Consider the following 49,289-nt stretch of genomic DNA (forward strand, 5'->3'; position numbering starts at 1 on the left):
TGTTGTTCAAGCACCCCGAGGGAGGCCCACCGCTCTCCCTCATACAAGTTGACGATTTAAGAGGAAAAACCCATCAGGGAAGGTGGCCGTACTCACTTAGGCTGGGACATCGGCACCGAACTCACAATCAAGCAAGACACCCCCACCACCGCCTCATCATCGAGAGCCCTACTCCCCAAGACACCCGCTAATGTTTGGTTGGAGCCCTGATTACTCTTTAAACTATCTGAGGGCTGTTTAAGATTTTGTTTGCAATTGATTCCGAATCGTCATCAATTGACCGTTTATATGACCAGACATTTCGGATGTGAAATCGCTGGATTGCTCATGAGCGCTACCCGGATTTGTTATCATATTAGCTTTCCCTATAACGCGAACACGCCCGTCTCCTAAGTTTCCGATGTTATATGTCAAACGTAAGGCGGGCACTCTGTCATATTTTGAACCATACAACATCATTGCCCCCATGGATCTATCAAGGCCCTGGGCAATAACCATATAATCAGTAGCGTTCGTAACGGTTAAACCGTTTGACATGTTCAAAGACACCAGTTGATCAACAACCGCTTTCGTAGTCGTATTTTCAAACGTAAAATCGGTACTGGCAGCACTAGGAGGATTAACTGATTGATTGCTTGCGGATCCAAGCATTGCTAGGACACCAAAAACCATAACAAATGCGGTTAGAATGTAGTTTTTCATTTTTGTAATCTCCGCGTTTTATCAGAAGTAAGATTTTTCATATCGTATATCTCCGCAAGTGATAATAAGCCAACACGCCACCCATCAATGCCGCAGTAACATCAGACAAATCGAATGTGCCGAGATCTCCCATCAACTGAACTCCCTCAAATATCGTATTTGTGAATACCCAAAAAAGGCAAGCAGTCACGAGTGCTGCATGGCGACAGAAAGGTAGCGATATGACGGTCAACAAAACAAACGAATAAACATGGATAAACGAAGGAAGGATGTATGTCAAAATATTATTGCGAAAACCAACTTCACAGACAGGATCTAACAAATGTCGCAACAAGATAATGTCGCAGCTCGACCGATACCAAACGTACAATCCAAAACCAACCAGTAATGCGGATGTCGCTATGGTAAACAGATAAAATCGCGGGCAATGCAACGTTGTAGACATCGGGCCAGAAGAAGGATATCAAAGCGTCATAAGATCTATAATCTAAGATCAACCAAACTGGTTTTCACATTCGGTGTGCGGTATTTCAGTAGATCGGACTATTAAGAATGCGAGCCGTAGCTAGAAACAGCAATCCTACCGCAAGGCAGTAACCTTGAACGGGCCACCAAAAGCGTTTGTTCCGGGAAAGGTTTTTGGATTCTTCAGAGTAAACTCTCCGGAATTCCTTTTTCGAAACATCATCCAGACGGGCTCCGTTCATGATGTCCTCTAATCGCCGTTTTGTGAGATACTGGTTATAATCTCGTGACACGTTGCGAAGCAACGTAATACCCGCAATTCCCGACACAACCAAAAACACCCAGCCAAGGGCTTGAAGCCTTCCAATGCAAACATCGCTCGTCTCAGCAGGAAACTGGATGCTGATAGCCAGTATAGAAAAAGTGAGAGCCACGACATAGAGCTCCGATTTCATCGCATACTCTTCGAGTTGTGAACTCATGCTCCCCTCTAGGGCCGGTACCCTTTTCGACTGTATACAGAGGGGACGGAACGACGAGCAAGCGCAAACACGCCACGCCCCGTGACCTACATCAACGAACCGCGAAATACCCGTAAGACGTGTGTGAGAACCCTACGGTCAACCTATGGCATGCAGCAACTAAATAAAAACGGAACTTAAGAATCCACAAGAATCTCACACAGGCCCCCGCAACAAAAAACCCCGAGCATCCCTGTTCGGGGTTTCGCACCGCGATTAGAAATCGTTATCTCTTCTTCAGCATTAGCGCTCGCATATATGCTTCGATGTCCCCGCCAAAATCCTTGGCCAGTCTGCGTAAAGTCGTCTCTGAATACTCCTTCCGCATGTTCGCAACAGCACGGGCCACCCATGGATCCATCGGCGTCATTGGAAATGACACCTTGGGCACCGGCAGGATGCTTTTTATACCTGACTGTTCGATAACGAAGTCTGCGCCGTTTTCAACATCAATCGATTGGGCTCCAAGAAGCATATCAGTGCCCGACACTGGGTAATAACCGGCATACTCGTTCCCGTTGTTGTTTGCAACGGCACCGCGGATATGGAGCATAAGTTTTTGTCGGATCGCTGGCAAATCTATCGCTTCGCCTCGCACAGCACGATCAATGATCACATTAAGTTCTTTTCCACAACGTGCGATTGCCTTGGCGACAAGAAACGTATTGGCGCCAAAGTCAACGGCCCAGCCATGATGAGATTTGTAAACCCTGCTTGCGTGCCCAGGTGCTCGCACCGGTTGACCAGACGAATGCGTATGCCACCAAGCACTCTTTCTAATAAAGTTTTGCGCTAACTCCTGCGTGACAGCTTCAGAATGAACGAGCCATGGACGCGAGGCTCGAATACTCCTTGCATTGTCGGCTTTTCCACTGACGTGCGGGATCCCTCTTTCGGGACATGGCTCGGACAGTCCCACATGGACTTCCGCTCCTTCGTTCCGACGCCTCGCATTCTGTATGGCGCCCTCAAGAATCGCCTTTCTGGTATGCGCGATCCGCTCCGATGCCACCGTCTTCTTGCAACCATCTTCCTTCACTTTTTCCATCGCCGCGAACGCAGTACTGGTGACCATATTGCACCAGGCATTGAAACCATCCTTCCCACGTACCGGGACTGTGCAGCACTCGAATCTGATGTTTCCGGGATTCCTGCTCACGTCTTTCTCCAAATTTCAAAGTAATGGGGTCTTGCCTCGGCCAACGGGTATCTCTTCGCCATCTCACATCGCTTACGCGACGCCGTCGTCGGAGTAGTCGTCATGCGAGGGAAACGAGCCGATTCTCCCGTCACGGTCACGGAAAAACGCACCTCGGTTTCCGCCAAGGTAGTCAGCGTTCGAGATTCGGCTCAGTTCTCCGCGTGGGCCGACAACCCGAAGTTCTGAACGGAAGCCGACCCGAGCGCTGTGCGTCACCCAGCCCGTTCCATCACACTTGTAGCAACCACCCCGCACTCCCCCGTCACCGCCACAGCGAGGGCAAATCTCGTCCTTTCGCTCCACCCGCCTCGACACACTGTTGTTCTGTCCTAACCCAGCCATTGCGTCTTCCCCGCTCCATCAGTCCATCAGACTCTGTCATCGCCACCGACCGTTACCGACAGGGACGTTGCCCCTTGCCTCTAGGCCCGACGCACGCGCTTGTAGCGGTGGCCTACCGTGATCACCTTCTCGTCCTCGACAACGAGGTACGCATCGAAGTACTGCCCGAGTAGATCAACCACGCGCTTCCCTGCATCGCGCTCCAACGTGCGCTTGCTCTGCTTGTTGAAGTACACAATCTCAGCACCCCGCCCGTCCGCCTCGCGGGTACCGTACCTATCCAGCCAATCAACGATCAACGGGGGAACCGCCCGTTGGCTCTGTCGCGTTCTCGCGTGAGAAGTCATGTTCATTGGGTGCCTCGTATCGCTGTAGATCGGTCTGGTGCCCGCATCTTCCGTGCTGAACTTCGGGCGGACATGTTGTCGGTGTGATATCAGTATAGAAACAAAAATCGAGAAGTAGCAAGAAAATATTCTAAACGGATTCTGACCGCTACATTAAGCGAATGGGACGCATTATCATCTATAACTTACTGATAAATAAGATTAAAAAAGTTTCTTGTATTCGAAACGTTCTGATTCAATGAATAAAAAACGAGATCGAAAAACGTCGGCGACTCGATCGCGAATGTACCGAACGAGATTAAAAGAGAGAGATGAAAATTCTAAAGTCACTTTAGAAAAAATTAAATCGTCTCGCTCTTTATTCAAGAGAGCGACGGGCTGTCGCATGCTCGAACCGTAGTGCGGGATTGAACGATCGGATTCGCACGCGAGCGCGGACAGGAAGAAAACGACGGTGGAGCCGTGCGGGAAATCAGATCTGGAGGCGCACGCGAAGAGTACGTGGCGCGACGTTTTGCGTCAGACCAAGAGACCGCACCGTCCAGAAACTCAAACGAGTTTGAGTTTCTGGACGGCCGGTAGGCACGGGCCTGGGGTTTCTGCGTGCAGAAACCGAGGCCGGGGCTGAAAAGACCATGATGCGAGCATGGTGGTGTTGGAAATTTACGGATTCCGTAAAATCGAGACTTGAACATGTTCAAGTCTGGTCACGGATTTAGCTCACGGGTTTAGTCATGACTAAACCCAGATACAGAGGCATTTCCACGAGTTTAGGCATGCCCAAACTCAGACACGGGCTCCAGACCCTTGGAGGTTTGGCCTTAGCACGGTGACCAGAACACGTTAAAAACCACAGCCACTGTAAGCTTTTCCAGAACCTTGAGTTTTTGCCCTTGGACGGTGACCGCACGGGCGAGCGTTCCGGGAAATTTCCCGGAACAAGGTGTGCTACAGAAATGCAGAAACACGGAGATACTGAAGTCACACTTCAGTTTAAGCCTCGTGCCCCCTCAGAAGGACACTCTGGCCCGACGAGGTCACTCAACGAAAGCGTATTTCTGCAAACACAGAAATACGGAGTGTGGCGACCCCGCCAAACTAAAGTGCACTTTAGTTTTACCGCACCCACATGCGCCCGATACAAGGAGTGTTGCACCCGCGGCGACCGCAAGCCAACCTAAAGTCCGCCAAAAGCCGCCCGATTCCGGGCCGGCACAGGTCTCGATGCAGAAACCGAGGACGCCTATTGAGTCAATTCCGAGGCAAACCGAACATTCGTCCGCGCCTTGCGTATTGATTTCCCGGCCGGGGTCTCGATCACAACCTGTTTTTCCGAAAAAAACAGTTTTGCACATCCCACTTCGATCACGACCTTCTTTCTTTTTTTATTGCGTCCGCTCCCGACGGATACCCAGTCATCGTATTCCACGCCAGAGGCCTGCACCATCGGAAGCCGTCGATACGCAGGAGGCACTTCCACCTTCGGTGGTTGTGGCGGTTCCGGCCTCTGCGGAGCCGTTCTTGCTTGTGCTTGCCGTCGTCGCTGCTGCTGCTCTTCAATCGCCTTTTTATTGCTTTCCTCATGCGTCGCCCAGATGTCGAGCGCCGGCCGGAAACAACGTTCCCAGAATAGCGGAGCATCGAGCCATACGCCACTGCCGATAACCTTCGGCCACGCTTTCCCCTTCGTGATTCGTTCACGAAGCGTTCTTTTAATCATCCATCGCGGGAAATAAGTGGTGCCTTCATGCTCTACTAACATGCTACGGGGAACGGTAATGGTGTGTTCGGTAATCTCTTTATCGACCCAAAACGAGTAAAGTTCCGCCTTTACTCGTACGCGGATCGACTTTTCGCTAGTGCCCACGACGGCAACCGGAACCAACGCACCATCTCCCTGGGTGACCATCGAGCAAAAAGCGGCGTGGGACTTTCGCATGCCATCCTCTAAGACATACGTCTTGCGCCATCGCGATGACCATTCTTCCCAAGCCTTGCTCAGCACGGAAACCTTCATTTCACCCGGCAACAACAGGTGGGTTTCAATCCCCACCGTTCGCTCCTCCGCTATATCGTAGTACCAGATTTCATTGCCGTCACGAACGAATGAGATGCGCATGTTTAAACCGATGATTGTGAGATTTACGCGATTCGCGATTCCGGAAAACCGGGCGCTCTCCGGAGCTGGAGAGCGCCGAACCGATTAGTGATGAGCAGACGACCCCGGGGATGGTGGCCGGAGGCGCGTCGCGTAACTCTCATAGGCGCACTCGACCTCCTGGTGCAAGCGTCGGTAGGCTACGAGCGCGAGGATCGATATCATCACGTGCATGGCCGCCACGTACTCGCTGACCATGTGCGGATCGGGGCCACTCTCGCGAGGATCGCTGAAGTCCTCCGCCGCGGCGACGAGCGCGCGCGATATCGTACGCATCTCTTTAAAAATCAAGCGCGTATCACATGCCGTTAGGCCTCCTGACCAGACCGTATCCGGATCATCGAGGTCATCGGTCAGGTAGCAGCCTATATCCGGTGTATATCCGATCGCGGCGTGCCCGATGAGGAGCGCGCACTGCGACAGTTCATCCAGATCCCGGACGAATTCCATAAATTGCTCTCGGAACATATCCTTATTCAGATCTGCCATACTTCCGTCTATCGTCATCGTCATCGTCATCGTCATCGTGGGTATCGCTCTGCATGTGGGGAGCAATAACAATGACATGCCGATACTCGACCGCAACGGCGAAAACAGGGCTTTTTCGGGGCCTTTTCTTCATCGATCGCGCATTCCGTGCCATTCGGCTAGTTTGAGGGACATAAAGGAGGTTATGTCCTACCGACGGGGGCGGGGATCAGGTGTCGATCGACGAGGATCGTACGGATCGGGAGCGAAACGCACCGCTTATCCACGGCGGAGCAGCGAGGGCTGCAACGGAGGCTGTGCGCAGGGTGCGCAGAGGTGTATTTCGGGCGAGGCCGAGCGTATCTGCTTCGGTCGCGGGCGGATGTCGATCAACGGGGAGCATCGGAGCATCAAATGTTCTTGAACCAGTCCTCGTCGATGTCGACGCGCTCGACCATCTCCGTCTTGATACCGAGTCCAAGCTCTTTCAGCTTGTCGATGAGCTGCTCGCCGTCCATCAGATCGATCGGCGGGGCGCCGTCTCGGGTGGCCTCTTTGGTTGCTTCGCTCGTGAAGGTGCCGGTCGTGACGAACAGACCCCGGTCCGCTCTGCCGACGAGTGCCCCGCGGAAGTCTCGAATATCACTCGACGATACCGAGCCCTGGTATCGCTTGCACTGAAACAGTACGTGAAAGTTGAGTAGTCCTCCGATCTGCATGATCCCTTTGCCGTCGATGCCGCAATCACCGCTGCGGCCTGTGACCTCGACCTTCACGAAACCGGACTCCCGCAGCATCCTCTTGACGAGCCGTTCGAAGGCATCCGGAGTCATCCCCTTCGTCAAGACTTGATGGAGCGCGGCCCGCCAGTTTTCCGCGGCCTCGGGCAGATCCTCGTCGATCGATCCAATGGACTCTTTTGTCGAGCGCTCGCGGCGGTGGAACTCCTGGACCGTCTTCACGACGTTTTGAGGATCAACGGCTTCGATATGCTGTTGTTCCGGGACAATGACCCAAACCCCGCGGTTCGAGTTGTTCAGCACCCCGAACTTCTTCAGGTAGGTTCGCGCCCATGCCAAGCGGTACTCCAACTCGCTCTGGCTACTCTTCTCGGGGTTGTGGAGCGTGTTCAGAACGCTCTCCGGAAGCTCCAGCGTTTCGGTGACCTTGGTTCCGATTTCGGCGATCGAGCCGGATCCTCCAAGGTCGCGGAGCGCCTTCAGGAGGGGGTTCATCAGCTCGTGAAACTGCGGGATCTGCTTGTCTTTTGCCATGCCCAACTCCTGGACTGTCTGCTCATCAGCGAGAAAGAATCCACTGCACGAGCTTCTCCGATCCATGCTCGTCCAGGATGTGATCATGCAGATCGGATGCTTGCGCAACGCAGAACGGGCACCGCTCTGGACCAAGGGCAGGCATGGGTTGCCTGGCCGTCTGAACCTGCTGTGCGGCCTCGCTCTGCTTAGGTTGCTCCTTTGGGCTCGGCTTCTTGGCAGCCGCCTTGGGCCTTTTCTCGCTGCCATTGGTGGCCGCCAACGCCGGGTGTGCCTTCGTGATGTGCGCGCGCAGCTTCTTGACGAGCGCTCCGCACTCGGGGCATTTCGCCAACGGCGTGGTCGGTGTGGTCTGCCGTGGCGTCCCTTGGCTCTGTTTTCCCCCCTTTTGCGACTGGGGGCGCAGCGGTGCGGGTTTGACCAGGGGTTTCAGAGGTTCGCGCGGCTTAGGCGATTTCCCTTGGCTCTTGTCGAAATAGCGGGCGCGGTCGGCAAACGATCCGGTCGGAGGAAGATCCACGAAGGCTGATTCCGAGCCATGACGTCTGGCCCGAGCGCGCCGATTCGCCATATCCCAGTTCAATCGGTTACCGCCCATCCGAACCTCCTGAAAGGACAGACACGAACAGATCGCCTACTCGGCCAAGAAGCCTACCCACTCGGAACGCATCGCCTACTCCCAGTCCGCACTCTTAAGCCCGAGACTGTTGGCGTTCTCGGAGACCGCCCGTTTCACGGTATCGGATGCTCCCTCGGGAAAATCCGCCGAAATCTCCACCACCAGGCGAACCGTTGCGTTCGGGTCCGAGCAGAGCACCGAGACGATCTCTTCGGCGATCTGCACGAGGCGCATCTTCGCCGTTGCGGTCGGTACCTCCGCGCTCGCGTGAAAGGTTTTCGGCTTGGCCGTAACGGGGTCAGGACGGGGCGCAGGTCCTGGACCCGGCGGGACCGGCGGGACCGTATCGTCGGGTGTGTCGGCCACACCCAGCGTCTCCGGCTCCGGTCCGGTGGTCGGCGCAGCGGGACCATGGGCCTCTTCATAGGCCCTCGCGGCTTCTGGTTCGATCAGCAGCAGTGTGTCGTCGAAGACGACATCGCCGCCGCCGAACTGAAACCCTTCAAACGTCTCGCCGTTCTGACCATAGGCCGTGCCGAAGAAATCGCGGCTCGCAGTACCGCTGCGGATCGCCTGAAGCAGGACATCCCGGCTCTTGAATCGCGGCAGATAGAGATAGCGTAGGGTGTCCTCGAACAGGCCGGATGCCTTGGCCGCGATCTGGCCGTTCTTCCAGTACAGATCCTTGAGCAAGGTCCGCAGATGGATGGGCGACCAGGTCGAAATGACCAGCTCGTTGTCCAGACACACCCGCTCGATCTCGGACCCGAGAGATCCGCCGGTCGTGTTGAGCGGGAATGCTTCCACCGCGGGCTTGGGATCGGTCGGAGCATCTTGGCCCGGGCACAGCAACCACTTGTAGCATTCGCGGGCCGCGCGCGGCAGCACCTCCTCCGCACTCTTGCATTCCTTCTCGGCCTGCTTCTGCTGCAAGTTGTCGATGGTCAGGCGGCCCTCTTTCACATCATCGACGATGGAGCTCCAGGCGAGCGCAGTCGCTGCCGCGTCTTTCAGCCGCGACAAGGATCCATGCTCCGGCGCGAGAAACAGGAGCCGGTTGCCGCGATAGCGGGGCTTCGCACCGTTCTTCTGGACCGCATCGAGAACGGCCTCGACGGCAAGGCGGGACTCTTCGCGCGTATACCAATACTCAGGCGGAAGCACGACAAGACGCAGCGCCGTGTCGTCCGATACGTCGGCATGGGGCGTGAAGGTGTGGACCCCATCGAAAAATCCGACGTGGCCGACGACTTTCTTGAGCGACTCGGCGATCTTGACGCGCACTTCGGTCTTGTCGTCGAAGCGGCGCTTGCGGTCCTCCATCTCGCGGCGCAGGTTCGCGCGGGTATCGAACCAGAAGCGGGTCGTATCCTGGGCTTTGTCGCCGGAGCTGTTGAGATAGTGCAGGCGATCCGCGAGGCGGTTCAGCGCATCGGTATAGATGGACGATGCCTGTCCGGGTTGCAGACAGCCCAGAAGGATGCGCGCGGTATCGATCCCCCGTGTCGTCGCCTTGGTCGCGACCGAGGACGGGGCACTGCCGAGAAAGATGGTGCGCCCGACGCGGCGTGCCGCGCCGACCTGGCCGAAGCGCGGCTCTTTGTTCTCCAGCTCGACGGTTTCGGAACGATCGCCGTCGATGTCCTTCTCGATCACGGCATCCCAGCCCGCCGGAAGGTAGTAGGTCAGCTCGTTGCGGCTGCTCCCGTCGTGCAGCGGCAGGCTGCCCGGCAGGATGAGCAAATCCTTGTTGTCGTCCTTCCAGAGGCGATAGATGACCTTGGCCATGAGCTTGAGTACACCACGCGTGCGTTGGAAGCCGTCGATGGTGGTCCAGTCCTCGTACAACCGATCGAAAACCTCGGGATGGATGGGGTACGCCTGCACGAGCCGCTCGTAGTAGTGCCGCTCCTGTGTCTCGGAGGGGAGCTTCGCGCCCTCGGCGACATAGGCATCCGCGAACGCGCGGCAAACGGCCTCACGAGCCTGGGGATCGCGCACCGGCTCGAAGAGACGACGGCGCACGATCTCGAAGGCTTCTTCGGTGGCGACCGGCTTCCAGAGGGCCTGCACGCGCCCGAAGGTCTTCTCCAGGGCACGCAGGGCGGCCACGCCGCGCTGACTGCCCGCCTCGACTTCGGACTCCGGCAGGGACGCGAGCAGAATGGTGTTCGGAACCAGTTTGGCCGCCTCGGTGAGGGCCTGCACGAAGGAAAGATTGCTGTCGAAGCTGCCACCGCTGAGCGTTTTGCCTTCCGGGAACTGCCGGATGTAGGCCAATAGCTCGTCGATCAGGACGACACACGGGGCATGAAGCTCCAGCAGATCGCGCAGCACATCCTTGCCCGGCGAGATGCCGTGGGCGTCGGCTTCGCTGACGAGGCGGAAAGCCTCCTCGCCGCCGAGCTGCCAGGCCATCTCGCCGCACAGTGTGTTGATCGTCTGCTTGCCGCGCTTCCAGGGCTGTCCGGGGGAATGGGCCGTACCGTCCAGGACGGCAACGCGCGCCTTGGGGACATCCATCAGACCGGCCCGTTCGACAAGAACCGAGATCCCGGCAAGGTCCGACAAGGGACAGGCGCGCGTGGCGAGGTGATAGACCGCAAGCTCGGTGTGGGTCTTGCCGCCACCGAAGGGCGTTTGCAGCTGGATGACGGGTTCGCCTCCACGACCCGCCAGCCGCTGCGCTACCTGGGTCAACAGAAGGCCCATGCCTTCGGTGATGAAGGTGCGCTCGAAGAAGGCCACCGCATCCTGATACTCGCGCGGGGCGCGTCCGGTATGGACGGCGGTGATGTCGGCGGCGAACTCGGATTGCTGAAACGACCCTTCCAGAACGTCTTGATGGGGAACCGCGATTTCTCTCCAGGGCTTCATGCGTCGTCCTTCCCTTTAGTCAAACATATCCGCCTGAAGGGGCGTCGGGGCGGCTGCAGCTGCGGCCTCGATGGCACTCCAGCTCGTGATGATCTCGTTGTAGGCGCGGGCATCCTCGGCCCATCCCGCCCGCTCGCAGAGCGTATAGAGCCGATAGGCGAGTTGTCGCGTCGCCTCGGCCTTGCTGGGCACGGCGGCGACGATCAGGCCCGCCGCCCGCTCGCCGTCGGCCTTGAAGACCCGGATGAGCTGATGCAGGAGCTCCCAGACCGGTAGGCGTTCGTCTTTCTGCGGGTCCCAGTCGGCAGGGTACTCCGGCCATTTGAGCAGGCGCACAACGCCGCCCGTAGCATAGAGCACGCCCGATTGCCTGACTCCCTCCACGCTCGTCCCTTTGGAACGGGAAAGGGTATCGGCTTCTCCGAACTTGCCCTCCTTCCATCCATATTGGCCGAACCAGTGCAGACAGAACTGGGTGTCGGGGTCGAAGTCGTCCTCGGCGAAGAATCGATTGATGATCTGAAGGGCGGTACGCACACTCATCGGCGTGCCGTCGGCTTCAAGCACGGCGGCATATTTTGAGAAGACCGCCATGCCAGGGCCGATAATAGCCTGCGAGAGGTCCACCGGGGCAACCGGCGAGCGCTCGTCTCCTGCGCCTCGTGTCATCTCATCAAGAGCCTCGGGGAGCACTTGGTTCAACTCTCGCAGAAAGGCGCGGCGGGAAATCGACGGAGTATCGGCAGAACGCTGGCGACAAACGAGGACGATGCTGGAGGCCAAGGCGTTGGTATCATTGCCAATAACACGACCTTGCTTCTCAGTTCGAACAGGCCAAGTGCCTCCTATTGCGAGGCCCGAGCGACAGACCGCGTCTAAGAACGTTTCCCACCCTGTACTAGTAGTTCCTGTACCTGTTTCACTCTCTGACTGCTTAAAAGCGTAGTAAATAGTAACTGGAAATCCTGGGTGTGCCTCCATAGCCAACTTCTGCATGGCCTTGGTCATGCCATCGAGAAAGAACGCCTCTGCCTTATCCTTGCTGCCGTGCCGGTAGGGCGTCGCTATAAGTTCCTCTGCTTTTGGTACTGCAAGGGTTGCAAATAGAGAAGTAAAGAAAGGCTTGAGCGCGCGTCGCAACCAGACATAGAAGAAATCAGACAGGTCTGCGTAGCCGATGTTGTCGTAGTAAGGAGGATCGGTAGAGACTAGCTTACCCAAAGAAATCGATTGCTGATTCACATCAGCCTGCGATGCGAAGCCCGCCACTTTACTGCCAAGCGCTTTGAATCCTTTAACTTGCCGTTCGAAGAGGTTTGAGTAGCTTCCTGACGAATCACAGAGTGGGTTGCTCTCAGCATACTCCCAGACCATTGCGATAGCCTGGCGTGCGAACACACTACGCATCTGTGTGTTCGCATTGTTCCATCCACATACGGAGGAGGAATGATTTGCAACTTGGCTTACCAAAAATGCCAAATAAACCCCTACTGCCTCGGCATAAGCCCACGCGCCGAGACCACCGGCATCAAGCCCTGTTTGGTCATCAGCCATTCCTGCGGCTACGGCATCGCGGTAAATCCTTTCCCCGGACTCTGTGACCAGATCGCTGAACGTCGTCAACGCCACGAGCTGGCGAGATGTGAAGTAGTCGCCAAATGTCTTAAACCCGTAAATGCGTCCTTGAGCATTGCTAGCCCATGTCCCACGTGAAGGCGTATCAGGCTTAAACGTCGGCTCCGCTGTGAGGGCTACCTCCTCTTGGAGCAATGTAGGCGCAAGGTAGACACGTCCTCGCTGCCCTTCTGCCACGATGGCCATAAGGCGAGCGCTCATGCGACCGGCATTCGCTTCATCGTCAATGTAAGCGTACTGGAAAGGCGTATTAGACAATAGGCATCGAAATGAGCCGCGTGTGAGCTTCGTCCCCCCCTTCGCCTCATCAGGCGGCTTACCCATCTTCACTGTAAACCGGTAGCTATCCCGATCGATCACCGGCTCGACATAGGCTTCCTTACCCGCTTTGCTCGAAAGGATGAAGGTCGAAGCGAGCGGCACATCGACATGCCTAAACGCCGGGTTCGGACTCTTCACAGTCCGCGCCCACAGCCATGCGATCACCGTGAGTTTCTGCCCGACATAGGGCTTGAGGTCGGGGCGATCCTCAGCCATCTCTGCCGTAATCTCGATTGGCGGATAGAGATGCCCGATGCGCTTTTGCGCTTCCTCGCGCATCCACTGGCCGTAGTGGCGCACGTCCTCGGCGAGGCCACGCGCGCCCGTCCAGTCCTGCGCCACGACCTGCTTCTTGCTGCGTGCCTCCGGATTAATCGGAGGCCTGCCCGCGAACTTCGGCGGGATTTCAATCATCGCCTTATTGATGAGGACGGCGACCGGATTCAGGTCGCTCGCGTAGGCTTCCAACCCCAGGCGCTGCGCCTCGAGCGGCAGGGCTCCGCCCCCGGCAAAGGGATCGTGGAAGGCGGGCAGCTTGTCGGGATCGAACAGCTCCGTCGCTTGCGGATGATCTTTGTTCAACTCGCAGGTTTCCCGCCAGGATTTGCGGATTTCGGCTCTCGCCTTCTCCAGCACGGTCTCGTTGGTGGTGTTCTCCCACTTCACCAGATCCTCGATCAGGGCGAACAGTCGCTTGCGGCTCGCCGCCCAGCTGCCCTTGAGGTTCCCCGGCGGCACCTCGCCGGGATGCTCCATCTCCCACTTCCACGATGGATCGTTGACCATCTGCGCGAAGATCACCGCTCGCGCCGCCGCAAGCGGTCGACGCGCCCACCACAGATGAAGGGTGCTGGGGTGGCCATGCCGAATCGACTTCTCGCGCGCTGATGCAATGTTGATCGCATCCAAAGGCAACGCGACTTCGATCAGCTTTTTCGGATTCTTAATTGATATTGTCACTTTTTTAGAGTTTTCCTTGCTGTGTGAAGCATTCGCTTCCACTCTCCCGAGGTAGAGTAATCTCTCCTACCTACCAACCACGATTGGGATTCATTAAGCGAATATGGCTTTAACCGAATTGGTAAGGGACGGTGGTCGACTTTGATTAAAGACATGTAACCAGGGAAATACATCAGGATAAACGAAAGTCCCTCATACTCCACTCTTTCGGGGGGAAGCATAGCCTTAGCAATTATCTCGTCGGATCGCCAAAGAAGAACAGAGTACTCGGTCCAAGATCCAGGTCTGGATTTCTTAATTAGCAACTTTATCCGTGAAAGATCCCGTGCCTCCAGCGCTACGTTCTCGAAAAACGGCTCGTCCGCAACTGCTGCGCGCCAAAGTAGTGATATAAAGAACAACTTCAGTTTAGCGTACTCGAAATTTTCATATTTCCATGCTTGCACCAGAATCTGCGGCTTTGAGTTTCTGAGCACTTCGATAGCATGGCTATCCCATGCGTTAAATCTGGTTTCGCAAGTCTCACAAATGAAGCGACCCCAAAGTCCGTTTCGCGTCCGCCTCTGGAATTCACCTTGAACGGTTGACACAACAACAGGCGTCTTATGCCTATCGCCTCTTCGCTTTATGATCTTTCCTTTGTTCACGATATCATCCGTGACAATCGTTTGATCAAGTCCCCAATAGAGACCTTTCGGAATGATATGCGCTTTCACCAGAGGCGTAGCTTTGCCGCAGAATCGACATGCACTTGACGGATTCATCACGATGACATAAAGGAGGGTAGCGCCATTGATATCAACTCATTCAGTTTGTAGTTGACGCTTGCAACCCCGAAAGCCGGTTCCTGGAGGAAGAGGTTGCGGATATAGTAGGGTCCATCGTAGCCATCGCCGTCTACGAGCACGATAGCAAAAACGAATTTCTCGGCCTGGTTAAGCCCATAGAGCATCTCGTTGCGGGTCACGGTCACGGTGCTCGCACCCTTGACCCGTCCCTTTACCTCGATATGCCGGGGTTCGGGCTGCTTGCCGTCGAGGACGGGCGGATAGGCCGTGAGGTCCCAGCCGCATTTGTCGGCGGAGACATCGACGACGCGGCAACCGTGCGCCTCCTCGGTCCGACGCACCGCGTCCATGGCAATCCGCTCGATGCGCGCGCGTGCCTGCGCATCGACGGCGAAGGTCGCCGCGACGGAATCGACCGGCTCCTCCCCGCGCAGGGTGCTCATCAGTCCCGCCGGAACGATCAGCGCCGCGCCCAGCACCACCGGTGTGCCGCTGACCACATGGCGCATGGACTGGAGCTCCTTCTTGCGGCTCTCCAGGCGGCTGCCGAGATCGGCAATGGTGCGCTCGACGTTGTGAAGATTAAGCCGGACATCCTTGCCCGCTTCGCCGTCCTCCTTGAGCTTCATCCATCGATCCTGCCAGAAGTCGATCTCCTTGGTCAGCCGCTCGTTGACGGCGTCTAGGGTCTTTTCGATGTGCTCGATGCGACGATGTGCGACCTCGCGGTAGTGCTCGGGGACCAGCGTTTGGGCGGCCAGGGCAAGCGCCCGGCTCTCCTGCCCCGAGGCGATCCAGGGCGCGGCGAGCGTCGCGTCCAGCACCGGACGTTCGGCATCCTTCAACGGCTCCAGATCGAGATGCGGCGCCCAGCCGGCAAACACGGCCTGCCCGTCCGCACCGACCCGCACGAATTGCAGACGCTTGGAGAGCACCGTGCCGTCGCCGGATTTGATCTCGTGGGTCAGCAGGAACAGCAGAGCGGGCTCGATGCCTTCGTCCGCCGGGTCGATCAGGACGGCTCCCTGGCGCAGCAGGTTCGCGTGCTGCTCCAGGAGCATGTCGGTCATCGAGAGCATCAGCGGATGGCCCGGATGCATCAGCAGCGCCCGTTCCAGACCAGGTTTGTCCATGGGCTGGATCGCCGCGCGCTCGAAACAAATCCGGCTGTAGCGTTTCAGGACCGGCTCGTTCTCGCGCCGGTTACGCCCGGTGAGGCGGCGGTCGCGCTCGCGGATCGCTGCCGGAACATGGGTGATCTCGAAGCGCCCGGCCTCGCGCGGATGGGCCGTGCCGCCGAGTGCATCGAGCGCCTTCGAGAAGAAGGCCCGCACGAAGAAGGGCTGCAAGCGGCGCGCTTCGGCCTTGTCCATCTCCTCTTTGACGGCAAAAAGCCGCTCGGCGCTCATCGTCTCCTGGGCAAGTGCGTTGCGGTTGAGCAGGGATTTCAGGTGCTCGTGATCGAGCGCCATGTCGATCTTTTGGCTCAAACGGTCTCGAACGTCTTGACGGTCCCCGTAACGGATCGCCTGCATCAGGAGATCCTTGAGACTGGTCTCCTCGAAGACCTCGCCGAGAATGTCGAAGACACGGCCCTTGAGCGCCTGGCTCTCGACTTCGAGCTTCATCAGCAGGCGGTGGTAGACATCGCCTTCGCGGGTCTCCTTGGCCACGAGGTTCCAGAGATGGCAGACCTCCTGTTGGCCGATGCGGTGGATGCGCCCGAAGCGCTGCTCGAGGCGGTTCGGGTTCCAGGGCAGGTCGTAGTTGACCATCAGATTCGCGTTCTGAAGGTTCACGCCTTCGCCGGCGGCGTCGGTCGCCACCAGCACGCGCACTCCGGGGTCGGAGCGGAACAGCGCTTGAAGGCGGCGGCGCTCGTCGCGATGCGTCCCGCCGTGAATGGTGATGATGGCGTCCGGATTGCCGAGGACCCCGGCGATCTTGGCGTGCAGGTAGTTGAGGGTGTCGCGGTGCTCGGAGAAGATGATGAGCTTACGCTGCCGTCCGGCGGCATCGCGCATCTCGGGATTGTTCTGAAGGATCTGCGACAGCTCGTCCCACTTGCGGTCCTGGCCCGACGCGACAATCACCTTGGCCTGCTCCTCCAGTCCTCGGAGGATGACGATTTCGGCCTCCAACTCCACGACGCTTTTCGCGGCGGTGGCCTGGTCGATCAGGGTCTCTTCGAGCCCCTCCTGCTCCTCGGCGGTGAGATCGTCATCGTCCTCGGGGACCCCCGCCAGGGTCTCGGCGAGGGCCTGCTTGCCCTTGATCCCGAGCTTCTCGTCGCGCAGGCGGTTCTCCAGCCGTTCACGGCGGCGCTTGAGCGACTGGAAGATCGCCTCCGGGCTGGAGGCCAGACGGCGTTGCAGGGCGGTGAGTGCAAAGCCGATGGAGCCTTTGCGTGACCCCTTGAGCTGGTCGGCCTTGCCCATCTCGGTCTTGACGTACTCGGTGACGGCTTCATAAAGCGCCGACTCGATCGGCGAGAGCTCGTAGTTCACGGTGTAGGCCCGGCGCTCCGGAAAGAGCGGCGTACCGTCGAACTTGACCAGCTCCTCCTTGACCATGCGACGCATCAGGTCGGAAGGATCGACCTTGTGCACGCCGTCGCGGAACTTGCCGTAGAAGCGGTCGGAATCGAGCAGCGAAAGAAAGAGCTGGAAGTCCTCTTCCTTGCCGCTGTGGGGTGTGGCCGTCATCAGCAGGAGATGCCGGACATGTGCGCCGAGCTTCTCGGCAAAGCGGAACCGTCCGGTTTTGTCCAGCTTCGCGCCGGAGTAGTGGGCGGCGAGCTTGTGCGCTTCGTCGAAAACGGCCAGGTCCCAACCCGGTGCGCAGAGCTTCTCCTGGAGCTCCTCGTTGCGGGCCAGCTGGTCGAGCCGCACGATCAGCCGCGGATAGTCCTCGAACGGGTTCCCGCTCGGCGAGATCTGATCGAGGAGTGTCGCGTAGACGTGAAACTCCAGCCCGAACTTCTCGTACAGCTCGTCGCGCCACTGCTCGACCAGGCTCCCCGGAGCCACGATCAGGATGCGGTGGGCGTCCGCGCGCATGATGAGCTCGCGGATGTAGAGTCCGGCCATGATGGTCTTGCCCGCGCCGGGATCATCGGCCAGCACGTAGCGCAGCGGCTGGCGTGGCAGCAGGGCTTCGTAGACCGCCGTGATCTGATGCGGCAGCGGATCGACGTTCGAGCTGTGCACGGCCATCATGGGGTCGAAGAGAAACGCGAGGTCGATGCGCTTGGCCTCGCAGGCAAGCTGGAAGGCCTCGCCGTCGCCGTCGAAGGCGAACGGGCGCTCGGCAGTGGCGATCGCGACCGTGGCCTCGTCGTCCCGCGCGAGCAGGCGCTCCTTGATCGCGCCGTCGGGGGTCTTGTAGATGAGCTGAAGCGCCCCGTCCCCGTGCGAGACCGTCGCCATGACCGACACGATCTGGCTGGGCTCGATGCCGGTCAGGCTTTGCCCCGGTGCGATGTCTTCGAGTTTCATGGATCCTTTCCCCGATTCCCTTCCCGAGAGCCCCATCCAAAGCGCGGAACATCATTCTCCGGGAACCATATTGCACAGAACGTGATGACCGGCAAGGAGCGAAGCATTCGCTTCCCGACCGGCCATAACCGGCACTCTCCGAAACGACTCGACCGGAAACCCCGCCACGGATCGGCTTCCCCGGCCCACCGTCATCGCCGGCCTCGGGCTGAGGTCCGGTGCAGAGGGCGATCATACAGGGGAGCAAGACGAGCCATGCCGGGCGCCGGGTGGATTGGAGCATTGAAGAGCACGGCATCGAGGAGGGCCTGCAGGACGGCGTTCGGATCATTCGAGATCCGCGATCAGGGCAGGGCGATCCGTTACGGGGGACGGTCAAGACGGCCATTCTCTTGCAAGGCAAGGGTCTTGATCATCGTCTCGCCCAAAACCCTATTCCAAGGATAGGCCATCACCACGCATGGCTTTGTATTTCAGAGTGTTACTTCCGGATGCCGCCCAACTTTCCCGCAGGTGGCCAAATCGATGATCAAGGCTCTTGCAAACAACGCTCGCAGCGATTACTTTTACTTGGCGTTTGAGCAGACGAAGGCTTGCGATTGCCGCCGGGGTTCCGGCGGCTTGAAAAATCTTAGCATCTCCCGCCTCCCTCGCTGTTCGGAGGATAGGCTTGCGATTGCCGCCGGGGTTCCGGCGGCTCGACAACTGCTGTTCCGGTATATCCCAGCGCTTCCCCACGACGTGCACGCATTCCTATTCTTGATGACCTTTACGGCGCGCCCTCTCCTTCCGCCCGCCTAACCGATCCCGGATCCTGATGAGCGTACGTAGCGCCTCGACATGGGCAGTGCGCTCGGCGAGGGTCGCGATGATCTCCTCCTCCTGCGCCACGCTGCGCTCCGCCCGCTCGGCGATCACCGCCTGAGCCTCGTGGAGCGCAGCATGCGCCTCCTCGCGGGTGCGTCGCTCCGTCGCAAACTCAGCGCGCAGACCTTCCGCATCGCCGCGCGCCCTGATCCAGATCCAGCTTCACCTCAAGACGCGCAGCGCCTCGAGCTCCCCGTCGAGCTTGCCGATCTCGGCAAGGCACGCTCCTGCTCCAGGTCGCGGTGTGCGGGGCGAGGGCCTCGCGCTCGCCGGTGAGCTGCCCTGCACATCCTGCCAGGCGGTCCCCCGGACCTGCCGCAAGACCGGCTCGACCGCCCGGGTAAACTGATAGGTGGCAATCTGTATGTAATAGTATGTTGTATTTTTCTACATATTATTTACAAAGTATCTCAACGACATAGACCTGAACCTGGAGACTACGGATCTGCTGCCCGATGAGGTCATCGAGGTCGGGCATCGGCTGCTCGGCCTCGCTCCACTCTCCATGCCTCGCGGATCTGGGCAACCCGTCAGGGGGACTGGGGTTTACGGGGCGCACGCGCGCCTTTGGTCGTGCTTGGGGATTCCAGGGTCGGAATGAGTGCCCGTAGATCGTCGAAGTGGGCGGTACGCTCCGTGAGCTGAGCCACCTGCACGCGCAGCTCACCCAACTGATCGCGCAGCTGCGCTGCTTGGTGTTCGAACTCGATCCTCGCCTTCCGCTCTGCCGTGGTCTGCTCCTTGGCGGCAGCCGCCTCCGACACTTTCAGCTTCACCTCACCTTGCAATTCGGCCAGCGCCGTCCGGGCCTGTGTGAGATCTGCCTGCAAACGTGTCCGCAGCTCCTCGGCGCTCTGCAACTGTCCATCCATTCGCCCCTTTTGCTCGCCTGCCGCGGCGAGTTCGCCACGCGCCGCGGCGAGTTCCGACTCCAGGGTCGTGACCTGACGCCCTCGCTCCTCGACCCGGGCCTCCAGCTCCCGACCTTTGGCAAGGACGCGCTCGATCTCCTGCCGAGCCTCCATCAGGTTGCGCTGTGTGTCGGCATGGGCCGACTGTTCCCGCTCCAGCGCCGCGAGGGTCTGCTCCAACTCCGCCGAGATCTGATCGGCCGCGTCCACCGCCTCGTTACGCTCGTTTTCGTAACGGTCGTGGGCATCCTCGAGCGCTTGGCGCTCCTCGGCGAGTTTGGCTGCATGCTGAGCAGTGGCTTCCTTCCAGACCAGGCGCCCCGCCTCCTCGAAGGCCTGTTGCAGCGAAGGGGGGATGTCGATGATCTCGGCGCGGATGCGCTCCTCTTGACGGGTCTGCCGCCAAGCCTTCAACGCCTCGCTGATGGTCGTGAAGCTGCCGCCGCCGAGCGCTTTGCGGACCGACGCCATGGTCGGATTCTGACCGGCGGCGACCAGGGCATCGGCAACCTCGATGATTTGCTCGTGGGTGATGGCCATTGTCGTAAATTGTATGTAGTATGTTGTAAAATACAACATACTACTACATACAAATTATGTCAACGACATAGACCCGAACCTGAAGACCACGCGCCCGGACCTGCCCGACGAGGTCCTCAAGGTCTTGTCAAACCGCAAAGCGATCAATCAAAGGCGGATCAGGGCGGCTAGGCCGAGGTCGGCCCCCCGCCCGCCCTCAGGACATCGTTCCAGTCCTGCCCTTCGCCGGGCTGGTCGCGGCAGATGACGAAGTCCTCCCGGCCCGTCTCGCGGGCGAGAGCCTCGATCCGGTCGGCGAGGGCGTGGCCGCCGGGATCGTTGTCGGTGGCGATCACGATCCGAGACCCCGGTCCCATCCGGCCGATGGCACTGCGGAGCAACTCCGGCTGGGTGGGGTTGAGGCTGCCTCCGGTGCTGGCATAGCGGGCGGTGTCGTCCGGATGCAGAACGGCATGGGAGAGCGCATCGATACCGCTCTCGGCGATCACCAGAGCGGTGTCGGTGCTGTTTGCCGCGGAGAACCACAGGCCCTTCTCGCCGCCGGAGGCGAAGCCCGTGAACCCGCGGTTCTTCACCTCGTAGCCGCAGGGACCCTCCTGGTCGGCATGGGGAAAGATGGCGTTGGAGCGAGAATCGACCTTGAGCTTGCCGGCAAAGCGCGGGCTGTTGAGAAAGGACGCCGGCAGGCCCCGCTCTTCGAGGTAGCGGTGAAACAGCAGGGGTTTCATGCGGGCGAGTTCGAGCAGCACACGGGCGCGGTCGCGGGAGATTCGGGCGATCTCGCGGGCGAAGAGGTCGGGTTGGGGCCGGACGACGTGACGCGCCCCGCCCAGCCACGGGCGCAGCTCCTGCCGGACCCCGCCGAGCGAGCAGTTCCGGCGCTTCTGCACGAAGTCGATGATCGAGCCGTTGTCGAGGTCGTTCTGCACCGAAAAGTAAATCCAATGCCGATCCTCGGCTCTGGCGATCACGATCTTCTCGCCTGCCCGGGTGCGCATGACGACGGAGTTCTTCGAGCTGGCTCGGCGATCGAGGACATAGCCCTGCGCCGCGGCATACTCCGAGAGATTGATGTGTGTTTTGAAGTCGTCGAGCTCTTCGTCCACGTTCGTCTCCCCTCCTCCGCCTGAGCTTCTCCTGGGCCATAAACTCCGCTTATATCTTCTTTTTCCTACTGCCCAAAGTCGTGTGAGGACAGGGGGGGACGGGGAAGCGTGAAATGCGGTTCTTGCCGTCTTGGCCGACGTCAGGAGGCCTTAAGAGAAGTCCGTAGCCGAAGGCTAGGACTCTTTTTGAAGGGCACATGGATGTGCCCGCAAGGCCGCCGTAGGGGGGGTGAAGCCAGGGATGGCGAAGGGTAGGTCTTTAAGTCCGGCCGTGTGAGTGCCGTCGTTTTTTAAGTAAGCGCGAGCTTGCGAGCGTGAGGGTTGGGGTAGACCCAACAGTCGTGTCATCAGCCGCCACTGGGCGTCGTCCCAACGCTGCTGCGGCCTGTCGAGAATCATCTGTTTTCCGACACCCATGACAAGCCGTGAAAATCGGACCTCAAACCCACGCATGGACCGCACGGAAAACCCTGTCGATAAGATATTTCTGACGGAAACCTTGGCCCGGAGGTTTTCCGTTGCGAAATGGCGGCTGATGACACGACTGTTGGGTCTACCCCATGTGGTGAAGACCGGCAAGACCCCGGTGCTCGACGCCGCGGAGGCGCGGCACCTGCTCGAGAGCATCGCCGCGGACACCCCGGCCGGCCTGCGCGACCGCGCACTGATGGTGTATTCCTTCGCCCGTGTCGGCGCGGACCTGCGCAGCGACCCCAAGGGCTGGCTGTTCCGCACCCTCGGGCGCGGCACCGGGTGTTTGAGCGAGCGTCCGCTCGCCCAGGCCAATGCCCATGCGATGATCCGCCGGCGCACCGCGGCGGCCGGGATCGCCACGCAGGTCGGCAACCACAGCTTCAGGGCCACCGGCATCACCGCGTATCTGACCCACGGCGGGACGCTCGAGCAGGCCGCGGCGCTGGCCAACCACGCCAGCACCCGCACCACCCAGCTCTACGACCGGCGGCACGGCGACCTGACGCTGGACGAGATCGGAAAGATCAGGATTTGAGACAACCGCCCCGCCGGCGCCGCGCTGCGCAGAGCCCGTTCCCGAACGGTGCCGGCCATCCCGAGCGCACTCGTCAGGTGCCTTATCCGGCCATAACGCGCCGATCGACCCACTGATGCAGAGGATGCATTTGGAGATTGCACATGGAACACGACCACAAGAAGCACCTCTTGGTCCCGCGGCCCGGTACCGACGTCGCCACGCCGGGCGGCCGCACCCGTCGCGTCATGGCGGAGGTGACCGGGGACATCCTGGCGCGTGCCCGGGCGCAGAGTCTCGGCGCGGCACGCGTTCCCGTCGGGGATTATCTGCTGCGCGCGCCCGATTATCGGCAGACCCTGCATTGGGCCGAGGCCGCGGGCCTGGCGCCGGAGGAGGTCCTGAAACGGCTCGCCTGGCCCTTGAGTTCGGTGGAATGGGCCGTTGATAAGTACATCGGCTTTGCCGTGGCGGACGGCGCCATGGTCGGCGTCGCATGGGACTTCGACGTCTTCCCTTTCATCCCCGGCAACTGGGAGTCGGGGTTGCTGATTCGTTACTTGGGTCTCAAGGGGGACTGGCCGGACACGGCCACCGCCCTCCGCCCGGTTCTGCCGAGACTGCGAACCCTACTCTGCGGTTCGCTCGGACTGAAATTGCTCGACCTCTCGCCGGTGCCCTGCTTGACCGAACTCTATTGCGGTGACAACGAGCTTGCGGAACTCGACCTCTCCCCGGTGCCGGGCCTGACCCAACTCGATTGCGGGGGCAACGGCCTCACCGAGCTCGACCTCTCGCCGGTACCGAGCCTGAGCAAGCTTGATTGTGCGTGCAACGACCTCGCCGAGCTCGACCTCTCGCCGGTGCCGGGCCTGACCGAGCTTTATTGCGGGGGCAACGAACTCGCGGAACTTGACCTCTCCCCGGTGCCCGGCTTGACCGAACTCCATTGCGAGTACAACAACCTCACCGAGCTGGACCTCTCGTCGTTGCCGCGCTTGACCGAGCTCCATTGCGGTGAAAACGAACTCGCGGAACTCGACCTCTCGCCGGTGCCGCGCTTGACCGAGCTCCATTGCGGGGACAGCGAACTCGCGGAACTCGACCTCTCGCCGGTGCCGGGCCTGACCGAGCTCCATTGCGGGGACAACGAACTCGCGGAACTCGACCTCTCGCCGGTGCCGGGCCTGATCGAACTCCATTGCGGGGAGAACGTACTCGCGGAACTCGACCTCTCGCCGGTGCCGAGCCTGAGCAAGCTTGATTGTAAGTTCAACGACCTCGCCGAACTCGACCTCTCGCCGGTGCCGAGCCTGAGCAAGCTTGATTGTGAACTCAACAACCTCACCGAACTCGACCTCTCGCCGGTACCGGAGCTGACCACACTCGTTTGCCGGAGCAACGAACTCTCAGCACTCGACCTCTCGGCGGTGCCGGGCCTGACCGAACTCCATTGCGGTCGGAACAAACTCACCGAGCTCGACCTCTCGCCGGTACCCGGCTTGATTGAACTCCATTGCGAAGGCAACAAACTTTCAGCACTCGACCTATCTCCGGTGCCGGGCCTGACCGAACTCCATTGCGGTTGGAACAACCTCACCGAGCTCGACCTCTCGCCTGTACCCGGCTTGATTGAACTCGGGTGCGACGAATTCCTGCGACTTCGCAACGCCCCGGCCGGCCTCAAGGTTATTAGCGTTTGAAATCATGGACTTCACAAACTGGATTCTCATCGACACCGAAACCTCCGGCATCAAGGCGCCCGTCTACGTGGCGGAGCTGGCTGCCCAACGCATGCGCGGCTGGACACCGGAAGGGCCGTCCTTTCGGCGCCTGCTCAACAACAATGCCGCTATCCCGCCCGAGACATCGCGCGTCAACGGCCACACCCGGGAGATCCTGGAACGCGACGGCGAGCCGCCGCTTCGTGTCTATGAAGCCTTTGCCAAATACGTCGCCGAACAGCCTCTGGTCGCCTACAACCTGCGCTACGAACTCGACGATGTGCTGCACTCCGAATGGCAACGTCTCGGCATCGAGCCCATCGGCCGTCCCGGCTTCTGCGCCCTTAGCCTGGCCCAGCGCCTGCTGGACCCGGTTCCGGCCGGGAACCACAAGCTGCAGACCCTGCGCCGGTACTACCGGCTGCCCGAGCGCGGCGCGCACACCGCGTCTGGGCATGTGGAGACGGTCGCCGACCTGATGCAGCAGGTCCTGCGGCCCCTGGCCGCGGAACGCGGCTTGGAGACTTGGGACGCCATCAGCGCGTTCGCCGCCGCGCCCTGGTTTCCCTCGCGCATCGCCTTCGGCAAGTACAAGGGGCGTCCGTTCCGGGAGGCCCTGGACGATCCGAACCTGTACGACTGGCTTGAATGGCTCGCCGGCGCCAACAACCCGCGCAGCGTGGAGATGGGTCGCTGGTACCTGGCTCAGCTGAGCGCGTCGTCGCAAGCGCTCGCGTCGCAACCCGATTCGGAGCTGGAGACGCTGCGTCGGCTGATTGCGGGCGCCCGAACCCGACTGGCGGATCTGGAGGTGGAGTACACCCAAGAGCACCACGGTGTGGAGGTGGTCCAGTCCCGGCTATTCTCCTTGCTGCGACCCCACTACGAGCGCCGGGACAGGCTGCGGTTGAAGATCCAGTACCGGCGCAAATACCTCGACGCCCTCGTGATCGAGGGCGAAGAAGAGGCCGAGGCGGTCACCCCGGAATACGAGGACGCACGCGCCGAGACCGAGCGCGAATACGCGGATGCGGCCACCCTGGCAGCCGAGAGCCGCGCCCTGAGCGACGACGAACACAAAGAACTCAAGACCCTCTTCCGCAAGCTGGTCCGCCTCTACCATCCCGACCGCTTCGCCCACGAGCCGGAGAAGCAGGAGATCCACGAGCGCCTGACCCTGGAGATCAACCAGGCCCGCGACCGCGGCGACGTCGAGCGTCTGCGGGAGATTGCCAACGACCCCAATGGCTTCCTGCTGCGCCGGGGACTGAGCAGTCTGGCTTTCGACGACCACGCGGACTTGGCCACGCTGCGGCAGCTGTACGTGACCCTTCAGGAGCGCATCCTGAACCTGTTGGATGAATTGGAACGGCTGCGCGTAAGCGGCGACTACGAACTCTTCACGCTCAGCGGGGAGCGCCCCGACTTTTTGCTGGAGATCGCGGGCCAACAAGCAGGGCAGATCGCCACCGAGATCACCGAGTTGGAGGTGGAAGCCGCGCAGCTGGCCGAGGAGATCGCGGGTTTGACCGGGGCCGAAGATCCGTTTGGAGACTAGGGTCGACCGGGGGCCGGGCTCCAGACCGACTGCGTGGACCAGCTCGCCCGATCGGCTCGAAACGGGCGCGACCGAGCAGATCGGCGCGTTGCACGGCCGGGGCCGTCGCGACAGCTTACCGGTCTACTGCCTTCGTGGCTTTGGGACTTTTGCCCCATCGTCACGGCGGCAACACGCTCGCACCTACCCGGTACGACCCACCTGCGCTGCGCTCGCCATGGACGGGGTCGCATATGTATTCGCGAGATAATGCCGTGCGGGACTTTCTGGACTGGTCCGAGTCCGTCGGCGTCGGCGAGCTCCTCGACATCGAGCCGATGCACGTCGCCACCTGGGTCGAGCTCAAGATGCGCGGCTACGAGGCGCAAAGCGTCAGGCGGCAGCTCTCGGCCCTGGGGCATTTCTTCGACTCGCTGGTCATGGGCCAGGTCCTTACCATCAACCCGGCGTCCTTCGTCCGGGGACCGAAATTCTCCTGCGCCGTCGGCAAGACGCCGATCCTCTCCCCGAACGAGACAAGGCGGCTCATCCGCGCGTTCCAAACCGATACGCTCGTCGGCCGGCGCGACCGGGCGCTTTTCACAATGCGCAAGGTCCGAAGAACTCCGCGCCCAATGCTTCCACGGTGGCGGTCACGAGTGCCCGGTCGAGGAATTCATTGCGCTGTTCGCAGGATGTTTCGGCAATCAGTAGGCAGCCGTGGCAGGCAGCTCCGTTCAACGGCTGGTGATCGTGCATGGCCGGATGATGGTAGGCGCAAACAGGATCGTTGGAGCAAAGTGCCGCCAGCTCGATGGCGCGGCCGAGATGCCTAACGATCTCCCGGCCCGCCTGCACAAGACCACCGAGGGTGCCTTCCGAATCCGGCGAGCCGGTGTAAAGCAGGATGCCGTAACATCCAGGAAGCGCATATATGCGCTCGCGCAGGGAGGATGCCGGATAGCCGCACTCCAGCGAGACCGCCGTCAGCAGCAGATGCGACAGCGAGTGAAGCAGGATGTATGGGAGGCCTGGGAAGTCGCGACTGGATTCCTCATGATCGCGCTTCCAGAGGGCGAAGCCGGCCTGGAGTACGGTTCCCCGTTCAATCACCTCGGGGCGCTTCAACCAGTCTTCGATCGCGGTGGCCCGAAACTGCAGGAAGATTCCCTCGCCGTGGTTTTCCACGGCGGGTAGCCAAGAGGCATCCGCTGCCAAGGGAGCCGATTTCACGCCCAGATCCAACTCGCCGTCGATGTCCGGTCCTATCGCTTCGAAGCGGGTGAAACCGACCAAGGCGGCGACCTCGCGCAGCCGGTGGACCAGCACGATCCTCTGAATGGACTGCGTTATGGTGCCCTGCCACTCTGTAGAGGGCAAGGCCCGCGCATAGAAGACGCCATCGGGCTGATCGACCCCCATTTCATCTTGGGCATCCGCCAGTGCCTCGAATTCGACTTCTTTGACGCTGCGCGCCGGACCGCTAGCCCCGGCGCGGATCCGGTCAATGGCCGTCAGGACTGCGTCGTCCGCAAGCCCTTCCAGGCGGGCGGCCGGGGTCGGCTTCTTGCGGACCTTCTTGAGGTCGGCGAGGGTGTCCACGTCGCACAAAAAATCCTCCCAGAGTGAGCGGACCACGTCATCAACTGGACTTCGTGTGTCCGGGATAGAGATCACCGACATGACCTGCGAGAAATAGGCGTTCGATGCCGTTCGGTTGAGCAGTCGGTTCGGCTCGCCACACGCTTCCCGATTGCCGGCGCCGAGCCAGGGTCTATCGCCGTTGCAGTTACCGAGCGCTCTCAACTGCATGCGTGCAGCCTGACTCATGGAGCGTTCCGCCCCGCAGGCACAGACGATGAAAATGGCGTCCAGATCGCCGCTGGTGCCGCGTTCTTCTACCCACATTTCCCGCTTGCACACAGCAGCGCCGTGGACGAAGGCTGGCCAGTCGATGTCGCCGATATGACCCTTGGTACAGGCACGCACGAAGCGAATCGGTACCACGCTCTTCGCCTTGCCGTCATCGTCGCGAAAACGGTCGCGGTCGAGTGCGTTGGCATGGACGAGCCGGCGTCGCCGGTACCCCGATTTGGACGTGACGGCTTCCTGGACGACATACCACTTCGGAAAGCGCCAGGCGACGATCGCCGGATGCAGCCCCTGGGGGCGGTCGTTGGCGGGTGGCGGTGCGCGGAGGGTGAGTTTCGGCCGGCCTAATTGGTCGGATAGCTTGGCGACGAGACGCGGTTCGTCGATCGGCAGGAGCTGGCTTGGGTCGTAGTTCCAATGGTCGAGTCCGGCGATCAGGACCGACGCCTCGGGGAGGTCGACCATTGCCCCCGGTCCGAAGGTGGTGATGAGTTGACTGGCGCGTAGCGTGGGCTTCTTCATGACCGCTCTCTCCATTCATCCAACTGGCGGATATCGAGTTCCACGCTGGGCTCCACGTCGCGCATCGAGCGATTGGCCCGGAACCGCTGCTGAATCGACGGCAGCGCCAGCAGTCCGGGGTCGAGCATGTCATAGAGCAAACGTTGCGCGCCCGGCGGTTCCCACTGCTGATACTGGAGCCGGGTGTGGGTCGCCTGCATCTGGTTGGCGATCTCGCCCCAATCATCGAGCAGGCCCTCGCAGGTGCTCAGCACCTGGTCGTGCAGCCGTTGGGCCTCGGCCGGATCCTTGTGTCCGTCATGGGTAAGGGCGCGTTCGGCGAAACAGTCGGCAACAGCCTGAAGCGCATGGCGGTGTGCCTGTATCTGCTCGGCCCCATCTGGGGGCGTCATCGCCGCCAGGCCCTGGCGAGCGAGCGAGACCAGGGCGCCGACCAGGGCGCGATCAAGGGCGCGCGGCGAGAAGGGCGTAACGCTGGTGGCTTCGACGGCCCGATAAAAGGTGGCGTGATAGCCACCGAAGCGCTCGTAGTGCGAGCGGTCGCGCGATTTGTGGATGTTGAGGAGGGTGACCACCAGACCGGGCCGCGTGGGATCTCGTCCAACCCGACTGGTAGCCTGGATGTATTCGGCGCTGGTCTTGGGCTGTCCCAGCACAACCATCAGACCGAGCCGGATGATGTCGAGACCCACCGAGATCATATTGGTGGCGAGAGCGACATCGACCCGCTCTTTCTCCTGGAAACCTAGGGACAATTGGCGTTTGGTTGCCGCGACCTCGGCGGTGGAGACCCGCGAGGTCAGTTCCAGCACGTCGTAGGCGATGTTGCGATGGACGAACAGACCATCTTCGGGCTCCAGCCGGCGACGACGCCCATACTGCGAGAGTCGCGCCCGTACCTCATCTTCGACGATCCGACGTGAGCCTCCTAATTCGCGCAGACTGTTGAAGTAACCAAGCAGTGTCATGTAGGGATCCGCCGGGTTTGGCGACGCCTTCTTACCTCCGGAGGCGTCCCAGAGCCGTTGCCCGGCCGACAGGAGGGCCAGGGCCGAACGCAACAGCATGACCTTGAGGCTGCGTCCCTGGGCGGCAACGCCGACATAGAGGCGGGCCGGCACCTCGGTCGACGGCTTCGTTACGGCAAAGAATGAGTCGCGCCGGTCGGGACACGGCGGCGGAAAGACTTCGACCGCAGGGCGTCCAAACAGCGCGCGAATCTGGCGATCGGCGCGCCGCACGGTCGCAGTGCTGGCGATAATCTTGGGACGTACGGTCTGGTCGGCGATCGTCCAGCTCGACAGGGCGTCGATGGCTGTCTCATAGAGTCCGGCGATGGTGCCCAGTGGGCCGGAGATGAGATGCAACTCGTCCTGGATGATCAGATCTGGTGGCGGCAGGCGGCCCCCGAAGGATTGGCCAAGAGTTGAACAAGGCCCGTAGAAACCGTCCTTGTCGAAGCGTTCGATGCGTCCAAACAAGGCTCCCGTCTCACCGGTCCAGGGCAGACTGGCAAACTTGTCCACCGTAGCAATCAGCAGCCCCGGCAGGCGTCGATAAATCGGCTCATCGACCGCGATGATAGGCAAGGCGCGAGCCGACGAGAAATCGCACTCGTGGTTGAGGCAGCGAACCTCTAGGTTGACCGGCTTATTAGGATTGGGGGCTAGACGAAACGAGTCCGGCCCCAATTCGGCGCCACACCAGGGACAATTTTCCAGCGGGATCGGGCGCGGATAGCGGCGGTGATCGCGCTTGTAGCGCTGCGTCTTGATATAGGCCGTGTCGTCCTTGCCAGGACCATCGTAGCCTTTGTGTCCAATGCGATTCGGGGTGGCCGCTTTGCCGACCCAGAGTCCGATCTCGAACGGCCATGGTCCCAGACGGGCATCGGCCTCACGCTCCAGTTCCAGGGCGCAAATCAGGGTCGCCGCGCGACCCATCTGATCCAGGGTCAGCAGGCGCAGAGTGTAACGCATCAACACGCTGACGCCCGCGCCGCGCAGCCCCGGGTTGCGCAGTCGGCGTAGCAGCAGGATGAAGGCTGCGAGCCCCAGATAGGCTTCGGTCTTGCCGCCGCCGGTGGGGAAGAACAGCAGATCGACGACCTCGCGCTCGGCGTGCAGCGGATCGGCCATCCCACGCAGTGTCAACAGGATGTAGGCGAGCTGAAATGGGCGCCAGCGGGGTGCGGCAACGGTGGCGGGCTGCGTCCCCGCGGACTGCGCTTCACGGCGCCGGGCAGCCGCCGCCATCGTCCGATTGGCGAGTCGGAACGCGGTCAGGATCTCGGGATCGGCCAGCAGGGCAATGCCGGCCTCGATGCGATCGGACGCCTGCTCGGCGGCTTTCAACAGTTCCGTGGCAGTGATGGACCGCTTCTGATTCAGTCCCTGACATTTCTGGCGTTGGACCGTGATCCAGTCCCGATACTGGCTGACGAGCGGACCCAGTTTGGCGTGGGCATCGGTAACATTGGCCAGGTCCGCCAGTGCTTCCATGCCGAGTTCGACTTGGGGGGTCGGCGCCGGCTCGACGCGCTCGACCTCCGCACTGGGGAGCCAGTCCGTGCGTGCCTCGAAGCAGCGATCCGCCTCGGCGAGGATTGCCTGTGCCGCGACGCCGTGTCCCACCGCGTACTCATGGACATCGCGGTACTGTAGATCACCCACCCGCGCGTCCCACTCTTCGGTAAGTTCGCCATTGCCTAAGCCGCGCAGATCGGGCCGTGCTACGAAGGGCAGTTGAGATTTAAGGACGAGGCCGGCCTGGAAGGCGAAGGCGCGGTAGCCATGATCCGGATTAGGTTGGCGCTCGTTGACCAGAAAGACCGAAACCGAGCGCGTCCCCACCGGGAGTCCGGTGGCAGCGGGTACCGAGCGGCAAGTGACCACCAGGATCAGGCCACGGCTTTGTGGCACTGGTACTTCGACCGGCTCGGCGCCGACACGCGGGAGAAGGATGGCGAGGGTTCGCGAACAGGGCGCGCGCCGGTAGCCTCTCGGGGATTGAGGTGGTGTTGCCGCTCCCCCCCGCGCCTCTGTCGCATGCTCCTCGCCCTCGGCTGGGAATTCCTGCTCGGGCGGCGGCTCATCCTCCGCCCCCTCGTAGACATACTCGCCCCAGACGACCTCGGCCTCCAGTCGTTCCGCATCCGGATCCACGAGGACCGAGAGACCCAGCGAGGACGGCAGATAGCTCTTGACCGCCGCCACGCGGTCAGGTGGCGCGCCGTCATCCGCTTCGGCATCTTCGCCGGAGTCGATTTCATCGGCGGCCTGGGGATCGGTGCGCTGCTCCTCGGGGGCGTGGCGCGGTACCAGAAAGCCGGTCAGATACCAGCGGGTCGGTGATTCCGGAAGTAGTTCGTTCGCAAATGCGTGGTCGTTATCCGGACCAACGAGATCAAGGCGCAGGGCTTCCACCAACCCGGACCTAACATCCAATGATTGCATTGTCGACATAGCAGTCGCCGCTACTCCCCAAGTGAATCTGCAAGCGTCTAAAGGGACCGTTTCAACCGAAAGCCTTGCTTAACCTCGTCCTTGGTGCATCAACTCCTCACGCGCTCTCCCTGCAAGATCGGAGAAGGCGTCATCCAGATTCACGTTCTGCCCTTCAAGATAAGAAGCGATCGTCAGCTTTAGTCCCTTCGGATTACGTACAACCGACACACGGTCACGCACACCCTTGAACATCTTCAAGACGAGAGAACGATTCGCTGAATCCAGCACGTCTGGAACCTTTTCGTAATTGATAATATTGAGTTTTACGGCCTCTTTATCGTCCCGAAACTGACGTACCCTGTCGTGCCATCGATCGACAACATTCTCAGTTTCTTCAATATAGCCTTCCCGGAAGTAGCCCGACACCTCGTCACAAAGTATCCGCTTCGTGTCTGCCAATTGCTTGTCGTTGGCGATACGCTTGATCTCGTCAACGTACTTACATACGTCACTCACCAGCCTTTCATCAATAACAGCTGCGACACTTTGGGGCACCCATCGGCCCAACAGGGTATCGACGCTATAATATGCCCAGAACATGCGGGGGAAGACCCTTCCTACATTTTCGAACACTTGGTTAAGTTGGATTGGTTCTCTCGATACAGTTTCTCGTTTAGATTCATAATCTGAGAATGGATTGTCGGACCTTATACTGGCGTTCCTACCCGCTTCGGTCAGGGTCAACGTGAACCTCCCGACGCTGCTCAGAGTGCTCGTCCATTTGTGATAGAAGACACCGCTTCCGAATAGCTCCAGAGCCACCATTAGATCAGCGTGACGCTGATCGTATTCCTTCGGCGGCCGGCGCTCGTTCTCAAGCGACTTTGCGATGCAGCTCACCTCCTCTAACAAATCCGCGTCTTGGGACACATGAAGAAACTCGACATTATGGTTTCGAACTAGGCCAAGCCCGCGCTTGGTCAGATTGCCTGACGTTAGTACAACGAAACCCTTCCGCCGGTTAGAGTCGTCTCTAGGGCCGATGAGTGCATAGCATTTCGCATGGAACAGCTTGCCGCCGAACCAGGCGGGGGCAATCGTTACCCGCTTAATCAAACCGGTCCGATCCCGAACTAGACGCTTCAACTCATTTCGATCAATACGTTGTTTCGCCCATTCACCCGCATCGACGAACAGAAGAACGCGAGCGAGGTGTCCACCTTGCTTGATAATGCTGCTCTGGACCGCACTGATTAATTCGTCGATAGCGTCTCGGTCGATATAGCATGTGAAGGCGACGAATGTTCTTTCTTCATCATTTGCGGTCGTTTTCTCGATCGCATCCTTAATGTGTTGCAAAAGTGTTGCGGTTTCCTCATTGACCAAAGAGGCCATAGCCCATCACTCCTCTCGAAGCCCCAGTTCAAGATTTAGGCAACCGGAAGATCGCTTTGCCGAGCCCCGCTGGGATTTTGCCGCTGGACTGCTCAGTCCTGCGCTCGCTTCTTCTGCCGCGCGTTTGGCATTCAGGGCGAGCAGGCGGGCGAGGACTTCGTCGCGGACGTCGTCGGGCCAGCGCAGGCGCCAGGGTTTCTTCTTGCGGCGTCCACTGGAGGTTTCGTCGTCCTCCTCGTCGTCCCAGTCGAGCAGGAATTCGCAGTCGGTGGGGAGGTCGGTCCAGCCGTAGGAGTCGAGCACAGCGCGGTCCATGGCGGCGTGCAGCTCGCGCAGTCGCAGGATGGCGGGTGCGGTTTCGTTCGGGTCGTGGAAGCGGTTGTAGGTTTTGGTCAAGCCCTCGTTGTTTTGGACCATCAGGGCGGCGCGGAAGGTGTGATAGGCGAGGCCGGCGGATTCGAGGGCGGGGTTGGTGCGCCAGTTAGGTGGGAAGGGGAAGGTCTCGAAGCAGTCGGAGGGATTGTAACGAAGGTCATCCTTCATCGACGACCCAAAGAAGCGTGACCAAATTTCATGCGGGCGGGCTTGGAGGCAGCAGGTAGTCGCTTGATTAAAAAAAGGAAATACAATCAGGGACTCTGCGAACACCGATGAAGATGCCATGAAAGTAGTAACCCACTGAGGCTGGTGGCGGCAGATGACCAACACCCGCTCCAGCCCGCGAATTGCTTGCTGCAACTCCCCTCGCGTCCGTAGAAACAGCCACCATTTCTCCTTGCCAATCTTGTCGTTAATCTTTAGCCGCTCCGGCTTTACCCTCTGCTCGATAATCTCAAGCAACTCTGGCCAATCCGCTGCCACCGGCTCGGGATAATCGAGTGGCACGATGCCGGTGCGTAGCCAGCGGCTGCGTTGCGTGATGTCGGCACCTGCCCAGCTTGCACCCACGTCCTCCCGACGCAGCGGAAAATCGGCAAAGTTGATGACATAACGATGATGGTCATGGGTCGGCGAGTCGTTGACCTCCTCGCCGCCGATGTAGGGAAAGATGCGCTCGGCGTTACGCGGATTCCGTTCGATCAGCCGCCGCATGTCGGCCAATGACGAGGCGACGCCCTTGGTATCGGTGTCGTCGAAGGTGAAGCCCATACCTAGCACGATGCTGCCCTGAAAGCTCTTGTCGGCATTGGCCTCCAGCCGCGCCGGATCCTCATCGCCGCCGGCATGGAAGAGATAGGCGCTGATGCGCTCGACGGCGCGACCATCAAGGATCGCTGATGCTTTCTCCCTTACTCCAGTTGCTCTCCCACTGGGAGAGGGGCTTTTTTTGATGTGGACGACACTGACTACAACCGCCGCCTCACCCGGCCATTTGTAACGCTTGCGCGCCCAATAGATCGCCCCGCCGTGGGTGCAAATCCAGCGCAATCCGGTCGAGCGTGTATCGCCCTGGCCGATGGTGTTCGTGGCGATAAGGCCGAAACAGCCGTCCGGGCGCAGTAGATCGAAGGCACGGCGGAAGAAATGCGCCACCAGATCGGCGTTGCCATGCGCGCCGGGGTGCATTCGCTTGAGCCAGTCGAGATAGCCGGCGGTATTGGCGCCGATCAGGGTGTTCTTCCCGGCAAAGGGGGGATTGCCGACGATGGCATCGAATCCGCCTTGAGCACTCTGGAACACCTCGGGGAATTCGATTTCCCAGTGAAAAGGGACAAACGGGTGCTCACTGCTGCGTAGGATGTAACTGGGTTTGGGTAAATTGAGCAGGTCGTTGGCGCGCAATCGCTCGGTCAGTTCCGCGCGCAGCGAGTCCCGCTTGATCTGCCGCACCTTGTCTTTATCGGCGCTGAAAAAGGCCGCCACACTCAAATCGCCGATCAAGCGCACCAATTCCAGTGACTCATCGGCAACGGCCAGCTTTTGCGCCTTCAACGAAGTTGTGAGGTCGTCGCCGCTGTCGATAATCACGCGCCGTGCCTCGGTCGCGGCGACCAGCCGCCGTTCGATCAAATCATCATCGAGGGCACGGTCTTTTGATGGCTCCCAGTTGAAGGCTATGATCTGCCGTCGGTTCAACCCAAGCAGCGAATCACCGGCGCGGATACTGTGATCGAGGAAGGTGAAGGGATGATCGCGAGCAAGGGTCGCCAGCCACAGCGAGAGCTTGGCCAGGTCAGCGGCCATCGGGTTCTTGTCGACCCCATAGAGACAGCGTTGGGCGACCAGCCGGCGGGCGAGCAGGACCTCGTCCTCGTCGGGCGGGATCGGCGGCAACTGGCCGTGATGATGCCAGGCGCTGACGAGCGCCTCGCCGAGCGCGCGGCAGGCGGCGACCAGAAAGGCGCCGGAGCCGACGGCGAGATCACAGATCTTGAGGTTGAGGATCTGCTCGGGCGTCGGGTGCTCCCCGAGCTGGGCCAGCACTGGCGCCAGGGTGCGCGTCACGATCGGCTCGGTGAGGGTGCGCGGGGTGTAGTGCGAACCGCTGCGACGGCGCTCGTCCGAGGGTTGTAGGGTCATCGCACCCTGGGCGACGGGACTGGGAGTGGCGCCGCGATGGATGCGCCGCTCCAGGGCGGCGAGCAGGTCATCAAGGTTGGCGGCCTCTTTCAGTGCCTTGGTTGCCTTGACATCGAGCTTTTGATCAGCGGTGTCGTTTAGCCACTTGGCCCGGTTGGAAGGCTTCTGGGCCAGTAACGCCGCCAGATTCACGGCTGGCGGCGCGCCATGCTTCTTGGGCGGCTTAAGCGCGATCGTCGGGCCGTGTGCTACCTCCAGCCGGAAGCCCATTATGGCCTCGTAGACGCTGCCGATCTGCTCGACGTCCAGGGTGCGGTAAGAGAGCCGTTCGCCCTTGAGCATCAGCAAGCGGTCGAGGACGTGGTAGAGGGTGCCGTCGGAGACCAGTGGGATGGACGATGATGTTTGCGGGTCGGATTGCGCGACACGACCCTCGAGGAAGGAAAAACGCTCGGGATCGAACAAATAGCCATGACGTGCGGGCATTTGGAGCTGGGGGTGGCGGCAGCCGCCATGCACTGCGCGGAACAAAGCGAGCAGGCGCGGCCAGGCGCCATAACGGTGGTCGAGGGTATCGGGATAGTTTTGGGCGTCGGTGCGCAGCTTCTCGAATAGGCCATGGACCGAATAATGCTGGACATAGAGCGCCGAGCCGGGCATTAGGCCCCGGTCCTCGGCGTAGAGCAGGAAAACTAGGCGTAGCAGGACGTTCAGCAGGCCGCCATAGACACTATCGGGATCGTGGGCGAGGACATCCTTGAGAAGTGCGCCGCTAGTGCGCTCATCGGCGGCCTGGAAGCCACGCAGCAGGTCATACAGGGCCTCCAGCACCTGGCCGGCGAGTTGCGTCGAGACGGTACCCTGGTACTCGCGGCTCTTGGCGAGCACGGCGGGCAGGCGCTCACCAACCGGTCCGGCCAACAGGCGCGAGCGTTTGAGAAGCATATGACAGGCGCCGAGGATGGGACGCCCGGTGATCTCGGTCATGGCCTGGACCGGGAACGTCAGGCTCCCGGCATTCTCGCCACGTGGGGCATACATCAGGCGCAGCTGGGTGCCGTTGGCGAGTAGCCCTATGGGGATCTGGGTCTCGCGCAAGAGGCGCTCAAACCGGCGCGTTGGGGAGGCGGACCAACCTCGAGGGTCGCCGGTTACGGCGGCGTCGAGGTCGGTGCCCAGCGGAAGCGACTGGATCAGCAGCAGCCAGGAGTGTTCAGCATCTTTGGGTTTGGCGTCGGCCAGCGCGGCGCTGGGTACCAGGGTCTCGCCGAACTCGCGCAAAGGGACCGTGAGGCACTCCGACAGTGGGCGGACGGGGTTGAATCCGTGCAGCAGGGTCTCGGGCCACTCAAGGACATCGTGCAGAAATGCCGCCAGATCGGCGATTACGGGAACCGGGTCGCCGTCGCCTATCCGCTGCTCGGTGACACACTCCAGGAAGCGTTGCTGCTCGACGCGGACATCGCGCGGTAGGATCACTTGCAGATCGACCAGCGCGGCTGGGGAAACAACCAAGCCGTCGGGCTGCAGATAGCCGAGCCAGGCTTGGTGATCGCGGAAGACGGGTTCGTTGGACACGGCAGCTTACCCCGTCACCGGCCAGAGATAGGCGATCCCGACCGGCTCGAGACGATGAGACGTCGGGGTGTAGAATTCGAGGATGCGTGCGGGTTCGCGCTCCAGTTCCTGATCCACGCCTTCCAGCCAGCGCTCCCAGTAGCGGCGGTTGGATTCTGCCTGGCGGATCTCTTCCTGCGGGGCCTCGTCCAGATCCAGCGTCATCTGGATCGGTTTGCCGAGTGCATCGGCGACCCGGCGGCGCTGGTCTTCCAGAATGTTCGTCAGGCTACCGGATTCCACTCGACCCCGGTTGATCAAACCCTGTTCAGCCTCGTCGCGGGCGAGTTGGCCACGTGCCTCAAGGAAGGGCAGCAACTCCTCAATGTCCTGCGCGAGGGAAGCGAGCAGTCGTTCGCGCGTGACTGGCGAAATCTGTCCGGCGGCATCAGGATTGGGCCGCAGTGCTTTCTCTAGGAGTTCCAGGGTGCGGTTCTCTGTGTCGCGGGCATAGGGTGTCAGTCCCTTGGCACGGCGCTCGGGTTCGATCCAGCGGGCGGCGATCGGGATCAACTCCTCATGCAGGCGCACGGCGCCACGCCCATAGAGCGCGAGCCGGCCGAGCAGAACGATTCGGGGCACTGCGTCTTCGGTCTGCGCCAGACAGGCGCGCGAGAGATCGTGATGGACGAAGCCTTGGGCAGTGAAGCGTCCGAGCAGCCGTTGCACCACCCGATGTTCCAGATGAAGCTGCACCACGTCGTCATCGATCCCCTCGGGGGCGGCGAATACCACGGGACGGATCGGCGAGGAGCGGCGCCAGGTGAAGCCCCGCACGCCGTCATCCGGAAGGACGCGCAGGGTATCGAGCGTATTGGACCAAGTGGGATCAGCGCCGCGCCGTATTTCGAGGTTCGGGAAGACCCATCGATGCGGCTCGCCGGGCGGTGATTGGGATGGACTGAGTGGCTCGGCCCCGAGCATTTCGAGCGAACAGGATAAGGCGTCCCGGAAGGACTCCATGTCCAAGCCGATCCATTTGCGGGCGTCGTTGATGCGACCGCGCAAGGTGTCGATCTGCTTGCGCAGCGTGTCCTGACGCTCGCGGGCGGTCTCCAGTTCCTCGTCGATCGTGGCTTGCTTGCCGGGATCGAGGCCAGCGTTGTCGATCTCCTGGGCGATCCGCGCGGCGTCGCGGCGTCTGATACCAGGCTTGAGAACGGTCGCAAGGCGAGCCGAGATCACAGGAGAGAGGCTGCCCAACTCCTGGCTGATGGTCTCGGTCTTGCGCACCAACGCGGCGAGCACCCGATCCTCGGGTCGCTGGACATAGACGAAGTAGTGACAGTAGACCTCCGGATTGGGTTGAAGCTTGCGGTCGATTCGGCCGTTGCGCTGCTCCAGCCTGGCGGGGTTCCAGGGCACGTCGAAATGGAATAGGTTCCAACAATGGGCCTGGAGATTGAGTCCCTCGCGCGCGGCGTCGGTGGCGACCAGGATGCGCAAGGGATGCCCGGTCGGCGGCTGATTGAAGGCTCGCTTGATTGCCTCGCGCTTGTCTGGTGGGGTGGGTCCGTGGAACACCTCGATACGGTGCTCGGCCAGGGGTGTCCCTGCGATTGCGCCGCGCAACATGTCCAGCAGATAGCGCTTGGTGTCTTCGTACTCGGTGAAGATGAGCAGCCGCAGATCGGTCCAGGGGGCGTCCAGATCAAGTGAGGGCTGTCCCGGCAGCCGGGCACCGGGGCACAGATGGTCACGAATCCAGTCGATCAGAAAGCGTACGCGGGTATCGGGTTGGCCCCGCGCTGCTTCAGCGATTGCGGTCATCTCATCCAGCAAGGCGCGCTCGTTGGCGATCTGACCAGGCTGACCGTCGCCAGCAGTGGCGCGTGTAGCGGCCTCAATGGCTGCCTCGGTTTCGTGGGCCTGGTCGTCCTCCGTCTGTTGAGAGCGGTCGTCGTCGGCGTCGGGCGTCTCGGTGAGAAGGTCGAGTGCCCGGTGGGCCGCAGGAGCGGACTGCTGCGCGGGAGCTTCGCCCGCCCACAGCCGCTCCATCGTCTGGCGGTGTACCTTGAGGGTGCGGGCAAAGGCTTCGATCGAGGAGAGTAGGCGCTGTTGCAGCCCGGAGACCAAAAGCGCTGCTTCGGCTTGCTGGCGCCGGGTCGCCCCGGCATAGCGTGTTTCGCGGGCGGTCCGGTAGTCTTCCAACAACTGGGACAGGCGAAGCTCCGGCGCATCAGCGGGGAGCCCCTGCAGATCGATCTGGACCACATTGCGTTTCGGGAAACCGCCGCTAATGGCGCGGATGTCCTCCTTGAGCCGCCGAACCATGGCCTCGTCCAGACGCGATTTAAGTACCTTGACTCCCCGGGTGAAGCGGTGTGGATCGAGGATCTCAAGCAGGGCGCTGAAGCTGTTGGAGTGGCCATTGTGGGGTGTCGCCGACAAGAAGAGACGATGCTCGAAGCGCGGGGCGAGATCGCGGATGGCGCGGGTGAAGCGCGAGTCGATTGCATAGCGGGACCCACTGGCCGGGGCTGCGTGGTGCGCTTCGTCGAAGATGAAGAGCGAGCCCGAGCGGAGATGGTCCAGCCAGTCCCGCAGGGGGCCTGCGTACGTTTCGTCTATCAGCAGGCGGTGGGAAATCAGAAAGCGCGGAAAGGTGGTCCAGGGATTGACGCCATAGCCGCGTTCCTGGCGGATGCGCTCGACATAGGCCCGGTCGAGGATCTGGAACGTAAGCCCGAAGCGCGTCTCCAACTCGTCCTTCCACTGGTAAAGCATTGAGGGTGGACAGGCGACGACGATCTCTCGCGCGCGGCGGCGTAGCAGCAGTTCGCTGGCGATGAGCCCGGCCTCAATGGTCTTGCCGAGGCCCACGTCGTCGGCGATGAACAGATTGACACGTGGCAGTCGCAGCGCCTTCCGCAAAGGCTCCAGTTGGTAGGCATCGATACGGATACCAGCCCTAAAGGGTGCCTGGAATAGGTTTGGATCGGTGGCGGTTACGCAGTTCCACCGCAGAGTATGCAGAAAGGCCCCGAAGAACCGGGGATTGTCGAATCCCTTCTCGCCGAGGTTCTGCCAACCTTCCGCATCGAGAATCTCTACGTCGAGCTCCAAGCCCCAAACGATCTCAAGCGGCTCTCCCTGAGCATCGTCGTCCAGGCAGAACGCACGCACGACGCTCAGTGCCGGGTCGCCCCCGGCTTCTTCAACAGACTCTACAATATACGTTCGAGTACGAACGCGGACAGTTTGCCCAGGCTTTGGTGAACCGTCGGGCTGAGACGTTACTTCCGAGAGCGCCATGCGCGTTTCACCTATTTGACCTGACATTCCGGGTGCTCATCACCTTCAGGGTTAGCAACCGACCTTGCGCTTGCCTCGCGCTTTGCGCACTTCCGCAAAGCTCGCAACGTCGGGTAAAAAAGATGCCCCCGATTCATGTCCAGATTCAACGGCAACGACAGCCCCGAAATCAGCCGCTCCTCCAACACCCAAGGCGCCGGATCCACAACCCAGGTCACAAACGCGTTCTCCGCCATCCATCCCGACAGCGTCATCTCCCCATCGGCAAAGGTCATCCGCTTACCGCTCCCGACCCGCCGCAGCTCGATCCCCAGAGTCTCCGAGAGCAGACACCCAAGTGTGAGCCGAAGAGTCGAGCCCTCTGCATTGCCGCGGTAGTGATAGCGAACGCGATCGACGAGCCGCTGGGTGCTGGGACGAGCGCCGTTCGTCGGCGGCGCCTTCGGGGCGATACCGATGTAGAGCAGCGTGAGATTTCTGCAGCGATGACAGTCGGCAGTCGGCACGCCAGGCGGGATGTCGCGGAAATACCAGGCGTAGACTCCCGGCTCGCGCGGAACCGGCGAGGGTGAAGCGAGCACCTCGGTGCGTGACCAGAAACGGGCGGGGGCAAGGAACTCGCGCGGCAACGTCATGCCGTCAAACCCGAACACAACCAAAGCCGGAACCGGCCGACCTGACGATCAGGATGCACGCGCTTGGCTCATCCATTGAGTGTGAGCCGTGACACCGTCTCGTACCAATGCTCCTCACCAACCAGCGCGATCGGATGCCCGCGTTCGCGCATCGCGACCGCGCTTTCGATCTTGCGGCCATGGGTCGAGTGGATCCAATCACGACTGCCGATGGAGCCAATGACCACGATGTTGGTCTTCAGGGTCGGCGCCGTGCAGATTTTTGCGCCAAGCGAGCGGACCACCTGCTGGACCTGGTTACGCGTGCCGCAAGCGAACTTGCCGGTGAAGCAATAGGCCCAGCCATCGAAGGTCAACGTCGGTGGTGGGACGTCGAGAGGCAGGGCAGTCGACATGCCGGCGGCCGATTCACCGACGATCGGTGCCCCAGTCAAGTCCAGCAAGGTGGCGAGCAAGTCGCGCTCCTCGTCGGAATCCATGACGCCGTCGGCCAAGACCTCCTGAATCCGCTTGTAGAGCACTACCGCGGGCCACTGGTCAGCGATATGGCGATGTCGATCAAGCCAGTCGGCGAGGAATCGCACCTCCGCTTCGGCCAAGACGCCATCGGCGAGAATGCCTCGACAGAGCCCGATGAGCTCGTCGATACCTCGATCGCTCAAGCGCGATTGACTGAACCGGCTTGGTGGTTGGCCATGTTCATCCTTCATGCCACGACTCCCTCTCGATGCATCATCCTGGTTGAGCTGTTCCCACTGTGAGCGCCCATTGTGCGCCTGCAGCCGGGTTCCTGCGATGTCGGCGTCGATCGGTCACGGACATCTCCGGCCATACCGTTCCACGCACGCATCAAGTATGGCCTTCGCCGTTCGCCGAATCCGCTCCCGAAGACCGAAGGTCGCCGCGGCGCGTTCGAAGCGCTCCATCAGGGTCCGCTTCGGATAGAGCGTCAGGTGCACCGCCATCTCGGCATCCGCATGGTCACGGTGATCGTGACCGGTCACCGGGAGTCTGAGGTAAATCAGCAAAGTGCCGAGCTGGTGATTCGGCGCCTCGGGCCGGGTGCGCCGGGACTGAAGGGTTACCGTGCTCATCGGCGCGAGGGTTGGCGATGGCCGGCAGGATGGCAAGGGGCGACCGGGCGAGATCAAGGATTCGCCCCGAGCGAATACTGCAGCAGCTCAATCACACGTCGGCCGCCTCCTTTACCGGTGGTGACCGACTTAACGCTGCGTTTTACCTCAGGCACGTACCAGGAGACATCGGTGCCGGGGATGCTCTCCCCGGAGCTTGGGTCGTAGAGTTCCGTTCGGAGGCTGACTTTGATGGCGCGGAAGGTCCCGGCTGGAACGGTGACCACGTCCCAGTCTTCGACCACGCCCGCGACCGTATGGGTGCGGACGGCGCCCGTGCGGATATCGGTCTCGGTCGTGGTCTGCTGCCAGGTCTTGCCCGGAAACAGCGGAAAGTCGTAGTACTTCAGCGGCGGGGCATAGTCCCGCCCGGAGCCGTCGGGGCTGCGGCTCGCGAGCAGATTCCACTGCCGATCGAAGCGCAACGTCCGCGGCTTTGCATTCTTTCTTTCGAGACTAAGCGACGATAGGACCACGTTCGGCGCGATCGCCGTGACGGTGCGGCGTGTCGTCAGGCTTGCTGCGGAATCGTCCGGGTTCTTGGACGCGTAGACGTAGGTGTCACCAACCCGAATCGGCGGAGGACCGACCTGCCCATGTTGACCCTGCGACGGCAGATGGCGCTGGGGCTGAGCCTGCTCCCGTAGCGGCGGGTCCCGCAACTCGGGCGTTGCGGGCGGCGGCACCGGCGACGCGATCAGCGACACATAGCTGACCTTGCCCTCCGAGAACGCGACTTCGCCTTCGGCGTAATGCCAGAGTTCGGCATCCGGCGGGATGACCTCTTTGCGCAACGGTTCGCCGCGGGCTTGCAGCACCTGCGGCATCGTCATGTCCTTCAGCACCGTGCCGGCTTGGATCGCCGCGACGATTTCGGCATCAGCATCCGCACCGGCGACCTCCGGCGCCGCCGGCGCATTGCCCGGATCGGCGCCAAGCCCATCCGTAGCCGATGGCGGCGCTGTCTCCTCAACGGTCGCCACGACCGGGCCAAAACCGAGCAGCCCGGCCACCAGCAACAACGCCAGGGTGCTGGGCAGTGCACAGGGGACCGATCTCGGGTGTCGGCAGCAACCCCGGGGGGTGGATGTGCTGGACCGGTTCATGGTGGACTCGGCGTCGTCGCGGCAGTTGCGCGGCCTTGCTCGGTGAGCTTGACCATCGCCTCCATCGCCGTCCTCACGGCTCTGGAGTGCCCTTCCAGTGCAAGGAAGGCCAGCACGAGCGCGACGGACAGAAAGATCCCAAGTGCTCCGCCGATGACCGATAGCGTCACCCAACTCTGCGCCCTGGCCTCCAGCACGCGGCGCTCATGCTGGTTCATCAGGTCTCGGTTCTGCGCCAATGCCTGCTCGCGCGCGTACTCGGCTGCCTGGCGCTCCGCCCAGTATTCCTCCTGTAGTTGTTCAGCTTCCGCCGCCTCTTGCTCGAGGACCGACTGCCAGGCTTCGCAAAGACCTAAATAGAACGCATCGACGTTGGACGCAGTCAGCCGCGGACGGACCTCGTCGAAAGCGCGCCGGTAATTCGTGAGGAAGCGCTGGTCGGACGCGTTCGTCCCGCAGCGCCCCGGCACCTGTTCTGCCAGCTTGTACGCGGCGAAGTGGGCCGGGTTGACCTCTGGTTCGACGGTGCGCGCAATATCCCGTGCTATCGCCTGCAGCGGCGTCGGCTCCGGTTCGAACGCGGGTGCCGAGGCCGCCACCGGCGCCGCAGGCGCCGCAGGCGCAAGCCTCAGCGCGAAAGACAGCTCCGCGGGGGCCGATGCGAGGCCGTACGTATCCCGCGCGACAACGCGGACGGTAAAGGAGCGGCTGGTGGGCTCGGTGATGTCGCGCAGCGTGTCGCGGATTTCGGTCACGAGCGCTGCCCTGGCCGCCAAGCCGACCCGCTTCTCGGCGCCGTCACGAACACGCTCGAACAGCTCCGCATCCGGTCCCCCGATCAGACTCACGCCTTCCGGAAATGGTGCCAGCCCATTGGGGGTCTCGGCGACGAAATGCCCGAGGACCTGACTCTCGGACGGCGGCGCGCTGAGAGTTCCAGCAGTGACGTTGAAGCGAACGGCGCTCGGCGGTTCTAGGCGCGCCTGCACCAAGGCCAAGTCGACGGCTCGATCAGACGCATCGAGGAGAGGCTCGCCGGCCTGGTCGGCTGGCGGAACGGCGACCAATGCGGGTTGGCCGACCGTCGACACCTGTAGGAAGACGACATATAAAATCCCGCCGATCACGACGACCAGGCAGGTCAGCGCGATCAGAAGATAGACGCCCCGCGCGATCGGCAACACCAAGGCGCTCTGCAGCCGGAGCAGCCAGCGCCGGCCTTGCCTGTCAGTCTCGTTCACCATGACCTCCATTTGCCCATTCCGTTGTAACGCCGGTTCATAAGCCGATCCGAATCGCCGCCGATGGACGCCATGGTCGATGGGACACCCTAACGAATCAGATAACGCTCGAACACCCAGCCGACCTCGCCCTGGAAGCCGGTCCTGCACCAACGCCCGTCGGCCTTGCTCGTGACGCATTCAGCTAGTGTCAGCACCGTGTTGTGCGGGATCTTCAACAGCCGTTTGCCGCGGCGAATGCTCGGCTCGCTGCGCAAGGCCAAGAAGCCATCGTCTGGCGTGTTTACGCTTGCCGTATCGCGGCCTGAATGCGCGTCTGCGACCGGCTGATCTTCAAGCGGCGTTAGCGTTGGACGCCTATCCGCCTGACCGTCTGGGGTGTCTCCAACCAGAGGCCCCTGAAGACCCACATAGCTCGCCTTGCCATCGGCGAATGCCACCTCGCCATCGGGGTAGTGCCATAGCGCCGAATCCGGCGGGATCACCTCGATCCGCGCGGGCGCGCCGCGGGTGAGCATCACCTGTTCCATCGTCATCGCCTTGAGTACGGTACCGGCGAGGATGGCGTCCGTGATCTCGGCACCGTGCGCGTCTACCAGCGCCCTTCGCCGTTCCTGCTCCGGCGTTTCAGCGGGCGCTGACGCCTCGGCGATTGGCGCGAGAACGGCGGGCGTGCTTGAGCCCTCCGGTTCAGCGGCTTGCGTCGGTCCAAAAACCAAGGAGAGCGCGACCATGATCGTGGCTAGACAGCCCTGGATCATTCGCATCGCTGGGACTCCTGCATCGTTGCCTTGCAACAAGGACCTACGGCAACCGCACATCGTGCGAACTGTTTCGCGTCGCAACCCGTCTGCGGCCCCCGGTTACGCCGCCTTGGCGGATGCCATCGCGCAACAAAGCCTGGTCGGGACCGAACTGACGCCGATCCGCGAGTCGTTCCACCATAGTTGCCGAAGAAGTCCGCAACCTCGGCCAATGAGCCGCTTTGCGGGAGGTGCTTCGCGCACAATGGTTTTGCAGATTCGGCTGAGGTACTGGGTGAAGGGGGGATGTGCAGCCCGGAGCTCATAAGGCTCTGGTACTGATCGACGAGGCGTTCGTCACGGATCAAGACGGCGGCGATCTCGGTCCCACGAGCCCCGTAATCCGGCGAGAGACCGGTGGTTTCGAAGTCGATGACTACGACAGGATCCATCCTTCGTCCTTATCTCCTTGTTGTGGCTGAAGTGCTTGCTGGTCAAAGATTCCGATCGGACCCGTGGCATCTCAAACGCACGCTCGCGTCCAATGGTGCGCGACTGCCGTCCACGGATCCGGAACACTGCCCGAAGCATAGCACTGTCGGTCATATTCCACCCATGACGATCCCTGATCTCGGTCAAGAACTCGACTCGACTCCGCGCGATGCTCCGAGTTGTCCCCGTAATCGGCCGCTCGGAGGGATTCGCCCTCAACCGTCATTACCGATCAATCGTTGACTCAGCAACCAAACGGTGGAGGATCCAAGATGTCACGAGAAGGCGATCTCATGCGCAAGGCCTTCGCAAGCACCTTGTACCCGCACTCGTTGCGGCCGGCTTCGTCGGCAAGTCCATCCACTTCATGCGCCTGCGGGACGACGCCCTGGATCTGCTGTCGATCCAGTATTGGAAGAACGGCGGCAGCTTCATCCTCGAGTTCGGCCGGAGAGGTCGCGGGCCGCTGCAAACCGCATGGGGACCGGTCATTCCCGAGGAGTCGCTCGATGTCGTCTACCTGCCGGTGCGCGATCGTGCACGGATCCAAGAGCGCGATGCTCCGCCGGACGACACCTTTGCGGGCTTCAGCTTTGCCGGCTTCGGGGAGGATGTGGCCAAGTACGAGCGCCTGGCATTGCGGGTGGCGAGATCCTTTCCGCAGGTGGATGCCTGGTTGTCGCGACGCGAGATCGGTCCGGATATCGCTAGGTTCATCGGGGCCTGAACCCGCAATAGCGAACTTTCAGCGGCGAGCCCTGTTCTATGGCAACGGATCTGGGACCGCACTGCCGGTAGGCTAGTCGACTAGGCCCACATCCTCGCCATGCTGCGCGCACAGTGCCTCGCCCGGCACGGCCGGGCTGTCGCAGACCGCGCAACGTGGGACCGACGAGCCGGCTACGGCGGTGAGGCGACGACGCTTGTGTCTGATGACGGGAGCTGAACTGCCCTTGGCCGGATCGGCGATCGCCGGTGGATGCGATGCTGTCGCCGGATCGGAATCGATGGTATCGGGCATGGCGCTTTGCGCGGCCAATCGGTGGGTGAACCCGCACTCGGGACAGCACAAGAGTGGATGTTTCGGGGTACTGCACTCGGGGCATGCGTTACTGATCACTGAAATCCTCTATGTGTACCCGCCATCGCGGGCGATGCGTCGGACCGAAGACGGAACCCGCGCGCGCCCAGGCAAGCGGGAAATGTCCCACACTCGTCCGTTCTTCGAGTGCGGCCGCAACGCATATCCGGTACAGCATCGTTCGAAATCTATTGATTAAGTTGCGGAAAAGACCGCCGTTAATTGCGGCTCACGAGTTTTTGTCTTCTAATCCGATCCCGAGTACCGTCAGTGCGGGACCAGGTGCATCGTCGATGACGAAGCCAGTCAGTATCATCTCGAACTCAGACTGAGTTATATCGCCTGCATGTGCCGCACGGTTACGCGCTTGAGTCAACTTCGAAAGCCATCTTAACCAAGCTTTGTCGCGAAGTTTAACAGCGCCAGACCACGAAATTTCCGCAAGGTGTCTTCGCCACGATATCATTAATGACGAATCACCCTGATCAGGTCGTAATTGCGCTGCCCAAAGCGCATGTTGAATCATACCTAAACTCGGGGTTCGTCCCCGTTCCAAAGCATATACGAATTCCCGGATCTCCGGTTCGATGCCCTGATTATCGAACTTACAGGCATTCGCGAATGGCTGTGCGATACGTAGATAAAACTCTCGTTCGAACACTTTCGCGAGCAAGAGCGTCACGGAGAGCCGCAGCCACCCCACATCCGCGGCTTGAGTGCCCGCGGCAGTGAGCCAACCTCGCGTCGGCTCCGTAAACTGATCTATCCACGGCCATTCTCGTAGCTTGATCGACCCGTTAGCCCCCGCTCGCCGGAGTGCCACTTGCTCACCCAGGAAAGCTGCAGTATCGCGGCGCCCGGATCCTTCAAGTACCGGCCTAAACTGTTGGAGGGTTTCCGCGGCGCGATCGATATCCTCCGCCTCCAGATGACGGTTCACGACCCATTCGATCAGTTGAGGGTTACCGGGATGACGCTGAAGGAGTCCCAACGCCACGGCCCTCGATTCCGACAGTGGTGCCGTTTGCTCAATGACCTGAACGCGAACCCAATCGCTAAAAGAGCCAGAATTGGCGTATGCGAGGGCCTCGGCTGACTCTTTATCTGCGAGTACCGCGTCACCCTGTTGGAATGCCACCAGTGCGCTGAGAGATCTTAGTACAGGCCCGCAGTTCCCCAACCAAAACTTGAAGTCCTCAGAATCCTGCCCGGGACACTCAGAGGGAATCTCCAACAATCGATTCGCCGCAGATGCAATGTCGTCCTCATCCAGCGCGAGCAGAATCCTCGAAATTTCACGCGTAATCTGTGCATTAACTTGATCAAGCACCGATCTCGCCTCATCCCACTTACCGCGCAACCGCAGAAATTCGGCTTCGAGAACCATGTGATCACCTGTCCGTAGGAACTTCCCAATCGGTGACTTCAAAAATTCAAACAAGTCCACGAGATCATGCCAGCGAGAGCTAACCAAGAGATGTTTGCCAAAGTTCCAGTACCAATCGGAGAGATCCTTGGCGGGATTATTAGGAATCAGAGTAATGTCATCGCTCTGATTGATACCTATGACAAACCTACCCTCTGGCGCAAGCTGACCCTGATAGATCTCCAGAGCACCTTCGACATAACCGCGATCCGCAAGTCTTTCAGCTTTGGCAATCATTAGGTTTATTGAGGGCGTTTCGAGACCATCGATCGCGGTATCAAACTTTTCCACTAAATCCCATCGGCCACATGAAGCGGCAATACTTAGCCCGTTTGCTATAGGAAGCTCGAAGCGAGCATCATGCTCTAGCGCTAATAAATACTGCTCGATCGCGGCCTCATCCAAACCTGCGGCGCGAAAAACATTGCCCTTCATCGTGTAGCTTCGATGGCCCTCCTCCATCGGCATGCGTTTCGCCGTATTAATGGCTTTCTCATGATCACCCCTGATGGAATAGCAAGCTGCAAGGTTCGCCCAATATGAAGGTTCATGAGGATCTAACTTAAGTGCTCTTTCCATGGCAGAAAGCGCCAACTCCCCGTCATCGGCGTTCTCCGCCCGAACGCCGATGCTTGTCACAAATGCAGCGCGTTCTTCTCGCGGGATCTTGTCCGACAGTTCGAACGCGCGCCAGAGAAGGCGAGAAAGCGAACGCCATTCAATGTTCCTATTCTGAACCAGAGCGTCGACAATCGTCAGCAGTGCGACCGGATCCTTAGAACCTTTGCGCGCAAAATCGCTGAAAAACTTAAGCAGTTCAGAATCAGGAACCTTGCTGATCGTAACGCGGTGCTGTTGTAGATATACCTCTTATAGGCACAAACTGCACTTTCCTCATGTCGACTCTCAGCAATGCTCGATAACATTTTGACTCCGAGTTAAACTTGTCGCTACCGA

General features: G+C 60.8%; 31 protein-coding genes. 4 read left to right on the plus strand and 27 right to left on the minus strand.

The features are described from left to right. Positions 1 to 237 precede the first annotated feature (237 nt). The 14 genes from BLV04_RS24555 to BLV04_RS20470 form a co-directional block, all read right to left on the minus strand. The gene (locus tag BLV04_RS24555) at positions 238 to 702 is read right to left on the minus strand and encodes a hypothetical protein (RefSeq protein WP_139191984.1); all 465 of its coding nucleotides are present in this window, start codon (positions 700 to 702) and stop codon (positions 238 to 240) included. A 530-nt stretch (positions 703 to 1,232) separates the two neighbouring features. Continuing rightward, positions 1,233 to 1,649, minus strand: coding sequence for a hypothetical protein (locus BLV04_RS24560; protein WP_139191985.1), 417 nt, complete (start codon positions 1,647 to 1,649; stop codon positions 1,233 to 1,235). 265 nt (positions 1,650 to 1,914) lie between these two features. Beyond that, positions 1,915 to 2,847: a hypothetical protein gene (locus tag BLV04_RS24565; protein ID WP_139191986.1), complete on the minus strand. Its 933-nt coding sequence runs from the start codon at positions 2,845 to 2,847 to the stop codon at positions 1,915 to 1,917. A gap of 464 nt (positions 2,848 to 3,311) precedes the next feature. Next, entirely contained in the window at positions 3,312 to 3,467 is a 156-nt protein-coding gene (locus tag BLV04_RS25075) for a hypothetical protein (protein ID WP_175534725.1), read from the minus strand. Between the two features lie 1,354 nt (positions 3,468 to 4,821). Then, complete coding sequence (locus BLV04_RS20420; RefSeq protein WP_093036853.1) at positions 4,822 to 5,697, minus strand: hypothetical protein; 876 nt, start codon at positions 5,695 to 5,697, stop codon at positions 4,822 to 4,824. Positions 5,698 to 5,781: 84 nt separating this feature from the next. Then, the gene (locus BLV04_RS20425; protein WP_093036856.1) at positions 5,782 to 6,261 is read right to left on the minus strand and encodes a hypothetical protein; all 480 of its coding nucleotides are present in this window, start codon (positions 6,259 to 6,261) and stop codon (positions 5,782 to 5,784) included. Between the two features lie 353 nt (positions 6,262 to 6,614). Next, a complete protein-coding gene (locus tag BLV04_RS20430; RefSeq protein ID WP_093036859.1) occupies positions 6,615 to 7,478 on the minus strand; it encodes a restriction endonuclease in 864 nt (287 codons plus the stop codon). A gap of 25 nt (positions 7,479 to 7,503) precedes the next feature. After that, a complete protein-coding gene (locus BLV04_RS24570) occupies positions 7,504 to 7,998 on the minus strand; it encodes a hypothetical protein (RefSeq protein WP_139191987.1) in 495 nt (164 codons plus the stop codon). 153 nt (positions 7,999 to 8,151) lie between these two features. Next, a complete protein-coding gene (locus BLV04_RS20440) occupies positions 8,152 to 10,974 on the minus strand; it encodes an ATP-binding protein (RefSeq protein ID WP_093036865.1) in 2,823 nt (940 codons plus the stop codon). Positions 10,975 to 10,989: 15 nt separating this feature from the next. After that, complete coding sequence (locus BLV04_RS20445; RefSeq protein ID WP_245731975.1) at positions 10,990 to 13,932, minus strand: DUF1156 domain-containing protein; 2,943 nt, start codon at positions 13,930 to 13,932, stop codon at positions 10,990 to 10,992. Between the two features lie 721 nt (positions 13,933 to 14,653). Continuing rightward, positions 14,654 to 18,175: a helicase-related protein gene (locus tag BLV04_RS20450; RefSeq protein ID WP_093036871.1), complete on the minus strand. Its 3,522-nt coding sequence runs from the start codon at positions 18,173 to 18,175 to the stop codon at positions 14,654 to 14,656. 753 nt (positions 18,176 to 18,928) lie between these two features. After that, positions 18,929 to 19,093, minus strand: a complete 165-nt coding sequence (locus BLV04_RS25080; RefSeq protein ID WP_175534726.1) for a hypothetical protein — start codon at positions 19,091 to 19,093, stop codon at positions 18,929 to 18,931. A 479-nt stretch (positions 19,094 to 19,572) separates the two neighbouring features. Further along, the gene (locus tag BLV04_RS20465; RefSeq protein ID WP_175534727.1) at positions 19,573 to 20,493 is read right to left on the minus strand and encodes a DNA-binding protein; all 921 of its coding nucleotides are present in this window, start codon (positions 20,491 to 20,493) and stop codon (positions 19,573 to 19,575) included. A 167-nt stretch (positions 20,494 to 20,660) separates the two neighbouring features. Then, positions 20,661 to 21,599 carry a DUF3991 and TOPRIM domain-containing protein gene (locus BLV04_RS20470; RefSeq protein ID WP_093036883.1) on the minus strand — a complete coding sequence of 313 codons (939 nt, stop codon included), beginning with the start codon at positions 21,597 to 21,599 and terminating at the stop codon, positions 20,661 to 20,663. Positions 21,600 to 22,134: 535 nt separating this feature from the next. On the opposite strand from BLV04_RS20470, the gene BLV04_RS20475 reads away from it, so the two are divergent. From BLV04_RS20475 to BLV04_RS20485, 3 genes are all read left to right on the plus strand, one after another. Beyond that, positions 22,135 to 22,608 carry a tyrosine-type recombinase/integrase gene (locus BLV04_RS20475; RefSeq protein WP_217633755.1) on the plus strand — a complete coding sequence of 158 codons (474 nt, stop codon included), beginning with the start codon at positions 22,135 to 22,137 and terminating at the stop codon, positions 22,606 to 22,608. A gap of 143 nt (positions 22,609 to 22,751) precedes the next feature. Next, positions 22,752 to 24,290, plus strand: coding sequence for a leucine-rich repeat domain-containing protein (locus BLV04_RS20480; RefSeq protein WP_093036889.1), 1,539 nt, complete (start codon positions 22,752 to 22,754; stop codon positions 24,288 to 24,290). Positions 24,291 to 24,294: 4 nt separating this feature from the next. Beyond that, entirely contained in the window at positions 24,295 to 25,869 is a 1,575-nt protein-coding gene (locus BLV04_RS20485; protein ID WP_093036892.1) for a 3'-5' exonuclease, read from the plus strand. 579 nt (positions 25,870 to 26,448) lie between these two features. Here the strand turns inward: BLV04_RS20485 and drmB are convergent. From drmB to BLV04_RS26200, 12 genes are all read right to left on the minus strand, one after another. Further along, a complete protein-coding gene (gene drmB / locus BLV04_RS20490) occupies positions 26,449 to 28,242 on the minus strand; it encodes an MrfA Zn-binding domain-containing protein (protein ID WP_217633756.1) in 1,794 nt (597 codons plus the stop codon). Then, positions 28,239 to 31,706 (minus strand): DISARM system helicase DrmA, encoded by a 3,468-nt coding sequence (gene drmA / locus BLV04_RS20495; RefSeq protein WP_093036898.1) that lies wholly within the window; start codon positions 31,704 to 31,706, stop codon positions 28,239 to 28,241. Before drmA ends, drmB begins: the two co-directional genes overlap by 4 nt. Before the next feature lie 69 nt (positions 31,707 to 31,775). Continuing rightward, positions 31,776 to 33,083, minus strand: a complete 1,308-nt coding sequence (locus tag BLV04_RS20500; RefSeq protein ID WP_093036901.1) for a phospholipase D-like domain-containing protein — start codon at positions 33,081 to 33,083, stop codon at positions 31,776 to 31,778. A gap of 6 nt (positions 33,084 to 33,089) precedes the next feature. Beyond that, positions 33,090 to 37,181 carry an Eco57I restriction-modification methylase domain-containing protein gene (locus BLV04_RS20505; RefSeq protein WP_093036905.1) on the minus strand — a complete coding sequence of 1,364 codons (4,092 nt, stop codon included), beginning with the start codon at positions 37,179 to 37,181 and terminating at the stop codon, positions 33,090 to 33,092. A gap of 6 nt (positions 37,182 to 37,187) precedes the next feature. Next, positions 37,188 to 40,502 (minus strand): DISARM system SNF2-like helicase DrmD, encoded by a 3,315-nt coding sequence (gene drmD, locus BLV04_RS20510; protein ID WP_342721920.1) that lies wholly within the window; start codon positions 40,500 to 40,502, stop codon positions 37,188 to 37,190. Beyond that, positions 40,487 to 41,110, minus strand: a complete 624-nt coding sequence (locus BLV04_RS20515) for a GIY-YIG nuclease family protein (protein ID WP_093036937.1) — start codon at positions 41,108 to 41,110, stop codon at positions 40,487 to 40,489. Before BLV04_RS20515 ends, drmD begins: the two co-directional genes overlap by 16 nt. A gap of 68 nt (positions 41,111 to 41,178) precedes the next feature. Continuing rightward, positions 41,179 to 41,709, minus strand: coding sequence for a BRCT domain-containing protein (locus tag BLV04_RS20520; protein WP_175534728.1), 531 nt, complete (start codon positions 41,707 to 41,709; stop codon positions 41,179 to 41,181). Between the two features lie 213 nt (positions 41,710 to 41,922). Beyond that, a complete protein-coding gene (locus tag BLV04_RS20530; RefSeq protein WP_093036917.1) occupies positions 41,923 to 42,204 on the minus strand; it encodes a hypothetical protein in 282 nt (93 codons plus the stop codon). A gap of 53 nt (positions 42,205 to 42,257) precedes the next feature. Beyond that, complete coding sequence (locus tag BLV04_RS20535; RefSeq protein WP_093036920.1) at positions 42,258 to 43,265, minus strand: hypothetical protein; 1,008 nt, start codon at positions 43,263 to 43,265, stop codon at positions 42,258 to 42,260. A gap of 80 nt (positions 43,266 to 43,345) precedes the next feature. Further along, entirely contained in the window at positions 43,346 to 44,602 is a 1,257-nt protein-coding gene (locus BLV04_RS20540; RefSeq protein WP_093036923.1) for a hypothetical protein, read from the minus strand. A gap of 77 nt (positions 44,603 to 44,679) precedes the next feature. Continuing rightward, a complete protein-coding gene (locus BLV04_RS20545) occupies positions 44,680 to 45,357 on the minus strand; it encodes an SH3 domain-containing protein (protein WP_139191989.1) in 678 nt (225 codons plus the stop codon). Further along, the gene (locus BLV04_RS26200; protein ID WP_139191990.1) at positions 45,348 to 45,785 is read right to left on the minus strand and encodes an exonuclease domain-containing protein; all 438 of its coding nucleotides are present in this window, start codon (positions 45,783 to 45,785) and stop codon (positions 45,348 to 45,350) included. The genes BLV04_RS20545 and BLV04_RS26200 overlap by 10 nt, the downstream gene beginning before the upstream one ends. Before the next feature lie 407 nt (positions 45,786 to 46,192). Between BLV04_RS26200 and BLV04_RS20555 the strand changes: the two genes are divergently transcribed. Further along, positions 46,193 to 46,552 carry a hypothetical protein gene (locus tag BLV04_RS20555; RefSeq protein ID WP_093036930.1) on the plus strand — a complete coding sequence of 120 codons (360 nt, stop codon included), beginning with the start codon at positions 46,193 to 46,195 and terminating at the stop codon, positions 46,550 to 46,552. 583 nt (positions 46,553 to 47,135) lie between these two features. Here the strand turns inward: BLV04_RS20555 and BLV04_RS20560 are convergent. Continuing rightward, positions 47,136 to 48,971, minus strand: a complete 1,836-nt coding sequence (locus tag BLV04_RS20560) for a tetratricopeptide repeat protein (protein WP_175534729.1) — start codon at positions 48,969 to 48,971, stop codon at positions 47,136 to 47,138. Positions 48,972 to 49,289 lie beyond the last annotated feature (318 nt).

Origin of the sequence: Thiocapsa roseopersicina, from assembly GCF_900106925.1 — a bacterium.
Taxonomy (GTDB): domain Bacteria; phylum Pseudomonadota; class Gammaproteobacteria; order Chromatiales; family Chromatiaceae; genus Thiocapsa; species Thiocapsa roseopersicina.

Bases quoted from the DNA above. Each gene is read 5' to 3' on its own strand.
- BLV04_RS24555 (WP_139191984.1), bottom strand. From the start codon at position 702: ATGAAAAACTACATTCTAACCGCATTTGTTATGGTTTTTGGTGTCCTA.
- BLV04_RS24560 (WP_139191985.1), bottom strand. From the start codon at position 1,649: ATGAGTTCACAACTCGAAGAGTATGCGATGAAATCGGAGCTCTATGTC.
- BLV04_RS20450 (WP_093036871.1), bottom strand. From the start codon at position 18,175: ATGAAACTCGAAGACATCGCACCGGGGCAAAGCCTGACCGGCATCGAG.
- drmA (WP_093036898.1), bottom strand. From the start codon at position 31,706: ATGTCGACAATGCAATCATTGGATGTTAGGTCCGGGTTGGTGGAAGCC.
- BLV04_RS20555 (WP_093036930.1), top strand. From the start codon at position 46,193: ATGCGCCTGCGGGACGACGCCCTGGATCTGCTGTCGATCCAGTATTGG.
- BLV04_RS20540 (WP_093036923.1), bottom strand. From the start codon at position 44,602: ATGGAGGTCATGGTGAACGAGACTGACAGGCAAGGCCGGCGCTGGCTG.
- BLV04_RS20465 (WP_175534727.1), bottom strand. From the start codon at position 20,493: ATGGCCATCACCCACGAGCAAATCATCGAGGTTGCCGATGCCCTGGTC.
- BLV04_RS20480 (WP_093036889.1), top strand. From the start codon at position 22,752: ATGGAACACGACCACAAGAAGCACCTCTTGGTCCCGCGGCCCGGTACC.
- BLV04_RS20530 (WP_093036917.1), bottom strand. From the start codon at position 42,204: ATGAGCACGGTAACCCTTCAGTCCCGGCGCACCCGGCCCGAGGCGCCG.
- BLV04_RS20420 (WP_093036853.1), bottom strand. From the start codon at position 5,697: ATGCGCATCTCATTCGTTCGTGACGGCAATGAAATCTGGTACTACGAT.
- BLV04_RS20430 (WP_093036859.1), bottom strand. From the start codon at position 7,478: ATGGCAAAAGACAAGCAGATCCCGCAGTTTCACGAGCTGATGAACCCC.
- BLV04_RS20475 (WP_217633755.1), top strand. From the start codon at position 22,135: ATGACACGACTGTTGGGTCTACCCCATGTGGTGAAGACCGGCAAGACC.
- drmB (WP_217633756.1), bottom strand. From the start codon at position 28,242: ATGAAGAAGCCCACGCTACGCGCCAGTCAACTCATCACCACCTTCGGA.
- BLV04_RS20485 (WP_093036892.1), top strand. From the start codon at position 24,295: ATGGACTTCACAAACTGGATTCTCATCGACACCGAAACCTCCGGCATC.
- BLV04_RS20440 (WP_093036865.1), bottom strand. From the start codon at position 10,974: ATGAAGCCCTGGAGAGAAATCGCGGTTCCCCATCAAGACGTTCTGGAA.
- BLV04_RS20515 (WP_093036937.1), bottom strand. From the start codon at position 41,110: ATGACGTTGCCGCGCGAGTTCCTTGCCCCCGCCCGTTTCTGGTCACGC.
- BLV04_RS20545 (WP_139191989.1), bottom strand. From the start codon at position 45,357: ATGCGAATGATCCAGGGCTGTCTAGCCACGATCATGGTCGCGCTCTCC.
- drmD (WP_342721920.1), bottom strand. From the start codon at position 40,502: ATGTCAGGTCAAATAGGTGAAACGCGCATGGCGCTCTCGGAAGTAACG.
- BLV04_RS20500 (WP_093036901.1), bottom strand. From the start codon at position 33,083: ATGGCCTCTTTGGTCAATGAGGAAACCGCAACACTTTTGCAACACATT.
- BLV04_RS20425 (WP_093036856.1), bottom strand. From the start codon at position 6,261: ATGACGATGACGATGACGATGACGATAGACGGAAGTATGGCAGATCTG.
- BLV04_RS26200 (WP_139191990.1), bottom strand. From the start codon at position 45,785: ATGGATCCTGTCGTAGTCATCGACTTCGAAACCACCGGTCTCTCGCCG.